The 53,809-nt window shown below is 64.8% G+C and carries 61 protein-coding genes and 1 tRNA gene (2 of these 62 cut by a window edge); 30 read left to right on the forward strand and 32 right to left on the reverse strand.

Annotated elements, in window-relative coordinates; genetic code table 11:
* The 5 genes in view from AB4118_RS26060 to denD (AB4118_RS26080) are tightly spaced (at most 32 nt apart) and all read left to right on the forward strand, a layout consistent with a single transcriptional unit that may run on beyond the window.
* Positions 1-52: the end of a hypothetical protein gene (locus AB4118_RS26060; RefSeq protein ID WP_441492466.1), read on the forward strand. Its footprint begins 275 nt before the window's first position; only the last 52 of its 327 coding nucleotides appear in the window; its start codon lies off the left edge, out of view; it ends in the stop codon at positions 50-52.
* Positions 49-1,173, forward strand: a complete 1,125-nt coding sequence (locus AB4118_RS26065) for a GNAT family N-acetyltransferase (RefSeq protein ID WP_441492467.1) — start codon at positions 49-51, stop codon at positions 1,171-1,173. The genes AB4118_RS26060 and AB4118_RS26065 overlap by 4 nt, the downstream gene beginning before the upstream one ends.
* 32 nt (positions 1,174-1,205) lie before the next feature.
* Positions 1,206-1,952, forward strand: coding sequence for an SDR family oxidoreductase (locus AB4118_RS26070; protein ID WP_441492468.1), 747 nt, complete (start codon positions 1,206-1,208; stop codon positions 1,950-1,952).
* A 19-nt stretch (positions 1,953-1,971) separates the two neighbouring features.
* Entirely contained in the window at positions 1,972-2,967 is a 996-nt protein-coding gene (gene denD, locus AB4118_RS26075; protein WP_441492469.1) for a D-erythronate dehydrogenase, read from the forward strand.
* A 26-nt stretch (positions 2,968-2,993) separates the two neighbouring features.
* Entirely contained in the window at positions 2,994-3,977 is a 984-nt protein-coding gene (denD, locus tag AB4118_RS26080) for a D-erythronate dehydrogenase (protein WP_441492470.1), read from the forward strand.
* Positions 3,978-4,035: 58 nt separating this feature from the next.
* Here denD (AB4118_RS26080) and AB4118_RS26085 read toward each other — a convergent pair whose 3' ends face one another.
* The 3 genes from AB4118_RS26085 to rplU form a co-directional block, all read right to left on the reverse strand.
* The gene (locus tag AB4118_RS26085; RefSeq protein ID WP_069878797.1) at positions 4,036-4,671 is read right to left on the reverse strand and encodes a GNAT family N-acetyltransferase; all 636 of its coding nucleotides are present in this window, start codon (positions 4,669-4,671) and stop codon (positions 4,036-4,038) included.
* A gap of 153 nt (positions 4,672-4,824) precedes the next feature.
* Positions 4,825-5,091 (reverse strand): 50S ribosomal protein L27, encoded by a 267-nt coding sequence (gene rpmA / locus AB4118_RS26090; protein ID WP_043241804.1) that lies wholly within the window; start codon positions 5,089-5,091, stop codon positions 4,825-4,827.
* A gap of 99 nt (positions 5,092-5,190) precedes the next feature.
* Entirely contained in the window at positions 5,191-5,865 is a 675-nt protein-coding gene (gene rplU / locus AB4118_RS26095) for a 50S ribosomal protein L21 (RefSeq protein ID WP_069878798.1), read from the reverse strand.
* A 303-nt stretch (positions 5,866-6,168) separates the two neighbouring features.
* On the opposite strand from rplU, the gene AB4118_RS26100 reads away from it, so the two are divergent.
* Positions 6,169-6,258 (forward strand) — tRNA-Ser (locus AB4118_RS26100).
* A 55-nt stretch (positions 6,259-6,313) separates the two neighbouring features.
* Here AB4118_RS26100 and AB4118_RS26105 read toward each other — a convergent pair.
* The gene (locus AB4118_RS26105) at positions 6,314-6,604 is read right to left on the reverse strand and encodes an I78 family peptidase inhibitor (RefSeq protein WP_441492471.1); all 291 of its coding nucleotides are present in this window, start codon (positions 6,602-6,604) and stop codon (positions 6,314-6,316) included.
* 44 nt (positions 6,605-6,648) lie between these two features.
* Positions 6,649-7,182 (reverse strand): hypothetical protein, encoded by a 534-nt coding sequence (locus AB4118_RS26110; protein WP_441492472.1) that lies wholly within the window; start codon positions 7,180-7,182, stop codon positions 6,649-6,651.
* Between the two features lie 145 nt (positions 7,183-7,327).
* Here AB4118_RS26110 and AB4118_RS26115 point away from each other — a divergent pair, with 145 nt between their 5' ends.
* Positions 7,328-7,840, forward strand: coding sequence for a PRC-barrel domain-containing protein (locus AB4118_RS26115; protein ID WP_441492473.1), 513 nt, complete (start codon positions 7,328-7,330; stop codon positions 7,838-7,840).
* Between the two features lie 605 nt (positions 7,841-8,445).
* On the opposite strand, the gene AB4118_RS26120 is transcribed toward AB4118_RS26115, so the two are convergent.
* Positions 8,446-8,607 (reverse strand): hypothetical protein, encoded by a 162-nt coding sequence (locus tag AB4118_RS26120; RefSeq protein ID WP_441492474.1) that lies wholly within the window; start codon positions 8,605-8,607, stop codon positions 8,446-8,448.
* A 712-nt stretch (positions 8,608-9,319) separates the two neighbouring features.
* On the opposite strand from AB4118_RS26120, the gene AB4118_RS26125 reads away from it, so the two are divergent.
* Positions 9,320-9,403, forward strand: a complete 84-nt coding sequence (locus tag AB4118_RS26125) for a hypothetical protein (RefSeq protein ID WP_441492535.1) — start codon at positions 9,320-9,322, stop codon at positions 9,401-9,403.
* Here AB4118_RS26125 and AB4118_RS26130 read toward each other — a convergent pair.
* The 3 genes from AB4118_RS26130 to AB4118_RS26140 form a co-directional block, all read right to left on the reverse strand.
* Positions 9,370-9,585, reverse strand: a complete 216-nt coding sequence (locus AB4118_RS26130; protein ID WP_441492475.1) for a DUF2934 domain-containing protein — start codon at positions 9,583-9,585, stop codon at positions 9,370-9,372. The genes AB4118_RS26125 and AB4118_RS26130 overlap by 34 nt on opposite strands.
* Positions 9,586-9,747: 162 nt before the next feature.
* Positions 9,748-10,272 carry an L-2-amino-thiazoline-4-carboxylic acid hydrolase gene (locus tag AB4118_RS26135; RefSeq protein ID WP_441492476.1) on the reverse strand — a complete coding sequence of 175 codons (525 nt, stop codon included), beginning with the start codon at positions 10,270-10,272 and terminating at the stop codon, positions 9,748-9,750.
* A 326-nt stretch (positions 10,273-10,598) separates the two neighbouring features.
* On the reverse strand, positions 10,599-11,603 hold the full coding sequence (locus AB4118_RS26140) for a SphA family protein (RefSeq protein ID WP_441492477.1): 1,005 nt from the start codon (positions 11,601-11,603) through the stop codon (positions 10,599-10,601).
* Between the two features lie 201 nt (positions 11,604-11,804).
* Here AB4118_RS26140 and AB4118_RS26145 point away from each other — a divergent pair, with 201 nt between their 5' ends.
* Entirely contained in the window at positions 11,805-12,083 is a 279-nt protein-coding gene (locus AB4118_RS26145; protein ID WP_441492478.1) for a hypothetical protein, read from the forward strand.
* Between the two features lie 114 nt (positions 12,084-12,197).
* Here the strand turns inward: AB4118_RS26145 and AB4118_RS26150 are convergent, their stop codons facing one another.
* Positions 12,198-12,503, reverse strand: coding sequence for a hypothetical protein (locus AB4118_RS26150; RefSeq protein ID WP_441492479.1), 306 nt, complete (start codon positions 12,501-12,503; stop codon positions 12,198-12,200).
* A gap of 209 nt (positions 12,504-12,712) precedes the next feature.
* Here AB4118_RS26150 and AB4118_RS26155 point away from each other — a divergent pair, with 209 nt between their 5' ends.
* Both AB4118_RS26155 and AB4118_RS26160 read left to right on the forward strand, forming a co-directional pair.
* Positions 12,713-12,976, forward strand: coding sequence for a hypothetical protein (locus tag AB4118_RS26155; RefSeq protein ID WP_441492480.1), 264 nt, complete (start codon positions 12,713-12,715; stop codon positions 12,974-12,976).
* 120 nt (positions 12,977-13,096) lie between these two features.
* Positions 13,097-13,402: a hypothetical protein gene (locus AB4118_RS26160; RefSeq protein ID WP_084651267.1), complete on the forward strand. Its 306-nt coding sequence runs from the start codon at positions 13,097-13,099 to the stop codon at positions 13,400-13,402.
* Positions 13,403-13,594: 192 nt separating this feature from the next.
* Here AB4118_RS26160 and AB4118_RS26165 read toward each other — a convergent pair whose 3' ends face one another.
* Positions 13,595-14,197, reverse strand: coding sequence for a hypothetical protein (locus tag AB4118_RS26165; protein ID WP_441492481.1), 603 nt, complete (start codon positions 14,195-14,197; stop codon positions 13,595-13,597).
* 192 nt (positions 14,198-14,389) lie between these two features.
* On the opposite strand from AB4118_RS26165, the gene AB4118_RS26170 reads away from it, so the two are divergent.
* The 4 genes from AB4118_RS26170 to AB4118_RS26185 all read left to right on the forward strand — a co-directional run bounded on the left by AB4118_RS26170 (position 14,390) and on the right by AB4118_RS26185 (position 18,255).
* Positions 14,390-14,659 carry a hypothetical protein gene (locus AB4118_RS26170; protein ID WP_441492482.1) on the forward strand — a complete coding sequence of 90 codons (270 nt, stop codon included), beginning with the start codon at positions 14,390-14,392 and terminating at the stop codon, positions 14,657-14,659.
* A 115-nt stretch (positions 14,660-14,774) separates the two neighbouring features.
* Positions 14,775-15,095, forward strand: a complete 321-nt coding sequence (locus AB4118_RS26175) for a polyhydroxyalkanoic acid system family protein (RefSeq protein ID WP_441492483.1) — start codon at positions 14,775-14,777, stop codon at positions 15,093-15,095.
* Positions 15,096-15,311: 216 nt separating this feature from the next.
* Positions 15,312-17,045 (forward strand): YbaL family putative K(+) efflux transporter, encoded by a 1,734-nt coding sequence (gene ybaL / locus AB4118_RS26180; RefSeq protein WP_441492484.1) that lies wholly within the window; start codon positions 15,312-15,314, stop codon positions 17,043-17,045.
* Positions 17,046-17,325: 280 nt separating this feature from the next.
* Positions 17,326-18,255, forward strand: coding sequence for a lipid kinase (locus tag AB4118_RS26185; RefSeq protein WP_441492485.1), 930 nt, complete (start codon positions 17,326-17,328; stop codon positions 18,253-18,255).
* 92 nt (positions 18,256-18,347) lie between these two features.
* Here AB4118_RS26185 and AB4118_RS26190 read toward each other — a convergent pair whose 3' ends face one another.
* The 4 genes from AB4118_RS26190 to AB4118_RS26205 form a co-directional block, all read right to left on the reverse strand.
* Positions 18,348-18,776, reverse strand: a complete 429-nt coding sequence (locus AB4118_RS26190; protein WP_441492486.1) for a VOC family protein — start codon at positions 18,774-18,776, stop codon at positions 18,348-18,350.
* A gap of 53 nt (positions 18,777-18,829) precedes the next feature.
* Positions 18,830-20,110 (reverse strand): RNA polymerase sigma factor, encoded by a 1,281-nt coding sequence (locus AB4118_RS26195; RefSeq protein WP_441492487.1) that lies wholly within the window; start codon positions 20,108-20,110, stop codon positions 18,830-18,832.
* 1 nt (position 20,111) lies between these two features.
* Positions 20,112-20,480, reverse strand: coding sequence for a YciI family protein (locus AB4118_RS26200; RefSeq protein WP_441492488.1), 369 nt, complete (start codon positions 20,478-20,480; stop codon positions 20,112-20,114).
* Positions 20,481-20,624: 144 nt separating this feature from the next.
* Complete coding sequence (locus tag AB4118_RS26205) at positions 20,625-21,509, reverse strand: LysR family transcriptional regulator (protein ID WP_441492489.1); 885 nt, start codon at positions 21,507-21,509, stop codon at positions 20,625-20,627.
* A 99-nt stretch (positions 21,510-21,608) separates the two neighbouring features.
* Here AB4118_RS26205 and AB4118_RS26210 point away from each other — a divergent pair, with 99 nt between their 5' ends.
* Positions 21,609-22,208 carry a GNAT family N-acetyltransferase gene (locus AB4118_RS26210; protein ID WP_441492490.1) on the forward strand — a complete coding sequence of 200 codons (600 nt, stop codon included), beginning with the start codon at positions 21,609-21,611 and terminating at the stop codon, positions 22,206-22,208.
* Positions 22,205-23,380: an MFS transporter gene (locus AB4118_RS26215; RefSeq protein WP_441492491.1), complete on the forward strand. Its 1,176-nt coding sequence runs from the start codon at positions 22,205-22,207 to the stop codon at positions 23,378-23,380. Before AB4118_RS26210 ends, AB4118_RS26215 begins: the two co-directional genes overlap by 4 nt.
* Positions 23,381-23,463: 83 nt before the next feature.
* Here the strand turns inward: AB4118_RS26215 and AB4118_RS26220 are convergent, their stop codons facing one another.
* Entirely contained in the window at positions 23,464-24,369 is a 906-nt protein-coding gene (locus AB4118_RS26220) for a LysR substrate-binding domain-containing protein (RefSeq protein ID WP_441492492.1), read from the reverse strand.
* Positions 24,370-24,574: 205 nt separating this feature from the next.
* Here AB4118_RS26220 and AB4118_RS26225 point away from each other — a divergent pair, with 205 nt between their 5' ends.
* From AB4118_RS26225 to AB4118_RS26250, 6 genes are all read left to right on the forward strand, one after another.
* Complete coding sequence (locus tag AB4118_RS26225) at positions 24,575-25,624, forward strand: ABC transporter substrate-binding protein (RefSeq protein WP_441492493.1); 1,050 nt, start codon at positions 24,575-24,577, stop codon at positions 25,622-25,624.
* Between the two features lie 142 nt (positions 25,625-25,766).
* The gene (locus AB4118_RS26230) at positions 25,767-26,840 is read left to right on the forward strand and encodes an ABC transporter ATP-binding protein (RefSeq protein ID WP_441492494.1); all 1,074 of its coding nucleotides are present in this window, start codon (positions 25,767-25,769) and stop codon (positions 26,838-26,840) included.
* On the forward strand, positions 26,833-27,696 hold the full coding sequence (locus AB4118_RS26235) for an ABC transporter permease (RefSeq protein WP_441492495.1): 864 nt from the start codon (positions 26,833-26,835) through the stop codon (positions 27,694-27,696). Before AB4118_RS26230 ends, AB4118_RS26235 begins: the two co-directional genes overlap by 8 nt.
* Entirely contained in the window at positions 27,693-28,487 is a 795-nt protein-coding gene (locus tag AB4118_RS26240; protein WP_441492496.1) for an ABC transporter permease, read from the forward strand. Before AB4118_RS26235 ends, AB4118_RS26240 begins: the two co-directional genes overlap by 4 nt.
* Before the next feature lie 76 nt (positions 28,488-28,563).
* Positions 28,564-29,685: an NAD(P)/FAD-dependent oxidoreductase gene (locus AB4118_RS26245; protein ID WP_441492497.1), complete on the forward strand. Its 1,122-nt coding sequence runs from the start codon at positions 28,564-28,566 to the stop codon at positions 29,683-29,685.
* 20 nt (positions 29,686-29,705) lie between these two features.
* Positions 29,706-30,767, forward strand: coding sequence for an NAD/NADP octopine/nopaline dehydrogenase family protein (locus AB4118_RS26250; protein WP_441492498.1), 1,062 nt, complete (start codon positions 29,706-29,708; stop codon positions 30,765-30,767).
* A 21-nt stretch (positions 30,768-30,788) separates the two neighbouring features.
* On the opposite strand, the gene AB4118_RS26255 is transcribed toward AB4118_RS26250, so the two are convergent.
* The 11 genes from AB4118_RS26255 to AB4118_RS26305 all read right to left on the reverse strand — a co-directional run bounded on the left by AB4118_RS26255 (position 30,789) and on the right by AB4118_RS26305 (position 42,984).
* On the reverse strand, positions 30,789-31,517 hold the full coding sequence (locus AB4118_RS26255; RefSeq protein ID WP_441492499.1) for an SDR family oxidoreductase: 729 nt from the start codon (positions 31,515-31,517) through the stop codon (positions 30,789-30,791).
* Positions 31,514-33,169 carry an FGGY-family carbohydrate kinase gene (locus AB4118_RS26260; protein WP_441492500.1) on the reverse strand — a complete coding sequence of 552 codons (1,656 nt, stop codon included), beginning with the start codon at positions 33,167-33,169 and terminating at the stop codon, positions 31,514-31,516. The genes AB4118_RS26255 and AB4118_RS26260 overlap by 4 nt, the downstream gene beginning before the upstream one ends.
* Before the next feature lie 52 nt (positions 33,170-33,221).
* Positions 33,222-34,661, reverse strand: a complete 1,440-nt coding sequence (locus AB4118_RS26265) for an FAD-dependent oxidoreductase (RefSeq protein WP_441492501.1) — start codon at positions 34,659-34,661, stop codon at positions 33,222-33,224.
* A 76-nt stretch (positions 34,662-34,737) separates the two neighbouring features.
* Complete coding sequence (locus AB4118_RS26270) at positions 34,738-36,033, reverse strand: ABC transporter substrate-binding protein (protein WP_441492502.1); 1,296 nt, start codon at positions 36,031-36,033, stop codon at positions 34,738-34,740.
* A gap of 23 nt (positions 36,034-36,056) precedes the next feature.
* The gene (locus AB4118_RS26275) at positions 36,057-36,890 is read right to left on the reverse strand and encodes a carbohydrate ABC transporter permease (protein WP_441492503.1); all 834 of its coding nucleotides are present in this window, start codon (positions 36,888-36,890) and stop codon (positions 36,057-36,059) included.
* Positions 36,880-37,755, reverse strand: a complete 876-nt coding sequence (locus AB4118_RS26280; RefSeq protein WP_441492504.1) for a carbohydrate ABC transporter permease — start codon at positions 37,753-37,755, stop codon at positions 36,880-36,882. Before AB4118_RS26280 ends, AB4118_RS26275 begins: the two co-directional genes overlap by 11 nt.
* A 67-nt stretch (positions 37,756-37,822) precedes the next feature.
* Positions 37,823-38,980 carry a LacI family DNA-binding transcriptional regulator gene (locus AB4118_RS26285; RefSeq protein WP_441492505.1) on the reverse strand — a complete coding sequence of 386 codons (1,158 nt, stop codon included), beginning with the start codon at positions 38,978-38,980 and terminating at the stop codon, positions 37,823-37,825.
* A gap of 67 nt (positions 38,981-39,047) precedes the next feature.
* Positions 39,048-39,860 (reverse strand): SDR family NAD(P)-dependent oxidoreductase, encoded by an 813-nt coding sequence (locus tag AB4118_RS26290; RefSeq protein WP_441492506.1) that lies wholly within the window; start codon positions 39,858-39,860, stop codon positions 39,048-39,050.
* Positions 39,857-40,591 carry an SDR family NAD(P)-dependent oxidoreductase gene (locus AB4118_RS26295; protein WP_441492507.1) on the reverse strand — a complete coding sequence of 245 codons (735 nt, stop codon included), beginning with the start codon at positions 40,589-40,591 and terminating at the stop codon, positions 39,857-39,859. Before AB4118_RS26295 ends, AB4118_RS26290 begins: the two co-directional genes overlap by 4 nt.
* Positions 40,592-40,646: 55 nt before the next feature.
* Positions 40,647-41,969, reverse strand: a complete 1,323-nt coding sequence (locus AB4118_RS26300) for an MFS transporter (protein WP_441492508.1) — start codon at positions 41,967-41,969, stop codon at positions 40,647-40,649.
* Between the two features lie 34 nt (positions 41,970-42,003).
* On the reverse strand, positions 42,004-42,984 hold the full coding sequence (locus AB4118_RS26305; protein WP_441492509.1) for an alpha/beta hydrolase: 981 nt from the start codon (positions 42,982-42,984) through the stop codon (positions 42,004-42,006).
* Between the two features lie 48 nt (positions 42,985-43,032).
* Between AB4118_RS26305 and AB4118_RS26310 the strand changes: the two genes are divergently transcribed.
* The gene (locus tag AB4118_RS26310; RefSeq protein ID WP_441492510.1) at positions 43,033-43,953 is read left to right on the forward strand and encodes a LysR family transcriptional regulator; all 921 of its coding nucleotides are present in this window, start codon (positions 43,033-43,035) and stop codon (positions 43,951-43,953) included.
* A 42-nt stretch (positions 43,954-43,995) separates the two neighbouring features.
* Here AB4118_RS26310 and xerD read toward each other — a convergent pair whose 3' ends face one another.
* Entirely contained in the window at positions 43,996-44,925 is a 930-nt protein-coding gene (gene xerD / locus AB4118_RS26315; RefSeq protein ID WP_441492511.1) for a site-specific tyrosine recombinase XerD, read from the reverse strand.
* Positions 44,922-45,068: a histidine kinase gene (locus AB4118_RS26320; RefSeq protein ID WP_441492512.1), complete on the reverse strand. Its 147-nt coding sequence runs from the start codon at positions 45,066-45,068 to the stop codon at positions 44,922-44,924. Before AB4118_RS26320 ends, xerD begins: the two co-directional genes overlap by 4 nt.
* 156 nt (positions 45,069-45,224) lie before the next feature.
* Here AB4118_RS26320 and AB4118_RS26325 point away from each other — a divergent pair, with 156 nt between their 5' ends.
* The 3 genes from AB4118_RS26325 to AB4118_RS26335 are packed head-to-tail and all read left to right on the forward strand — an operon-like array spanning position 45,225 to position 48,282.
* Positions 45,225-45,815, forward strand: coding sequence for a shikimate kinase (locus AB4118_RS26325; protein ID WP_441492513.1), 591 nt, complete (start codon positions 45,225-45,227; stop codon positions 45,813-45,815).
* Positions 45,816-45,833: 18 nt separating this feature from the next.
* Positions 45,834-46,976, forward strand: coding sequence for a 3-dehydroquinate synthase (aroB, locus tag AB4118_RS26330; RefSeq protein WP_441492514.1), 1,143 nt, complete (start codon positions 45,834-45,836; stop codon positions 46,974-46,976).
* 13 nt (positions 46,977-46,989) lie between these two features.
* Positions 46,990-48,282, forward strand: a complete 1,293-nt coding sequence (locus AB4118_RS26335) for an HlyC/CorC family transporter (protein WP_441492515.1) — start codon at positions 46,990-46,992, stop codon at positions 48,280-48,282.
* On the opposite strand, the gene AB4118_RS26340 is transcribed toward AB4118_RS26335, so the two are convergent.
* Entirely contained in the window at positions 48,272-49,375 is a 1,104-nt protein-coding gene (locus AB4118_RS26340; RefSeq protein ID WP_441492536.1) for a calcium:cation antiporter, read from the reverse strand. The two genes, AB4118_RS26335 and AB4118_RS26340, sit on opposite strands and share 11 nt — an antisense overlap.
* Before the next feature lie 142 nt (positions 49,376-49,517).
* On the reverse strand, positions 49,518-49,844 hold the full coding sequence (locus AB4118_RS26345; protein WP_441492516.1) for a DUF1330 domain-containing protein: 327 nt from the start codon (positions 49,842-49,844) through the stop codon (positions 49,518-49,520).
* 142 nt (positions 49,845-49,986) lie between these two features.
* On the opposite strand from AB4118_RS26345, the gene AB4118_RS26350 reads away from it, so the two are divergent.
* Positions 49,987-50,382 carry a hypothetical protein gene (locus tag AB4118_RS26350; protein ID WP_441492517.1) on the forward strand — a complete coding sequence of 132 codons (396 nt, stop codon included), beginning with the start codon at positions 49,987-49,989 and terminating at the stop codon, positions 50,380-50,382.
* A 174-nt stretch (positions 50,383-50,556) separates the two neighbouring features.
* Here the strand turns inward: AB4118_RS26350 and AB4118_RS26355 are convergent, their stop codons facing one another.
* Entirely contained in the window at positions 50,557-52,374 is a 1,818-nt protein-coding gene (locus AB4118_RS26355; RefSeq protein WP_441492518.1) for a glucan ABC transporter ATP-binding protein/ permease, read from the reverse strand.
* Positions 52,375-52,515: 141 nt separating this feature from the next.
* Here AB4118_RS26355 and AB4118_RS26360 point away from each other — a divergent pair, with 141 nt between their 5' ends.
* Complete coding sequence (locus AB4118_RS26360) at positions 52,516-53,286, forward strand: motility protein A (RefSeq protein WP_441492519.1); 771 nt, start codon at positions 52,516-52,518, stop codon at positions 53,284-53,286.
* Between the two features lie 14 nt (positions 53,287-53,300).
* Positions 53,301-53,809, forward strand: partial view of an OmpA/MotB family protein gene (locus AB4118_RS26365; RefSeq protein ID WP_441492520.1) — the 5' portion only. Its footprint extends 316 nt past the window's final position; 509 of the gene's 825 nt are visible here — the first part of the coding sequence; it begins with the start codon at positions 53,301-53,303; the stop codon falls past the right edge of the window.

Genomic DNA, 53,809 nt, shown 5'->3' on the forward strand with positions numbered 1-53,809 from the left:
CTGGAATATCTCGCTCGATCTCTCCGCCTGGCATGCGCGGGGGAAATCATGACCCTTTCGCCTGATTGGAAAGCACCGCCCTTTCCGCCGGCCAAGGTACTGGAAGGGCGCTATTGTCGGCTCGAGCCGATCGATCCGGACCGGCATCTTGACGATATCTGGCAGGCCAATGGCGGGCATGATCAGATCTGGACCTGGATGCCGGCCCATCCGCCGCAGGATCGCGAAAGCTATCGCGAGCTGCTGACGACGATGGCGGCGAAGGCCGGCATCGTGCCGTTCGCGGTGATTGACAGGGCCGACGGCAAGGCCAAGGGCCATCTCTGGCTGATGGAGATCAGGCCCGAGCATGGCGTCTTCGAGGTCGGCTACATCACCTATTCGCCGAGCCTGCAGAAGACCCGGGTTGCGACCGAGGCGATCTATCTGTGCGGCGCCTACGGATTCTCGCTCGGCTATCGCCGTTTCGAGTGGAAGTGCAACACCCTGAACGAACCGTCGAAGCGAGCAGCGCTTCGCTTCGGCTTTCAGTACGAAGGCCTGTTCCGCCAGCACATGGTGGTGAAGGGCAGGAATCGCGACACCGCCTGGTATTCGATCCTCGACAGCGAATGGCCGGTGCGGGCGCAAGGCTTCCAGCGCTGGCTGGATCCCGCGAATTTCGACGCCGAGGGCCGGCAGAAGCTGGCGCTCGGGACCTTCAACCAGATGCTGGGCGGGATCGATGGGCTGTCCTTGCGCCGGGCGTCATCCGGCGACATTCCCGCCATCAGGGCGCTGAAGAGCGCAGCCTATACGCCGAACGAGGCCATTATCGGCGTGCCTTCGCTCCCGCGGATCGCCGATTATGCGCAGGTCGTGGCCGAGCATGAGGTCTGGCTGGTCGACGGCGACAACGGGCTGGATGCCGCGCTTGTTCTCGAGATCTCTCCGGACGATTTCACGATCTGGAGCGTGGCGGTCTCCCCAGGGGCACAAGGGCGCAAGCTCGGTCTGCTGCTGATGCGCTTTGCCGACGAGCGCGCCGCCGCACTCAGCTTTGGTTCGGTGCATCTCTACACCCACGCGAAACTGACCGAGCGCATCGCCTGGTATGAGCGCCTGGGTTTCGCGGTTACCCATCACACTGATCTGGCCGATCGGCGCCTGACGCATATGCGCAAGCAGCTCTGACAATAAGCCGGCTTAACAAGAGGACCAAGGACATGGCAGGACGTTTGAAGGGCAAGGTCGCCGTCGTCACGGCCGCGGGGCAGGGCATCGGCCGGGCGATCGCGGAAGCCTTCGTCAGGGAAGGCGCGACGGTCTGGGCAACGGACAAGGATGTTGCGCTGCTGGAGGGAATCCCGAAGGCGAAGAAGCGTAAGCTCGACGTGCTTTCGAGCAAGGCCGTCGACGCTTTCGCCGAGAAGGTCGGACCGATCGACATCCTGGTCAATGCCGCCGGCTTCGTTCACCACGGCACCGTTCTGGACTGCGACGACAAGGCCTGGGATTTTTCCTTCGACCTCAACGTCAAGTCGATGCACCGCACGACCAAGGCCTTCCTGCCGGGGATGTTGTCGAAGGGCGCGGGCTCCATCGTGAATATCGCTTCGGGCGCCGGCTCGGTGCGCGGCATTCCAAACCGCTATGCTTATGGCGCGACCAAGGCGGCCGTGATCGGCCTGACCAAGGCAGTCGCCGCCGACTACATCAAGAAAGGCATTCGCGCGAACGCAATCTGCCCGGGCACGATCCAGTCGCCCTCGCTCGACCAGCGCATCGCCGATCTCGCCAAGGTGACGAAGACGACCGAGGCGGCTGCGCGTCAGGCCTTCGTCGACCGCCAGCCGATGGGCCGGCTTGGCACGGCCGAGGAAATCGCCTGGCTTGCCGTCTATCTGGGTTCCGACGAGTCGAGCTACACCACCGGGCAGATTCATCTCGCCGATGGTGGCTTCGCGCTCTGACGCAGGGAAGGGCGCGTCGATGCACGTCCTGGTGACAGGTGCGGCCGGCATGGTCGGCCGCAAGCTCGCAGCGCAGCTGGCGGCTGACGGTGCTTGCGCCGGCAGGGCCATCAGCAAGCTGACGCTGACCGATGTCGTTACGCCGGAGACGCCCGGGGGCTTTGACGGCGAGATCGAGATCCGCACCGAGGATTTCGCCGATCCCGCCATCGCCGCGGAACTGATCGGGGCCCGCCCGCTCGTGATCTTCCATCTTGCTGCGATCATCTCCGGCGAGGCCGAGCGAGATTTCGACAAGGGCTATCGGATCAATCTCGACGGGACCCTGAGCCAGCTCGAGACAATCCGCCGGGAAGGACGGAAGGATGGCGGCTCCTATGTGCCCCGTCTCGTCTTCACCTCGTCGAGCGGCGTGTTCGGTGCGCCCTATCCGGCGGTGATTCCGGACGAGTTCCATGCCACGCCGCTGACCTCATACGGGACGCAGAAGGCGGTCGGCGAGTTGCTGCTTGCGGATTACACGCGGCGGGGTTTCGTCGACGGTGTCGGAATCCGCTTCCCGTCGATCGCGGTACGCCCAGGCAAGCCGAATGCTTCGGCCGGGGGCTTCTTCTCCAGCATCATCCGCGAGCCGCTGGTCGGGCTGGAGGCGTCATTGCCGGTCGGCGACGATCTCGTCTTCACGCATGCGAGCCCGCGTTCGGCTGTCGGCTTCCTGCTCCATGCTGCCGGGCTGGACCGCGAAACCCTCGGTCCGCGGATCAATCTGACCATGCCGGGCGTCTTCTGCTCGGTCGGGGAGCAGATCGCGGCCCTGCGGCGCGTGGCCGGCGAGAAGGCGGTCAATCTGATCCGCCGTGCTCCGGACAAGGCAGTCACCGAGATCGTCGCCGGCTGGCCGACCGGCTTCGAGGCCAGGCGCGCGCTTGGGCTCGGCTTCCGGGCCGAAAAGGATTTCGACGAGATCATCCGCGTCCATATCGAAGATGAACTCGGCGGGCGCCTGCCACACTGATCAACAACAAGCACCAGGAAATCCCCATGCATATTCTCGTTCTCGGTGGCGCCGGCATGGTCGGCCGCAAGTTCATCGAAAGACTGGCCCATGACGGTCAGCTCGGCGGCAAGCCGGTCACCAAGATCACGGCCCAGGATGTCGTCGCTGCAAGCGCGCCAGCCGCAGCGCCCTTCATCTTCGACGTCGTCGTCTCCGACATGTCGAACGAGGGGGAGGCCGAGTCGCTGATCGCTTCCCGCCCCGACCTGATCGTCCATCTCGCGGCGATCGTCTCGGGCGAAGCCGAGGCCGATTTCGACAAGGGCTACCGGATCAATCTCGACGGCACGCGCCATCTCTTCGAAGCGATCCGAAAGGTCGGCGGCGGCTACAAGCCGCGTGTCGTCTTCACCTCCTCGATCGCGGTCTTCGGTGCGCCCTTCCATGAGAAGATCGAGGACGAGTTCTTCACCACGCCGCTGACCTCCTACGGGACGCAGAAGGCGATCGGCGAGCTGCTGCTCTCCGATTACTCCCGCCGTGGCTTCTTCGATGGCGTCGGAATTCGCCTGCCGACGATCTGCGTGCGTCCGGGCAAGCCGAACAAGGCCGCGTCCGGCTTCTTCTCCAACATCATCCGCGAGCCGCTGAACGGTGAAGAGGCGGTGCTGCCGGTTTCCGATCAGGTCCGGCACTGGCATGCCTCGCCGCGTTCGGCCGTCGGCTTCCTCATCCATGCCGCGACGATGGATACCGGCGCCATCGGGCCTCGCCGCACCCTGACCATGCCCGGCTATTCCTGCACGGTGGCGGAGCAGATCGAGGCGTTGCGCAAGGTCGCCGGCGAGAATGTGGTGAAGCGGATCAAGCGGGTTCCGGACCCGGTCATCGATGGCATCGTTGCCGGCTGGCCGCGCAACTTCAACCCGCAGCGTTCGACCGCGCTCGGCTTCAAGGCGGAAGCGAGCTTCGAGGAGATCATCCGCGCCCATATCGATGACGAGCTTGGCGGCAACTTCATTAGGTAAGCCTAGAGCTCACGGCCAACAGCAATCAGCCCCGGCATCATCTGCCGGGGCTTTCGTTTCAGGCGACGCAGAATTCGCCGGGGGTCTCGATTTCGGGCGCGTGGGTCCAGCCCGTTGCTCCCCAGCTCTTCAGGGCAGCCCAGGTCGAGCGGTCGAGCCGGTACTGCTCGCAGGGGAACAGCCCGCCGCGAGCCGGCAGCGACTTCAAGAAGGAGCCCTCCTGCCGGAAGCCGGACTTCTCCAGCACCCGGCGTGAGGCCGGGTTGATGACGCGCGTGTCCGCCTCGATCGCCGGAATGTCGAGCAAGGTGAAGAGCGTGTCGATCAGAGCCTGCGCGGCCTCGGTCGTGTAGCCCTTGCCCCAGTGCGGGGTGCCGAGCCAGTAGCCGATGAAGGGGATGCCGGTCGCCTGCTTATGGGCGCCGATCATGCCGATGAGCTCGTTCGGCCTGGAGCGCGGCGTGATCGCCAGCGCCAGATGCTCGCCGAGCGCATTGCCCTTGCGCATGGCGAAAATGAAGGGCTCGACCGCATCCGCCGGATAGGGATGCGGGATCGAGGCCGTCATCTCGGCCACGGCTTTCTCCCCAGCCTGACGCAGGATGGCGGAAGCGTCTGCCATGCGCGGCCAACGCAGCCAGAGACGGCGGGTCTCGAGCCGGAAGACATCGTCGCGGGTCAGTTCGGGGAACATCGGTCTCTCCGTCGGCGCAAACGAAAAAAGGGAGCTGGGACTTTGGTCCCATCTCCCCTTTCGCTTGACCTTCGGGAGACCCTTGTCGGGCCTTGCCCTTGATCCGATCGGTTCGATGGAACCGGCGGATCAAGGAACTTCCCTATCCGCCTTTTACTCTGCGGCCTCTTGGGCCGGGACTACGTTCACGAAAGCTCGGCCGAGTTTCGTCGTGAATCGGACTCGTCCATTGGTCGTCGCAAAGAGCGTATGGTCTTTGCCCATGCCAACGTTCACGCCGGCATGCCACTTGGTGCCGCGCTGACGAATAATGATGTTGCCGGCCACGACCGCCTGGTCGCCGAAGCGCTTCACGCCGAGACGCTTGCTTTCGGAGTCGCGACCATTGCGCGACGAGCCGCCTGCTTTTTTGTGAGCCATAACGCCCTACCTCGAAACTACTGTTGTCTCTCTAACCCGAATCGGCGGCAAAAGCCACCGGTTCGGAGATGAAAGCCGAAGACTGCCTGACAGGAGCTGTCAGTAGTCCTCGCCGGAAGCCTGTTCGGCCTGGTCGACCTTGGCGCGCGGGGGCTTGCCGGCCAGGAGTTCCTTGGCCTGAACAACCCACTCCTCGCGGGTGGCGCGGCCACGCAGCTTGAGCTCTTCGTCCCACTTGGCGACGTCGGCCTCGGACCAGGCGGCGATGTCGTTCCAGGAGGTGATGCCGGCAGCGCGCAGCTTCTTCTCGATGGTCGGGCCGACGCCCGAGATCAGCGAGAGGTTCGAGGCGTCGAGCGCCTCGGCCTTGGCTTCAGCCTTCGCCTTGCCCTTGACGGCGCTGGCGGCGGCCTTCACGGCAACGGTCGAAGCGTCACCCTTCTTCATCTCGGGCTTCTTGCCGCCCGTGAGGATGTCGGTGATGCGCACGATCGTCAGCTCGGCGCGGAACCCACGCTTGCGCTTCGAGTTCTGGCGGCGGCGCTTCTTGAAGGCGATGACCTTCTCGCCGCGAGCCTGGCGCACGATCTCACCGGCAACGGTGATCTCGGCCAGTTCCTTCGCGCCGAGCGTCGACTTCTCGCCGTCGGTCAGCATCAGGACGTTGCCGAAGGCAACGGTATCGCCAGGCTCGCCTTCGAGCTTGGCAATGGTGATTTCATCGTTCGCGGCGACGCGGAACTGCTTACCGCCGGTCTTGATGACTGCGAACATCGTTGTTCTCCATGTTCAGCCCCGCCCTGTCATGGCCTCGCGAGGCGCATGCGGGACGGCTTTTTGGCAGTCGTTACGTGGTCGGGTTCACTCTTCGATCATGCCGGATGCCGCGACGCGGAGCCGGACACGCAAAAGAGATCAGGCGCGGGTTTCCCCACGCCGGACGAGGCTCGATAGTCTTGGCGGCTCTTCAGGTCAAGTCGCGAGGCTTCAGATTCGTCGGATTTATGACAGCGAGGAGACTTGTAACCGTCCGATGTGGCGTGTAGTAACCAGCCCGCTTCGACCGAAGGCGACCGCGGACAGGTGGCAGAGTGGTTGAATGCACCGCACTCGAAATGCGGCATACCCGCAAGGGTATCGGGGGTTCAAATCCCTCCCTGTCCGCCATCTTCCCGCTCAGGGGTTTCATCGCCCCGAGCAATGGCCGGAGCGCCGTTTGACGTCAGCCGCAGAGCGCCCGCTGGATTTTTCCGCTCTCATCCACCTCGATCGTCACCCGCTCCCGGCGGTAATCCATTGTCATGGGCGAGCCGGGTGAAAGACGTCGCAGCACACTTGCGCCGGTCGCACGCATGACCTCGGCGTCGCTCTTGCCGATCTGCCCTGCAAGGCGCTTTGCTCCTTCGGGCGAGCACGGACTTGGCGGCGCGGCACTGGATGGTTGACCGGCGGCCGTGCAAGCAGCGAGCGCCAGTGCTGCGATCGAGCCGAGGAGGTGAAGAGATCTGGTCATGGGGCAAGACTATACGCGAATTGCCCTTCGCCAAGCCCCGGTCCTCAAGGGCTGCGCTGTTTTCCGCTGAGGCGCAGGTCGAGGTTCTGCCCTTGCCCCGGCTGGCTCGCTCTGAGCGCCAGGGCCAACCCCTCTGCGTGCCGGCTGATCGTCAGCGTGGCCGGCGGACTGGGCCGAACGCTCTCCGCCGTCTCGCGGAAGGACAATGCGAGATTGTCACCACGACGCGCGCCGGCGAGGTTTGCCACAGTGCCTTTGCTCTCGCGGAACTCACCGTCATAGCGCTGCGTCCTGGGATCATAGCGCAGATCGATCTTCACCGTCGTGGAGAGGACCAGCGCGGTCGAGCAATGGCCGCTTAGAGTGACCCGGGAGCCCTGCTGATCGCCGTCGAATTTGCAGCTCAGTTTATGGCTCGATCCGCCCGCATTTTCGAGCGTCCCGGTGCCCGTAAAGTGTCCTTCGAACGCCTGTAGAAAGGACGCTTCGTCGATCATGGCCTGCTGGGCTGAAGCCGGTGTCATCGCGGTCGTCGCAAGCATCACGGTCAATGCCTTGAGCATGTGATCATGTTTCATGGCCGTTCCTCCTGCCGGCTAAACGCCCGAGGCAGGGATCGGATCAGTCCTTCTCGAAAATCGTGATCTCCTCGAGAGATGTTCCTCCGCGCGCTCCTGCGAATCTCCAGGCGCGCGATGCAGATGTCAGAGGTCCGACCGGGCCATGAGCCCCCTTGTCGCACTGCAGATATTCCCGGAACCGATCGGGAGGCCGGGAATTACCTCTCTGTCACGCCGCAGCGGTCTCCGACTGCGGCCCAACAAGAAGGTTATCCCAAAAATGCGCCCCATTGCTCTTGCTCTCGCCGCCACCATGCTTTCCAGCGCCGCTTTCGCACAGACCGCTCCCACTCCGGCTCAGGCTCCGGTCTTCGTCTCAGTGAACGAAGCATCCGCCCTGACTAGCAGTCTCAAGGGGCTCAACGTCAAGAATGCCGGTGACGAGAATGTGGGCGAGATCGAGGACGTCGTCATCGCCGGTAACTCCCTCGCCTCTTACATTCTGTCGGTCGGCGGCTTCCTTGGAATGGGCACGCACTATGTTGCGGTCAGCCCGAACGCGCTCGCGATCACCTGGAATGCGACGGACAAGAAGTGGAATGCCAGGATCAACGCCACCAAGGACCAGCTGAAGGCGGCGCCGCAGTTCAAATATGAAGGCCGCTTCGCGAAATAGGCTCAATCGCCATAGCCTTGAACAGGGCCCGGCTCCTTGAATGGGGCGCCGGGCCCTTACGCTGTGGGACACGGCACTCTCGCGGAAACCCGCCTGCCGGATTGATCGCCGCGCCGGAGTGTTCAGTTCCAGGCCTCGTCTCCCTCGCCTCACCATCGCGGTCGCGGCGGAACTGACGAGGCGCGATCGACACCCGGCGCGACACGCGCGGAAGTTGCGAAGCTCACCACCGCAGATCGATGATACGCAGCATAAAGTCTAGCTGTCGGCCTCCCGAAGCGTGTGGAATCGTTTGGTCAGCCGGGAGAGAGCGCAGGGCTAGTAATAATCTCGAGGGAACGCCGTTCTGCGGGAGGAGGCTGCTGTTCGGGAGGGCGGCAGCCTCTTTCCACAGGGCGGACATCGCTTTTCCCCTTCGGCTTCAGTCGCGGCAACTCCTGACACAGTCTTCAGCGAATCTGTATGATCGGGCGCGGGGGCTTGAACGGTGTGCAAGGTCAAGGGCGAGAGCCAGACGGCATCGTATGCCACGGGGCCTGACAAATGGTGTCCCGCGCCAATGCGCTCTGCGCCATCTGTCCTGTTGGGGGTCGAAGCCCGGCGCCTCATTTCGGATTGCCTGTCGGTCCCGAGCGGCGGCGGACAAGCAGGAGAGACTGTGCTGCAAGCTGCAGTGCTTCGTCCGCCCGGCGCTGCCATCGACGCGCGCCGAGGATATCTCCGAGCAGAAGCCCACTGATGAAGGCGAGGATGAGCCATCCGATCATGTTGGGTCTCTCCCCGGGAGGAGGGACCATGATGCTGGCGGCGCTTGTTCCCCGGCAAGCGACGAAGGTCCTGGCTTTTTGAGCGACGCCCCGCCGTGGCGCGCCAGGGCATCGCACCCGACCGTTGGTGCGGATGATGGCCTGGCTTTCTGAAAGGCGACGCCGGTTGCTCGATCAGCAATTGGACAACCTGAATTCGCCACATTGTTCCGCTAACAGTGCCGGGTCGACTTAGAAATGCTCGGCTTGGCCCATGTCTCCTGAGAGAGCGCGGAGCCTCAACCCGTATCCCTTCGACGATTGATCGCTGCCTCGATGCAGCGCGCTCGTCGCATGCATTTCGCTCGACGATTCTCCAACACAAATGCCTTGCGGCCTCGCCGCCTGGCCAATGGACCTACATGCACAACAACATTGAAACGAAGCCTGTTGAGGCGCGTGCGCGCCCCGAGATCTTGAGGAAGAATGCCATCGTCCCGCTCAGGGCAGATCCGAACTGGAAGCCCGAACCCTGTGGCCTCAGCCGTGAGGAGCTCCGCAAGATCGTGGCTGAGATCCTAGGTTAGGGAGAAGCAACGATGCCTCGCACCTACTCCATCCCGTCGCGCCCGCGTCCATATCGGGTGCCGCAGTCCGGGCGCGCCGAACAGCGCCGCTCCAGGGCGCGCGGCAGCGCTATGAGCGTGCCCTGAAACTTGGTGATGCCGAAGCCTTGGCCGGTCATCGCATCGAGGCCGAGCGCTACTATCAGCTGGCCGAGCACTATCTGCGATCCGGCAGCGGTCGAGCCGCGTGAGAGCGGATCTCTAACGCGGTATCCCCGACTTGTGTCCCGCCGGCTTCGTGGTTGCGGAAAGCCCAAATGACTTTGGCCGCTTCCCAATGTTCGCGATCGCGGCCGTCCGGCTGGCCTTGCTCCATCCAGAGGGCATAGGCGATTTTGCGGATTTCCCGCTGGGCACTGTTCTTGCTGGCCATCAGTCGCTCCCTTCGCCAGTCACAACCGGATGAAACCGCGGGTCCGCTCCGGCGTTCCCCCGCTGCGACAATCTGGCTCGACCCCAGCGCCTAGGCTCGAGCCGCATCCTTTCTTGCGGCGATCCGTGCCGGTGAAGCGAGGTCGCAGGAAGGCGGTGCTGCTCACTCCGGGGTGGTGTCGAGCCTGTCCGAGAAACGATACTTGAAATCGCAGTGCGAAGCGCCCTCCATCACGGTCTGGCTGCGTTCCAGCGAGATCCGTGGGTCGTAACCCGTGCAAAAGACGCCGTCGCGATTGCACGAGAGCAGATGGCCGATATGGCCGAGGCCCATCTCCCGATAGGTCTCGGCATAGCGGCACCGTTTGACGTTGTAGTGAAATTCCGCGTCGGTGGCCTTGATGACCTCGATCGTCAGCGCATCGTCCTGCGTCCAGAGATCCTGGAGTTCCTGGAAGGTGCGCAGTGTCGTCCCTCCCGGTGTCTTGGCGGCAAAGGCCTTGCCGGTCTCAACGGCGGCCCGCCTGATCGCCGTGTCGAGAATGGATTGTGCCAGCTCTTCGCCCAGCTTTTCACGCATGACCTCGTAGATCGGCGCGATGATTCCGGCCTCGATCTTGCGACGTGCGAGAATTCCGATCTCGCCATCGATCGCAGTGCGCGAACCGGCCTCAGAGTCCTTGTCCATCATGGTATTCCCCTGGATTGCCCGGCGTCGGCATCGCGCTGGCACGACGAGGCCCGCTGCCGTCGGATGATGTCATGCGAGGCCGGCCCGACCGCCGCAAATGATAGCGTCGCATCTTGGCTCGATGGACGGAAATGACAAGATTCCCTGCAGGCAGCCGGCACGGCAGCCTGGCATGCCGGTGACACCGGCCAGCGTCAGCGCGTGGCTTTGTGGCAGCCTTCGTGGAGCGAGAGCGGAGTCTTGATGGGGACGCTGCGTCCGCGACCTTGGCCGGCAAAGTTCGGTATCGCCGGACGGACCAGGTTCTTGGCCGGGGTGTGGGGTCAGTGCTTGACGATGGTCGGCTTGGGCGCTGCCGGAGCCGCCTGTCCCCCGAGCGGGAAGGCGACTGTGAAGAGCCCGATCGTACCGCGCGGGCGGTTCTCGACCCCCACCTCGCGAAGGACCTTCAATCGCGTCGAGATCGGGAGGCCACCAACCTCGAAATTATAACCGATGGTTCCGCCGATCGCCGTGGTCCGACCCTTGAACGGGCCCAGCGAGGCGCCGCTGCCGCCATCCCCGCTCACCTGCTGGTAATGGCCGACCTGCACGCCGATGGAAAAGTCCTTGCTCAGGTACTGGCTGATCGAAAGATCGGCGTGAAAGGCGTTGCCGCTGTTGTAGTCGGTGGCAGTGTTCGTGCCGTTGATCTCGAATCCGGCTGCGGCCGAGACTTCCAGCCCCGTGGTCGTGTTGAGATAGGTCACGGCGCCGTAGAGGTCGCCAATCCAGCGATTGAGCGCGACATTCGACAGCTGGCCGTCCTGATAGGCGCCGGCGGGAATGTTGACGGCAACGCCGGTCGTCCAGTGGAAATTGCCGGAATGCCAGCCGATGAAGCTGGTGACGACGGGATCGCCGATGTTGAAGGTGGCGTCGCGCTGGCTGAAGGCGAAAGCTCGCCCCAGGCGCGGGGCGGCAATTAGGGCTCCGGCGCTGACTCTCGGAATGCCGAAGGGCAAGGTCACGGCGAAGCCGAGATTGCCGCCCAGGACCTCGAGCGGAGTCACCCAGGTCGGTGTCAGGAAATCGACCCGCGCCTCGACCTTGACATCGCTGAGGACAGCCCCGCCGAGCTGGAGACGGCGGGAGCCCGGCAAGCTGCCGGAATAGCTGTAGAAATCATTCTGAAAATAGAAGCCCGGCGGCGGCACCAGGCCCGATAGAGCCCCGCGCAAGCCTGGGATATAAAGACTAGCGCCGCCTTCGGTCGCAAATGCCGGGCCCGCTGCCAGGCCAGCGAAGGCGCAGATTGCGGCACCGATTTTCAAAACGTGCCGCCGCATCGATTCGGTCCCCCACATCGTGATGGAGGGAAGCTGGGCCGGCCTCGGTTTCATCGTCAAGCGAAGAGTTTTGGTGCAGAGGCAGAAGACTGGCGAAGGTTTTCGAGTGTGGTGTTTACGACCCGGTAAGACGCAGACGATGTTATGCTGGGGTGCAAGACGGGTGCGCAGACCGAAGAGGCTCCAATCCATGACTGTCTCATGAGCAGAGTTCTGTTGAGCGGCCTTGCGGCAGCGACAATCGTCGCTGCACTGTCGTCGCGCGCCGAGGCTTTCTGGGAGCGCTCCCAGATCATGGCCTGTGCGGAAGCCCAGACCGAAGCAGAGCGGATCAGGCGGCAATGCTGGATCTTCGCTCCTGTGCCGGAGTTTCCGGCGCCGGTGCTGTCCGGGTACCGGTATGTGCCTTATGAGAAACGCTCCGGGCGCGCGCGTGGTCCCTGGCCGAATGGCGAGAAGGTCATCCGGCGCCTCGGCTAGGTCTTTCCTGAACCGAACGAGCGTTTGCCGCGGCGTTTCCTATTGTCGTGCTGCCGCGAAGGAACGAACGAAACCCGACGCAATCCGAGCCTCGGGCCGATCCCCAGGCGGGTCTCAGCACTTATAGACTGTGCCGGCGGTGCTGGGTCCCTTCCAGGTATGGGCCGCGACCGGTGAGACCACATGTGTCCCGCCGGCTTCGGCGGCACGGATCTTCAGCCTGGCAAGGGCACTGTCGCGGGCGCTGTCGATCAGCAGCGTCTGATTGATGGTCGAATCGCCATTGATCTCCGCGATCTCCTTGCAGGCTTGAACGATTTCCTTGTTCTCCGTCACGACGACTGCGTTGGAGCGCGAGTTCGGAACGGCGCAGGCGGCGAGTGCGAGCGTCGACAGGAGCAGTATCGGGCGCAGTAGCATCGGGGTCTTTCCTGAAGGCCTATGTGTGGCCATATCACATTTCGCACGATCAGCCGCCTGGCTGCAATTTCGGGAAACAGGCCGCCGCGGACGATCGCATTGAACCGCGGACGCAGGTGTTCTATCCCGGGGCCGCTTTCACTCAGGTCGCTTCAAGAGCCGCAGGCCCATCGCGCCGCAGCCGGCGACCTTTCGCATAAGGATCGACCATGGCCCGCAAGAAATCCAAACCGCTCGATGCCGAGTTCGTCATGTTCGACATCGTCTATTCCGACGGCTCGCGCTCGTCGAACCGGCGGGTTCCCTCCGACCTGCTCGGCGGGCTCGATGGTGACGAGCCGGCGCGCGAGGCCATCATGGAACAGGACCAGATCATCGCGGAGAAGTCCGGCAGGCCGGCTCTCGCGATCACCTCGCTGACCCGTTCCGGAAAGGCCGCCCCGGAAAAGCCGGCGCAGAAAGCCCGCCGCTAGCAGGCGTAACCGCGACGCCACACATGCGGAAACCTTAATATCTCGTCTGCCTTGACGGTTGCCGTAGCGATAGTTTTCATGCGAATTGGCGGTCTTGGGTGGCTGAAAAAGGATATATTGATGCGTTCTCTTATTGTCGTGGGGCTTCTGGCCGCGGGGCTGGCCGGCTGCCAGACTGCACAGGAATCGATGGCCGACGCAGAAATCACCTGCGAAGCTCAGGGCTTCCGTCCGGGCACGCGCGCTTATCAGCAGTGCCGTTCTGCCAATTATGTCGAGAACCGCCGTGCATCGAATGAGACCGCCAGTGCGGTGACCGCCGGCGTTGCCGCGGGCGTCGTCGGCGGCGCAATTGTCGGTGCCGCAGCGTCTCGCCCCTATTACGGTCGCGGCTATTACTATGGCCGTCCCGGCTACTGGTGGTGACATTCCATTTCCGGGAGGCTTCGGCCTCCCGGTTTTTGTTTGAAGCGCGCACTGGTTGGTTGACCGGCTGCAGGTCTCGCCCGATCACTTTTTAAGATCACCGGACTGGATCTCGAAATCCGTCCAATGATTTCACTTCCCTGTTTGCATCGGCTTGCCCGAAGGCCGCGATCCACCTCTCGGGCCGATGCTCTAGCGTTTCGTGCTGCGGCGTCGCACCGGAGCCGGCGCTGGCTCGCTCGATGACGTCAGCAGCGAGCCGAGCACATAGACCGCGATGCCAATGCCGAGCAACGCTGCGAGCGGTTCCTTCTCCGTCCGTTTCGCCAGCAGGCGGCTGCCATCACGGGCATAATCCTGGGCGATATTGCCTGACGATTGCAGCCAGCTTTCGCCGGCCTTCATCGAATCTCTCCCCGCCTTGATCATGTCGTCTCCGCCATAATCGGAGAAAAGCCGGCGCAGGCGCCCGTAGTCGGGCTCCCATTGCGGTCGTGCGGGGCGCATGCTCGCCCAGGCGATCAAGCCGACGCTGAGGGCGCCGAGGCCGAAGGCGACGACCGGATGGCGTTGGATCGCGCGCAGGGCAACCTCGCCCTTTTCCTGGGCGTAATGCCCTGCCTCGCCGGGATCTACATCGCGGATCGCGTCCTTGGCGCGATCATAGCCATCCTTGACGGTCCCAGCGAGATCGGCCGCCTTGGCGCGGATCGTATTGCCGGCACGCTTGGCCTCATCCTCTGCCTCGTCCCAATCCTTCGGCATGTCGGGCGGAAACGCATTGTTGGTCGCCATCGCGGACACTCCAGTCTCTCGTTTCGGGTGTGCAAACTGAACGATGCTGCGGCGACAGAGTTCCGTCAGCGTTCACGGAAATGTGCCGAGCCTGCCGGCTAAGGCTTGTTGAGGCCGACTTCCGGTCACGAGGGTGCCCAGATTGGATGCGAGGTCGTCACCATCCGATCGGGATCGACTAAGGAGATGATCATGGAAACACAGCACCTTCAGATGCAGTGCAACCCCATCATGACCGACCCGGAATGGATTGCCCTTGAAAGCCTCGACGAGGAGACCAAGCACTTCATCTTCGACGATGCCGTGTTGCTGTCGCTGCGGCAGCGGGGACTCGTGGAGCCGGCCGATGGCCTGTGGCGTGTCACTGCGCGCGGCCACCGGGCTCTGAGCGAGCGCAACTATTGGTGGCTCGCGCATACCCAGGCCTCGCGCTCGCTCTGCTCCAGCGCGTTCTCGGGGTGAGCGGAAGCCCTTTCGGCCAAAACCCGGTCTCATGGCCATCATTGGCCGGGTGTGCCTCTGGATATCGCGCGGCGATACATCACATGACAGTCAGTCGTCCTGATTGAAGAGCGCCATGGCCAAGCCTGTCAGCATCACCGTTTCTCATGACCTCGGACGCGAGGCCGCCCTGGACCGGCTGCGCAGCGGCATCGACCGCATCCGCGACAAGCTCGGCATGGTGAAGATGCAGCTGGTCGAGGAGAACTGGGACGGGGATGCCGTCCAGTTCGGCGTCGCCGCACTCGGCTATACCGTCAGGGGCAAGCTCGAGGTCGAGGAGACGCTTGTCCGCATCGAGGTGATGTTGCCCTGGGTGCTCGCGGTCTTCGCCGAGAAGCTCAAGCTCGGCGTCGAGAAGCAGGGACAGGTCCTGCTCGAGAAGCCACGCTCCTGATCACAGGTGGCGGGCGCTGCCGGAACGCTTCGCGTTCGTAAAGTTTCCGTTCACCATCAGGCTGCTGCAGTGACCCATTGCGACAATTCGCCGGGCACGATCGGCAATATTATTGCTGCCTGAAGCGAGAGGGGCGGCGCGCTGCGGTTGAAATTCCACCTTCCGCCCGCCATGGTCTGACAACCCCTTTTCATCACTCACCGCTCCGGGAGACCAATGCATCACGGCCCGCTGATCGCCATCCTTGTCGCGGGCCTCGGCCTTGCTTTCGTCTTCGGGGCGCTTGCCCAGAAATTCCGCTTCCCTCCTCTCGTCGGTTATTTGCTCGCAGGCGTCGCGGTCGGGCCCTTCACCCCGGGGTTCGTCGCGGATCAGGGGCTTGCCAATCAGCTGGCCGAAATCGGCGTCATCCTGCTGATGTTCGGCGTCGGCCTGCATTTCTCGCTGAAGGACCTGCTTTCCGTCAAAGCCGTTGCCGTGCCCGGCGCCATCGTTCAGATCGGCGTCGCGACCTTGCTGGGCCTCGGCCTCGGCTTGCTGCTGGGCTGGACATGGGTCGCAGGCGTGGTCTTCGGCCTCGCTTTGTCGGTGGCGAGTACGGTCGTGCTGTTGCGGGCGCTCCAGGAGCGTCGCCTCGTCCAGACCGAGAAGGGCAAGATCGCGGTCGGCTGGCTGATCGTCGAGGATCTCACCATGGTCCTCGCGCTGGTCCTGATTCCGGCGGTCGCCGATGCGCTGAACGGCGCGCGGCCGGGTGCGCCGAGCCCGCTTGCGGCCCAGTTCGATCTGGGGCTGTGGGGCGTGCTCGGGCTGACCCTCGCCAAGGTCATCGCCTTCGTCGCGTTCATGCTCATCGTCGGTCGTCGCGTCATTCCCTGGTGCCTGCACTGGGTCGCCCATACCGGCTCGCGCGAGCTGTTCCGGCTGGCGGTGCTCGCTGTCGCTCTCGGTGTCGCCTTCCTGGCAGCTAGCCTGTTCGGTGTCTCGTTCGCGCTTGGTGCCTTCTTCGCGGGCATGATCTTGAGCGAGTCGCCGCTCAGCCAGCGCGCCGCCGAGGAATCCCTGCCGCTGCGCGATGCCTTCGCGGTGCTGTTCTTCGTCTCGGTCGGCATGTTATTCGATCCGGGGATTCTGCTGCGCGCGCCGAGCCCGCTGCTCGCGACGCTCGCGATCATCCTGGTCGGCAAATCGGTGGCGGCCTGGCTGATCGTGCGCGCCTTTGGCCGGTCGAATGCGGTGGCGCTGACGATCTCGGCCAGTCTGGCGCAGATCGGCGAGTTCTCCTTCATCCTGGCCGGGCTTGGCGTTTCGCTCGCGATCCTGCCGGAGCAGGGGCGCGACCTGATCCTGGCCGGCGCGATCCTGTCGATCCTTCTCAACCCCGTCCTGTTCGCGATCGTCGAGAAGATCAGCGCGGAGACGCAGCCGGCGAAGCCGAAGCCGAGCGTGGCGGCGCCCGCGCCGGCGCCTGAGCCCGAACGGGATATCGTGCCGACCTCGCTTTCCCAACACATGATCGTCGTCGGTTACGGTCGTGTCGGCTCATTGCTGGGGGCCGGGCTGCTCGCGCATGGCGAGAAGCTGCTGGTGATCGAGGACCAGTCCGATGCGATCGAAGCCGCCAGGCGCGATGGGGCCGAGATCATCGTCGGGAATGCGGCTGATCCCGAAGTCCTTTCGGCTGCGGGTGTGGCGCGGGCCAAACGGCTCTTCGTGGCGATTCCGCAGAGCTTCGAGGCCGGCCAGGTTTGCGAGCAGGCCCGGCGCGACAACCCGACGCTGCCGATCGTCGCCCGCGCGCATTCGGATGCGGAGGTCGAGCACCTGACCAAATGCGGTGCGACGCTGACGATCATGGGAGAGGCCGAGATTGCGCGCGCCATGCTGGCGCTGTGCGTGAGAGCGGATTCGGCGCCAACCGAGCCGCCGCCATCGGCAGAAGCAGCTTGAGGTTTCCGCTGGACCCCACGATATCTGCGATTGCCGGAACCCGCCTTCGTAGGTCTCGGTGGAAGCGAGTTCTTGCGGATTGAGCCGGTCGGCCCAATGCCTGACGCCCGTTCGCGAGTGTGCTCAGGTGGGGCTCGGTTTCCGATTTCGGCGCATCGGGAAACCGGTCCGTCCGATCAGGGCAAGCCCCGGTCGGACCGCCGGAGACGGGCCTTGCGGTTGAAATCGGCGGGCAGCTTCCCCACCTGCCTTGCCCGATCTCCTGCCAACCCAAGAGCCGATGAGCCAATTGACCCAGAAGCGCGCGCTGCTGCTGCGCAATCCCAAGGCGCGGCGTGGCCAGGAGTCGATCGTGCCTCTCCTCGAGCGGCTGGAAGGCGGCGGGCTCACCGTAAGCGTTGAAACCTTCGAGGCATTGCCCGAGATCGCCCGCGATATCGTACGCCTGCGCCACATGGCGGACCTCGTCATCGTTTGCGGTGGCGATGGCTCGGTGTCCTCTGCGGCGCTCGCGGCGATGGAAAGTGGCCTGCCGCTGGGCATCATCCCGATGGGCACGGCCAACGACCTGGCTCGAACGCTCGACATCCCGATGGACCTGCTGGCAGCCGCCGATGTGATCGCGCGTGGCGAAACGCGCCCGGTCGATGTCGGCACGGTCAATGGCCACGCCTTCTTCAATGTCGCGAGCATCGGGCTGAGCAGCGAGCTCGCGCAAAGTCTCGACCCGGTGCTGAAGCGGCGTTTCGGAAGGCTGGGTTATGCGCTGGCCGCCATGAAGGTCATGACCCGGGCGTCGAGGTTCAGCGCGACCATCACCGAGAAGGGGCGGGCGATCGACGTCGAGACCTATCAGATCGCGGTCGGCAACGGGCGGCACTATGGCGGTGGCAATGTGGTGCAGGAGAATGCCGAGATCGATGACGGGCATCTCGACCTCTACAGCCTGGAGATGACGAACCTCTGGAAGCTGGCATTGATGCTGCGTTCATTCCGCTCGGGAACTCATGGTGCGTGGCGCGAGGTTCGCACTGCGAAATGCGTCGAGTTCGACATCGAGACGAAGAGGCCCATGCCGATCAACACCGACGGTGAGATCGTCACTGCAACGCCGGCCCATTTCAAGGTTCATCCCAAGGCCATCTCGATCTTTGCGCCGGCCTCCGCCACGCATTTGGGAATGGCCCGCCCTTCCTTGTATCACCGTTGACGAGGCGCTTTGGCGTGGCAGGGCTGCCTGGCAACATGGCCGCGATGCTGGGCGGACGGTAAGGCCGAGCCTCGCGACCTGCTCCGCTGCCGTCAGGCCGGCACAGTGTCTGCCGCGGGCATCGCGGCCTTCATATCCATCCACGCCAGCTCGAAGACATGGCCGTCCGGATCCTCGTAGGCGCGGTTATACAAGAAGCCCAGGTCAATCGGGTCACGAATATCGGCTCTCCCACCGGCGCTGGCCGCGGTTTCCGCCAAGCTATCCACCTCTTCGCGACTGTCGCAGGAAAGGCAGAGCAGCACCTGGCAGGTCGCATGCGCATCGGGAATCGGCTTCGATATGAAGGTCGCGAAATAGCCGTGCGTCAGAAGCTGAAAGGTGATCCGGTCCGACCAGACCATCGACGACGCGCTCTCATTGCTGAACTGATCGTTCTTCCGGCAGCCGATCGCTTCGTAGAAGCGGTTCGACGCGGCAAGATCCGCCACCGGCAGGTTTACGAAGATCATCTTGGTCATTCTTTGTCTCCTTGGACGAGGCCTGCTTGCCTCCATCCCAAGGACGATCTCGCTCACCGCAGGCCGACATCTCCTGCGGAATCTTTTTGCGTGCCGATCTCGCTCTCCAGCCGATCGAGATTCTGCCGGATATGTGCGGCTTCCGCAGCCGTGCCGGCGAGTGCGATGGCGCGGCCGAAGGCGTCGCGCGCCTCGGCGAACCGGCCGACCTGCTCGAGCAGGGCTCCTCGCATGCCGTGAAAATAGAAGTAGCTTGCCAGGGGTTCGGCGAGGGGGGCGATCAGGAGGAGCGCGGCTTCCGGTCCCTGAAGCTTCGCGACCGCGACGGCGCGGTTGAGTCTCACCACAGGGGAGGGTGCGCGGCGTTCCAGTGCCGAATAGAGCTGCTCGATCTGAGCCCAGTCGGTGTCCTCCGGCCGTTGCGCACGTGCGTGAAGCGCCGCGATCGCCGCCTGGATCTGGTACGGACCGGTCCTTCTGTGGTGGATCGCCTTGTCGATCATCGCCAGGGCCTCGGCGATCATCGCGCCGTTCCAGCGCAGGCGGTCCTGTTTCTCAAGCAGGATTGGCGTGCCCACGTCGTCGAACCGTGCCAGCAGACGCGAGTGCTGGAGCAGCATCAGTGCCAGCAGACCCATCATTTCCGGCTCTGCGGGAAACATCCGAAGCATCAGCCGCGCCAGCCGGATCGCCTCGCCGCACAGGCTCGACCGATCGCTGCGGGGATCGGAATCGGTATAGCCTTCGTTGAAGAGGAGGTAGATCATGGCCGCGACCGCCGCAAAGCGCTCGGCGCGTTCTGCCGGCCCCGGCGTCTCAAAGGGGACGCCTCCTCTTGCGATCCGCGCCTTCGCCCTTGCGATACGCTGCTCCATCGCCGTCTCGCTTACGAGAAAGGCGCGCGCGATCTGCTTGACCGACAGGCCGGAGACGATCCGCAGGGCAACCGCGATCTGCTGGGCTGCCGGCACGTCGGGATGGCAGCACACGAAGAGGAGCCGTAATATGTCGTCGCGATAGTCAGCCTGGTCGAGCCGGTCGACCAGGTCCGGCTCGGCATCATCGCGGTCGGACATCACATCCTCTGACGGCAACTCGGTCAGCTTGCTCTGGCGGCGAACGGCATCGATCGCAGCGTTGCGGCCGACCAGGATCAGCCAGGCGGTGGCGTCGCGCGGCGGCCCCTTCTTGGGCCAACTCCTCAAGGCGCGAAGACAGGCCTCCTGGAACGCCTCCTCGGCCAGGTCGAGATCGCGAAAATGGCGCAGCAAAGCGGCAACCGCCTGGGGGCGGGCGGCCGCGAGCGTTGCGCCCATCGGGCCCAGCTCGAGCATTCTAGCTGGTCCCGGCCAGGCCCGCGTCGGGAACGAGGGTCATCACCGGTCGGACCTCGTAGTTGGCGGTGGGATTGGCGCGACCCAGATCGCGTGCCACGGCGAGCGCCTGCTCAAGATCGGCAACCTCGATCACATAGATGCCGAGCAACTGTTCCTTTGTCTCGGCAAAGGGACCGTCGGTGACGAGTGTCCCGCTCTTGCGCACGCTTGTCGCGGTATTGGTGGGCATCAGCCGAACCACCGGCCTGAACGCCCGGCCCCATTTGTCGTGTACGGCAATCAACCGATCGACGACGACCGCTTCCTCCTCGCGCGACCAGGCGGTCGTGATATCCTCGTCATGGTAGCACAGCACGGTGTAAAGCATCTGCAGACCTCCCTTCGGTTCAAGGACGAAGCTTGAGCCCCCGTGCCGACATGTGGTGCCAGAATTTTGCCGGGTGGCCTGCCACCTGAAAAGATCGCGCTTGCCACGAACTCGCAGTGTCCCGAAACGCGCTGCCGGGATCGTTCAGACGGACAGCTTGCCCAACGCGCGGATCGTTTCCATGAGGCCCTTGTGCAGTTTCTTGTCGCGCCGGACGACGATCGCGAGGGTGCGCTTGAGGTTCGGGGTCAGGCTCCGCACCGCGACGCCGGATGGTGCTCGGTGGCCCGCGACGGCCATACCTGGCAGGACGGCACAGCCCAGCCCTGCACCGACGAGTTCCTTGATGGCTTCGACGCTCCCCAGCGACATGATGGGCCTGAGCGTCACCCCCGACTGAGAGAGCCACGCATCGGCAATACTGCGTGTCCTCCCGCCGGGCTCGAACAGAATCACGGGCCGCCCGGCGAGCCAGGCCGGGTCGACCTCGGCGGGGAGCGGCATGTCCTGCGGCGCAATCAGCACGAACTCGTCGTCGAGCACCGGGGTCACGTCCAGCATGCGGCCCGCCGCAGGCAACGTCACCAGTGCGACATCGATCGCGTTCTCCTCGATGGCCTTGAGAAAATCGGTCGTGTTGCCGGTGGTGACCGTGATCTCGAGCGTCGGGAATTTCCGGCGGAGTTCCTTCAGCACCGGCGGCAGCAGATAGATGCAGGCCGTTGCGCCTGTCCCGAGCCTGACACGTCCCATCGCGCCCTTGCCATGCCGTGCCATGGCTTCGGTCGCGCTGCCGACCAGGCGGCCGATCTGGTGCGCATAGGCCAGGAGTTCATCGCCTGCCGGTGTGGTCTGGCATTTGCGGCCGATCCGTTCGATCAGCGTCACTCCCAGGCGCCGCTCCAGCTGGCGCAACTGCAAGCTGACCGCGGGTTGCGAGAGCCTTCGGCGTTCGGCCGCAGCGGTGAAACTGCCCAGCTCCACGACGTCGACGAAGGCCTGTAGTTGATCGAGGCTGAGATTGGACACCCAAAGAATATCTCATGCTCCGCATAATGAGGCAAATCTTCCTTAATGATGGAGGGAGGCGTAGCGAGGGTGCCAGGACCCATCTTCGAAGAGCGAAACATGCCCAGTCTGGCGGAATGCCCATCACAGCCAACGGCCATCTCATCGTCCAGGGTCGCAATCCGCGCGGCGCAAGAGCACGACCTCGAGACCATCCAGGAGATTTATGCGCACCATGTTCTGCATGGGCTCGCCAGTTTCGAGACCGTTCCGCCTTCGCTCGACGAGTTGGCGGCCAGGCGCGCCGCTGTCCTCGATCTCGGCCTGCCCTTCCTGGTGGCGGAAATCGACGCGGCGGTCGTCGGCTACTGCTATGCGACGTGCTATCGGCCCCGGCCCGCCTATCGATATACGGTGGAGGACTCCGTCTATGTCGCGCCGGGAATGGCAGGGCGCGGTATCGGGAGCCGGCTCCTAGCCGCCCTCATCGACCACTGTGAGATGGGCCCCTGGCGCCAGATGGTGGCCGTCATAGGCAATAGCGACAATCGTGGTTCGATCGCCTTGCACGGCAGGCTCGGCTTCGAGCCGGTGGGCACGTTTCGGGCAATCGGCTTCAAGCTGGGAGGGTGGCTGGACACGGTGCTGATGCAAAGGGCGTTGGGCCAGGGAGCCCATACGCCGCCAGATGACGGTTCGTATCCATCGGCCTCGGCATGATGCGCCCCTGGGCAGTCTTCAATCTCGGTCTCACGCAGCTCATCTCGTGGGGGGTGACGTATTACCTGATCGGCGCGTTCGGCAATCTGATCGTCGCGGATACGGGGTGGTCGCGAGAGGCGGTCTACGGAGGGTATTCGCTTGCCCTCCTGGTGATGGGGCTGAGCTCTGCGCCGATCGGCGCACTGATCGATCGAAGGGGCGGGCGCTCCGTCATGATCGGGGGAGCGTGGCTCAATGCGCTCGGCTGCCTCTTGCTCGCGCTGGGAGGCAATCTCGCGCTCTATTTCACGGCCTGGTTCATGCTCGGTCTGGGCATGCGCATGTCGCTCTACGACGCTGCCTTCGCCACCCTGGCGCGGTTGCTGGGTAGCGACGCGCGCCGCCCGATATCCCAGATCACGCTCCTCGGAGGCCTGGCCTCGACGGTCTTCTGGCCGATCGGCAGTGCTCTTGCGGAAACCCTGGGCTGGCGGGGAGCCGTGTTCGCCTATGCGGCGATTTCTCTGCTGGCGATCCCGCTGCTGATCACATTGCCCGTCGCCTCGCGGCCGATCAGGTCGTCGTCCTCCGGGTCCAGTACCGGCCGCATCGAAACCCCGCGTCGGAAGATTTGGGCGGCAGGCCTGTTTGCCTTGATCGTGACGCTGGCGAACTTCCTGAATTCGGGGATGTCGGCGCATATGATTGCGATGATGGCCGGTCTCGGGTTGAGCGCGTCGACTGCAATCATGGCCGCGAGCTTCCGTGGGATCGGCCAATCGGCGGCGCGGCTCTGCGAGGTCCTGTTCGGAGCCCGGGTCGATCCCATTGCTCTCAACCTCTTTGCCACCGTCGTCCTGCTCGTCAGTTTCGTCGCTGGCTTCCTGGCGGTGTCGACATGGCAGGCTGCGCTTGTCTTCGCCTTCATGTATGGCGCCGGCAACGGCTTGCTGACGATCACGCGGGGAACCGTGCCGCTCATCCTGTTCGATCCGGCGAGCTATGGACACTTCGTTGGGACACTCGTGGCCCCGAGTTTCCTGCTATCGGCCACGGCGCCGATCGCCTACGCGGCCACGATCACGCGCTACGGCGAGGCGGGTGCGCTCCTGCTGTCGGCCGCGGTTGCAACGGTCGGGGCCTTCGCGGCGCTCGCCCTGTTTGTTCTCGGCCAGTTGCGAGCACCCTGACCTGGGCGAAGCCAGGCCGCGATCCATAGAAGGCTCCGCCCGAGCGCGAACCAAGCCGAAAGCTCAGTCCAACGGCAGATTCATCACCGCTGCTCGTGCACCTTCTGGCGCTCGAGATGCAGATGCGCGACGAAGTCGGAGACAAGTTGCGAGCGCAGGCTGTGCGAGGGGTAGAGAACTCCGAAATTATAGGCGATGGCTGGCCGGAACGGACGGGAGACTAACCCCAGCGGTTCGAACGCTTTTGCTGTGAACGGGTCCGCAATGGTCAGGCCCAGTCCCTGCGCCACCATCTGGCAGGCGATGGCGGCGATCGGGGTTTCGACGCGAACGTCGCAACGCACCCTGGCATCGTCGAGCACCTGCTGCAGCGAGCGGGACATGAAACTCCCCGCGCCCTTGCCGATGAACGGCATGCCGTCCAGGTCCTGCGGGACGATCTCCGGCCGCACCGCAAGCGGGTGACCGGCCGGCATCACGCAGACGCCGATGGCAGGGTCGAACAGCTCGATCTCGACACCCGGCTTGTCCATCGGGAGCATCGCGAAGCCGACATCGAATTGCTGTGTCGAAACCCATGAGGCAATGGATTCCGAACGCTGCGCCTGGATCGCAGCGGCGACGCTCGGGCGGTCCTTGAGAAATCCGGCAAGGGCGACAGGCAGGAAAGTGTGCGCCAGCGCGGGCATGCTGACGATCCGCAACTGCTCGACGCGGCGCTCCTTGATCTGGGCGGCGCGCTCGCTGATCCGTTCGAGCCCGACGAAACTGCGCTCGACTTCCTGATGCAGGGCCATCGCTTCGGGCGTCGCGACCGTGCGGCCATCGCTGCGCGTGAACAACACGAATCCGACCGCCTCCTGCAGCTCCTTCATCAATCGGCTGATCGAGGGCTGGGAGCTGCGAAGCAGGCGCGCGGCCTTGGTGAAGCTCCCGACATGCAGAACCGCGTTGAAGGCTTCGGCATGCCTGTGGGTGATCTGAGCCAAATCGGGCACTCCATTCCCGTTCCGCCACGGTCGGCCTGACCGGGCATTGCGACCCGGTCGGTGCGCCGGCAGGGCAATCGCGGCGATATCATATCAAATCTGAATGGCATGATCCATAATCAGTCGATTGACAGATGGGTGCCGCTCCCCAACCCTTGGCTGCAACGGGGGCCGTGTTCCCCGGCCAAACAGGGGATTTTTCGGCATGGCCACTTTGCGCTCGACTTCGCTTGGATCCGTCTTCGCCCTCGCGCTCGCCACGGGCGGCCTTGTCAGCGCGGGAGCGAGCGCCCAGCAGACGATGTATGTCGCGGGCTATGGCGGCTCCTTCGAGCGCCTGATGCGCACCGCGATCATTCCGCCCTTCGAGAAGGCGAACAACGTCAAGGTCGAGTATGTCGCGGGACAGTCGACGGCGACGCTCGCCAAGCTGCAGGCCCAGCGCGGCAAGCAGGAGATCGACGTCGCCATGGTCGATGACGGCCCGATGTATCAGGCTGTGCAGTTCGGGTTCTGCGCGCCGATCGAGAAGGCCCCGGTGCTCGACGATGTCTATCCGATCGCGAAACTGGACGAGAAGGCCATCGCCTTCGGCATCGGCGTCACCACCCCGGTCTACAATGCCAAGATTTTCAAGGAGAAGGGCTGGCCGGTGCCGACCTCCTGGGGCGACCTCGGCAACAGCGCCTATAAGGGCCAGCTTGCCCTGCTCGGCGCCGCCAGCACGACCGGCCTGCATGGGCTGATCATGGTGGCGCGCGCCGAGGGCGGCGGCGAGAGCAAGATCGAGCCCGGCTTCGCCGCCTTCAAGGACAAGATCCGGCCCAATATCCTGACCTTCGCACCCTCCGCACCGAAGCTCGAGGAGCTGCTGCAAAGCGGCGAGATCGCGCTGACCGTGATCTCGCGCTCGCGCGCCGTCGCGCTGAAGAAGGAGGGCCTGCCGCTTGAAGTGGCCGAGCCGAAGGAAGGGGCCGGCGCACTGATGGTGACGATGTGCCCCGTCGTTGACAGCGACGTGGCTCCGCAATCGCAAAAGTTCATCCAGCACATGCTCTCGCCAGCGATCCAGAAGGTCTTTGCCGGCGCGGGCTATGGCCCGGTGAACCGCAAGACGGAGCTGACGGCGGATGAAGCCGCGGGGCTGGCGGTCGGCGACCAGGCCGTTTCCAAGCTCGCCAAGATCGACTGGCCGACCGTCAACCAGAACCGGGCCGCCTGGACGCAGCGCTGGAACCGCGAGATCGAGCGCTAGATCAGCGGACCGGATCTTATCCGATCCGCCGATCTAACCTTCTGATCTGCATCACCTTTCGGGCCGATTCCTGAAGCCCTCGTTCCTTCGGACATCAGGCCTGCGCCAAGGGCGCAGGCGGTTTCATGGATCACCCTCGACTATGGCCAAGATCGCCCTTCGCGGGCTTACCAAGCGCTTTGCCGCCTTCACGGCGCTCAACGGAATCGACCTGGCGATCGAGCCCGGCGAGTTCGTCGGGCTGCTCGGTCCGTCCGGCTGCGGCAAGACCACGACGTTGAACATCGTCGCCGGCTTCGAGGAGCCGACCAGCGGCGAGGTACTGCTCGACGGGCGCAGCCTCCGGGGTGTTCCGGCCAGCCAGCGCGGCATGGGCATCGTCTTCCAGAGCTATGCCCTGTTCCCGCACCTGACGGTCGCCGAGAATGTCGCGTTCGGGCTCGAAATGCGGAAGATCGCCAAGCCCGCCCGTCAGCAGAAGGTCAAGGAAGCGCTCGATCTGGTGCGTCTCGGCCATCTCGCCGAGCGCTATCCCCGGCAATTGTCCGGCGGGCAGCAACAGCGGGTCGCGCTGGCGCGGGCGCTCGCCATCGAGCCCGCCCTGTTGCTGCTCGACGAGCCGCTTTCCAATCTCGATGCCAAGCTACGCGAGGAAATGCAGGTCGAGATCCGGGCGATCCAGCGCCGCGTCGGCACGACGACGATCATGGTCACGCATGATCAGGCCGAGGCGCTGGCGACCTGTGACCGGATCGCGGTGATGGATGCCGGGCGGATCGTCCAGCTTGCCGATCCGCTGACGCTCTATGACGCACCGACGAGCCATTTCGCCGCGAGCTTCGTCGGCCGCTCCTCCCAACTCAAGGCAAGGATCGTCTCGGTGGAGGCCGGGCGTTGCTCGCTGCGCATCGAGGGCGTCGAGGCGGCGGTGCCCGGCACGGCGCAGCCCTCGCTTTCGGCAGGCAGCGCGGTGGTGATCGCCTTGCGCCCGGAAAAGGTCCGCCTCGTGCCGCCCGGGACCGGTTTTCTCGGCGGTCGGCTGACATCACGGGTCTTCCAAGGCAGTTCATGGCTGTTCTCCGTCGAGACGGCCATTGGTGCGGTCCTGTCGTCGGAGCCGCATCGTGGAGTGCCCGCCTTCAACGAGGGCGACGATGTCGGGCTCAACTGGCGGCCCGAGGATGCCGCCATCATCGCGGACGCGCATCATGGCTGAGGCATCCAGGAGCCGCGTGCCGCTGCTGCTCAGTCTGCCGGCGCTGCTCTTCTTCGCAGCGCTTCTGGTGACGCCGCTGGTGATGATCGCCGTGCTGAGCTTCCAGTCCTTCGACCTCGCGACCGGTGCGACCGGCGGGGCGACACTGTCGAACTTCGCGGATACGCTGGGCGATCCCTATTACCACACCATCTTCCTGCGGACGGTCGGGATCGCGCTGGCGACGACGGTGCTCTGCGTGCTGATCGGCGCACCCGAAGCCTATTTCCTGTCGCGGATGCGACCACCCTGGCGCTCGATCTTCCTGATCGTGACGCTGAGCCCGCTGCTGATCTCGGTCGTGGTGCGCACGCTCGGATGGGCGCTGCTGTTCGGCCGCAACGGTGTGATCAACAACGTCGCCTCCGGGCTCGGCCTGACGAGCGGGCCGATCCCGATGCTCTACACCATCCAGGGCGTCGTCATCGCGCTCGTCCATGTCGCGGTGCCGTTCATGATCATCTCGGTCTGGGCCGCCCTGCAACGGCTCGACCCCAAGGTGGTTCGTGCGGCGCAGTCGCTCGGCGCCGGCGAGACCACGATCTTCATCAGGATCATCCTGCCCCAGATCGTGCCCGGCATCCTGTCGGGATCGCTGATCGTCTTCGCGCTCGCGGCCAGTGCCTTCGCGACGCCCGCGATCATCGGCGGGCGCCAGCTCAAGGTCGTCGCCACCGCCACCTATGACGAGTTCCTGGGCACGCTGAACTGGCCGCTCGGCGCGGCGATCGCGATCGTGCTGCTCATCGTCAACGCCACGATCATGCTGACCTATAACCGCTTGCTCGAGCGGCGCTATGCGAGGTTTGCCCAATGAACCGCAACGGCCCCGTCGCGCTCCTCTGCCACAGCCTGTTCGTCATCTTCATGCTGGCACCGCTGATTGTGGTGATGTGGATGTCGCTGACGCCGAGCAACCTGCTCTCGCTGCCCACGACCTCGTTCTCGCTGCGCTGGTTCAGGGCCATCCTGGCCAATCCGCAGTTCGTCTCCGCCTTCTGGATGAGCATCGTGCTCGGCGTCGTTGCCGCGACCTGCGCGATGGCGCTCGCCGTGCCGGCCGCGCTCGCTCTGGCACGGCATCAATTCCCGGGGCGCGAGGCCCTGGTCGGGCTGTTCCTGTCGCCGCTGATCATCCCGCATGTCGTGCTCGGCGTCGCGTTCCTGCGCTTCTTCACACAGGTCAATATTACCGGCTCGACCGCAGGCCTGCTCGCCAGCCACGTGCTGATCATTTTCCCCTATGGGCTGAGGCTGGTGCTCGCGGCCCTGACCGCGGCCGATCCGGCGCTCGAACGCGCCGCGATCTCGCTCGGCGCCTCCAGCTGGACCGTGTTCCGGCGAGTGGTGTTTCCGCTGATGATCCCCGGCGTCGCCGGCGGCTGGGTGATCTCATTCATCCAGAGCTTCGACGAGGTGACGATGACGGTGTTCGTGGCGACGCCGTCCTCGATGACGCTGCCGGTCAAGATGTACCACTACATCGAGGAATCGATCGATCCGCTCGTCGCCTCGGTCTCGACCGTCGTCATCCTGCTGACCTTCCTGCTGATGGTCCTCGTCGACCGCATCTACGGGCTCGATCGCATGCTGGTCGGGAAAGGCTGACTAGCCGGGCTGACCGGCAAGCGCGGACAGGCCAGGCCGCCGCGCCCCCTCTTCTCAATCGTCAAGGACATTCCAGATGAAAGCCATCGTCGTCGGTGCCGGTGTCATCGGCTCGTCGGTCGCCTATCGCCTCGCCCAGGCCGGCGCGGCGGTCACCATCGTTGAGGAAAGGCGGATCGGCGGCGGCACCTCCAGCGTGACCTATGCCTGGGTCAATGCCTGCGAGAAGCTGACCTCCCATGCCTATTACAAGCTGAACTTCGTCGGCCGGCAGGCCCATGAGGACATCCTGGCCGAGTTTCCGCACGCGAACTGGTACCACCGCCCTGGCGTGCTGCAATGGCAGAATGCGGAGGCCGAAGCCGGCGCACGCGACGGCACCGACCCGCTGGTGAAGCTCAGGCAGCTGATCGACTGGGGCTACCCGGCCGAGTTGCTCAGCCTGAAGGAGGTTCGCGAGCTCGAGCCGGAGATCGACCCGGATGTGATCGGCAATGCGCCGGTGATCTACTACCCCCGGGATGGTTGGCTCGATGCCGTGCCCTATGCCGGCGCGCTCGTCACTGCTGCGCAGGAGCGCCATGGTGCGAGGCTCGTCAACGCCAAGGTCTCGGGACTGCTGGTCAGCGGCGGGCGCTGCGATGGCGTGGAGATCGCGGGCGGCGATCCGATCCATGCCGATATCGTCGTGAACTGTTCGGGACGCTGGTCCAACGAGGTCGCCAACCGGAGCGAACATCAGGTTCCGCTCGCACCGACGGTCGGCCTGGTCGCCTACACCCCGCCGGCGGGGGTGACGCTGCGCAGTGCCTTGCGCACTCCCCTGCTCAATATGCGGCCCGATGGCGGCGGCAGGTTCCTGCTGCGCTCGAACGAGCTTGACCGGCTGGTCGCTGCCGACGCCGCTTCGCTGCCGACGCATCCCCAGGCTCAGGAGCTGCTCGCCCGGGCCAAGACGACGATCCCGGCCCTGCGCTCCGTCGAGGTTGAGGCCGTTCGCATCGCGATCCGGCCGATCCCGCGTGACACGCTCTCGGCTGTCGGGCCGGTCCCGGGGCTCGACAACTACTATGTCGCCGTCACGCATAGCGGCGTGACGCTCGGCGCCTTCCTCGGCGAAGCCATCGCCGACGAAGTCGTGCGCGGCCGCACCCGCTCCGAACTGGCCGAGTTCCGGCCGGCCCGCTTCTTCAACTGACGACCCGACGAGGACAGGACATGAAAACCGCCATCATGGGCGCAGGCGCGATAGCCTATGCGAGCGCAGCACTGCTGATCCAGAACGGTCATGAAGCCCGGCTGTGGTCGCCATCCGGCCGCCGCACCGCAGCGCTCGCCCAGGGCCAGACGCTGCGCAGCGAAGGGGTCGTCGCCGGGGAGTTCAAGCCGACCATCGCCGCGGATTGCGCTGCCGCGCTGGCAGGGGCGGATGCGATCCTGATCGCGCTTCCCGCGAACGGCCATAAGGCGGTGATGGACGCCATGGCGCCGCATCTCGTCTCGGGCCAGACGGTCGTGATCAGCTCGCACGCCTCGCTGGGCGCGATCTATCTGGCACGATTGATCGCGGATCGCGGGCTCGATGTCCCGGTCGTGGCGTTGAGCACGACGGTGCTGCGCGCGCGCCAGACGAGCGACACCTCCGTGAAGATCGCGACGCTGCGCGGCAAGGTCGATATGTCGACCCTGCCGACGGAAGCCGCCGAGCGCGGCCTCACTATCTGCAAGGCGCTGTTTGGCGACCGTTTCCGCGCGATCTCGAATGTGCTGGCCGTGGCGCTGAGCAACGTCAATCCGCAAAGCCACATGGCGCTGGCCCTCTGCAATTTCACGCGCATGGAGAAGGCCGAGGCCTGGGGCCAGAGCGAGCACATGACGATGGCCGTCGGGCGGTTGTTGGAAGCGATCGACGCCGAACGCCTCGCCATCGCGGCGGCGTTCGGCGTCGAGGTCCGCACCATGCGCGAGCATTATTCCCTGACCTATGGGCTTCCCGATGCAGCCCTTGGAGAGACCGCGAAACTGCTGGCAGCCAGCCAGGAGCCGACGCTCGGGCCGGCCACGATAGACACGCGCTATACACTCGAGGACGTGCCGTTCGGGCTCTCGCCCCTGGTCGCACTCGGACGCCTATGCGGGGTCGCGACCCCTTTGCACGAGGCCGGCCTCCAGATTTTCTCGGCGCTTTACGGTCGCGATCTCGCCGCGGAAAACGATATCCTGCCGGCGCTGATGGCCCGCCAGCTCACGCGAGAATCACTCATTGCAATGACGCGCTGACGAGGAGCCTGGAGAGGGCGCTCAAAGGTCGGTGCTCTGGGGTAGGATCACCAGGTCCCGGATGGTGACGTTTCGCGGCCGGGTCAGCATGAAATGCACGGCCTCGGCGACCTCCTCGGCTTCGATCAGGCCGCCCCTGGCTCGTTCCGCTTCAAGCTTCTCCTGCGGCCAGTCGGCGATGAGGGCGGTCACGACCGGACCCGGCAGGACTGCCCCGACGCGCAGTCCGTGCGGAATGACCTGGCGCCGCAGGGTATGAACGAAGGCCTGCACCGCGTGCTTGGAGGCGGTGTAGATCGGCTCCCACACCACGGGCACAATGCCGGCGATAGAACTGGTGACGAGAATATCGCCCGTCTTGCGCGCGATCATATGTGGGAGCACCGCATGGATGCTGCGGAATACGGCGTTGATATTGAGATGCAGCATGCGATCCCAGGCGTCGGGATCGCCCTCGCTGACCGACCCGCCGACATAGGCTCCGGCATTGGCGTGGAAGATGTCGAGCTCTCCGGCCCGCTCGAGGATCTGCGACATCATGCCGGAGACGGAGGCCGGATCGGCCAGGTCCACGACGAGCGGTATGGCCTCGGCGCCGAGAGACTCGGTGACACGGCCCAATGCTTCACTGTCGCGATCGACGAGAACGACGCGCGCGCCAGCCGCCAGCAGCCGTTTCGCGCAGGCCAGTCCGATCCCCGATGCGGCGCCGGTAATCGCGGCGACCTTTCCGGCCAGTTCCTGAGTCACGTCATCGCCTCCGACACGGCATGATCTTTCGTCTCCTGCAGCAGATCGCGCGCCGCGCGTGCGGCTGCCTGCAGCGTTTCAAAGGCAGCAAAGCGCCTGTCGTGTAACCGGGCGATGTCGCCGCCGACCGGTGCGAAGACACTGGCGCCCGGTGCCATCTCGACCATGGCTTGCGCGAGGTCCTGGAAGTTTCCGGCCGCCGTCGCACCAAGCATCGCGGATCCGAGAAGGACGGGGTCGACATCCTCGGGAACGAGCACGGGCAATCCGGCACAATCAGCGAGCATTTGCCGGATCAGCGGAGCGCGACCGGCGCCGCCGCTGAGCACGATCGCATCGATCGTTGCGCCCTTGGCGCGGCTGACCTCGATGATCTGCCGAAGGCCGTAGCCGATGCCCGTCAGCCCGGCGACATAGAGCGCGACGAGATGGTCCAGATCGCGCTCCATGCCCAGGCCGGCGATCAAGGCCCGCGCCTGCGGATCGGCATGCGGCGATCGGTTCCCGAGAAAATCCGGCACGACGACGAGACCCTTCGCAAGACGTGCAGCCTCCGAAAGGTCGGCGGCGCTCGTCGCCGCGCGCGCGGCGAGCCAGTCTGGCAATGAGCAATGGTCCGCCGCCGCACGCTGCTGCGCCTCCGGCGCGGCCGGATGAAATCCGATCAATTGTTCGATCGCGGCGCCGGCGCCGGATTGACCGCCCTCGCTGAGCCAGAGATCAGGCGCCATCGCCGAGAAGTAGGGGCCCCACACACCGGGAATGAAGATCGGCTCGCGGCTGCTTGCCATGGTACAGGCGGAGGTGCCGAAGACATAGGCCATGCGGGTTAGTGCCGTGCCGTGCGACGAGCGCACACCAACCGAGCCGACACCGCCGGCATGAGCGTCGATCAAGCCCGCCGCGACGGCAGTGCCTGGCTTCAGCCCGAGTTCGGCAGCTGCCTCTTCGGTCAGCCCCTGTGCGAGGGCAGTGCCTCCGGGAACGATCTCCGTGCCGATGCGGGCAAAGCCATCGTCGGCGAGATCGCCGAGCCCGATCTGGCGGAAATAACCGGTGTCCCAGCGCGCTTCATGCGCGAGATAGGTCCATTTGCAGGTCACCGTGCAGGTCGAGCGCGCCAGCGAGCCGCTTGCCCGCCAGGTCAGGAAGTCGGCGAGGTCGAGGAACTGCCACGCCGCATCGTAGGTGGCCGGCAGGTTCTCCTTGAGCCAGAGCAGCTTGGGCGTCTCCATCTCGGGCGAAATCGTGCCGCCGACATAGGCGAGCACCGGATGGTTCGTGCGGTTGATGCGTTCGGCCTGATCCAGCGCACGATGGTCCATCCAGACGATGATGTTGCGGCCCGGATCGCCATGGGGACCGACGGGCAGCGGCACGCCGTTCTGCCCGAGCACCACCAGCGAGCATGTCGCATCGAAGCCGATGCCCGCGATGGCCTCCGGCGCGAGCTGTGCCATCGCCATGGCCTCGCGGACGCAGGCGCAGACCGCATTCCAAATGTCAGCGCTCGATTGCTCGGCGATGTCCGGCCCGTCCCGATAGAGCGCGATGCCACGCTTCGCCGTCGCGAGCATGCGCCCGCTCGGGTCGAAGATTCCGGCGCGGGCGCTCGCGGTGCCGACATCGATGCCAATGAAATGCTCGGTCATATCCTCGCGATCCTGTCGGAAGGGGCGGCATCGGCCGCCCCGTGCAGAGCGGTCAGGCTGCGGCGCGATTTGGCGACCCGGCACGCGTCCCATCTGGATTGCGCAAGTAGACGCCGCGCTCGAGTTGCTGGCGGCGTAGGTCCTCGATGTCGATATCGGCCGGCGGGCGGTTGCCGCGGACCGAGATCCTGGCGGCGCGCCCGGCCGCCTCGCCCATTGCCATGCAGGTTGCCATGACGCGGATCGCGCCCATGGCCTCGTGTGTCGCAGAGATGCTGCGTCCGGCGACCAGCAGATTGCCGATCTTCTGCGGGATCAGTGAGCGGTATGGAATATCGTAGCAGTCGCCGCACCAGATCAGGGTACAGCCGTCGTCGGACGGGCGGTGAATATCGATCGGATAGCTCGCCACCGCGATCGCATCGTCGAAATGGCGACAGGAGAGGACGTCGTCCTGCGTCATCACATACTGGCCGATGATGCGGCGTGTCTCGCGGATGCCCAGGAAAGGCGCGGTCTTGGTGAAATAGGCCTTCTCGAAGCCCGGCACGTAATTGACGAGATAGGTGACGATATCGTCGATCTGGGCGCGACCTTCGATCTCGCCCTTGGTCAGGCTGCGGGCGTTGGTTCCATCCGTGCCCTTGACGCGGGTCATGTTGATCCAGACCTCGCCCTTCTTCAGACCGGTGATGATGATGGTCCGCTCGTTCGGGATCTGCAGGCCGCGCTCGGCCTTGGCCTTGGCCATCAGCTCACGCATGCCGACGACGATGAACTGCCGGTTCTGGCCGAAATACTCGGCGGGAATGAAGTCGGTGAGGTAGGTGCGTGCTTCCGGCGGAGCATTTGCGATGCTCATCCGAAGCGCATCGGTGTCGACGCCGGCCAGGCAGAACATCAGCGTCGGCGGCTGCATGCCGCCGTCGGCATTGCCCTTCTCCGTGGGCACGCCGGCGCTGTAGGCGACGTCGGCATCGCCGCTGCAGTCGATGACGACCTTGGCGAGGATGGCGATGCGGCCGGTCTTGCTCTCCGTGATGACGCCGCGAATGATGTCGTTCTCGACAAGCGCGCCGGCGAAGAAGGTGTAGAACAGCACATCGACGCCGGCCTCGGTCAGCATCTCGAGCGCCACGGTCTTGACCGCTTCGGGTTCGACCAGCGTGATGCCCATATGCAGCGGGCAGGGCCGATGCTCGCTCGCGCCATCCCGCTCATTGCGCAGGCGTTCGATGAATTTCTGCGGCAGTCCGTCGATGATCTGGTTGCCCTTCTGGCCGAGGAAACCGAGCACCGGCAGGCCGATCGTCATGTTGCCGCCGACGAAACTGCGGCTTTCGATGAGCCCGACGCGGAGACCGTCTTCGGCTGCGGCCAGGGCAGCGGTGATTCCGGACGGCCCGCCGCCGACGACGAGCACGTCATAATCGGCTGAAACGGGGATGGAGCGCGCCGGCTCCTCGATGAAGCGAACCCCGGTGGTGGACATGAGGCGATTTCCTTCCATTGGCATCGTTCGATCGTGGTGCGGGGCCGGCGCCGAGGCGCCGGCCGTTGTCGTTCAATCAGGCCGGCATCATCGGCTTGACGCGCTCGATGATGGCGCCGACTGCGTCCTTGACGGGCTTGCGTCCGAGCACGGCGAGTTGGACCTCCTCAAGGAACGTCGCCTGCGCTCGGGCCGCCTCGGGAAATGGCGGGAAGGCGCCGCGCGCCGTCGCCAGCACCCTGGCTTCTGTGGCGGCGAGAGCGTTTTTGGCCTTCAGGCTTTCATCGGCATAGGTCGAGACGCGCACCGGGCCATTGCCGTTGACGGCCATGCCGAGCGTCACGCGCTTGCTCGACACTTCCCTGATGAAGCTCCAGGCCAGCGCCTTGTCCTTGGCATTCTTCGGGATCGACATCGCCCAGGCTTCGACCACGGAGGCCATCGGCATCTTGCCCTTGAGCCCGGCGGCGATCGGGAACTCGACCGCCCTGATCTTGCCCGCAAACTTACTCTGCTCGGGATTGTTGAGCTGCGCGCCGCGGGCGAAAGGCAGGACGGTGAAGGCGGCACGGCCCTGTTGCAGCCAGGTCACCTGATCGTCGTTCTTGGTCGTCGCATAGCTGCGCGGCAGGCTCCCGGATTCGAACATGCCGCGCAAAGCCGAGAGCCCGCTTTCCAGAGCCGCACGGTCGGGAACCAGCTTGAGATCGGGGCTGATGAAGTCTCCGCCATAGGCGCGGGCAAACATCACGGGGAAGACGGCGAGATCGCTCGCCAGCACCATGCCGGTTACCGGCGTACCGGCCTTGGAGGTAAAGGTCGTCTTTTTGGCCTGCTCGATCAGCTCTTCGAGGGTCGTCGGCGGCGCCGAGATTCCGGCCTCCTCCAGCAGGGCCTCGTTGTAGAACAGGCCTTGCGTTGCATGACGCACCGGGATGCCGATCAGCTTCCCGTCGACCGTCATGCCCTGCACGAGACCGGGCGCGATATCGCCGAAATCCTCGATCGGATCCTGCTTCTGAAGAGCGTCCAGCGGCTCGAACAGGGCGGCGATCTGAGAGGTCGGCCGGTTGTCGATGAGATAGCCGACCCCGTACTCGGTCTCCTTCAGGCTCGCCTCCCGGAAGAGCCGGTCCTGCAGCGGGTTGGAGTCGAAGGTGGTGAAGGTGATCTCGGCATCATTGGCCTTGCGCCAGTCCTTCAGCGGGTCACTGTCGCCGCTGCCGAGCACGGTCTGATGGACCTTGTGGCTCAGCACGTTCAGCGTCTTGCCGGCGGCCAGGGCAGGCCCTGTTGCGAGCGCGGCCGCGGTACCGGCTGCCCCGGCCATGAAACTGCGGCGTGTCACGTCAGTTGCAGGCTTGTTCGACATGGCTTCCTCCCTCTTTTGATTGGCTACCCCTTCGTCGAACCGGCGGTGAGGCCGGCCACGAGATAGCGGTTCATGAAGACGACGAAGAGCAGGACGGGCACGAGCTGCACCGTCGAGGCGGCAAAGAGGATCCCCCAGTCGACGCCGTCGATCGAGCCGATCATCTCCGAGATGACGAGCGGCGCCGTCTTGGCGCGCGTCGCCGTGAAGATGAAGGCGAACAGGAACTCGTTCCAGGAGAAGACGATCACGAAGACCGCGACGGCGAGAACGCCCGGCATCGCCAGCGGCGCGATGATCTTGCGCAGGATCGTCATGCGGCTGGCACCGTCGATCGAGGCGGCCTCGTCGAGCTCGCGCGGGATCTGGTCCATGAAGGTGCGCATCAGCACCGTCCCGAGCGACACGAAGAAGGTCGCGTAGAGCAGGATCAGCACGAGATGGGTGTCGCTGAGGCCGATCGCGTTGACGATAGGGAACAGCGGCAGCGTCACCACGATCGGCGGGATGAGGCGTACGACGATCAGTCCGAGGATGCTGGCTCCCAGCCATCGGCTGGAATGGCGGGAATAGACATAGCCCGCACAGGCGCTGGCGATGATCGCGAGCAGCGTCGCGCCGACGGTGATCAGCAGGCTGTTCAGCAGAGCTTCGAAGAAGACACCCCAGGACCGCCAGAGTTCGGCATAGTGCTTCAGCGTCGGCGTGAAGAGCCATTTCGGCGGAACCGCAAAAATGTCCTGACCCGGCTTCAGCGACGAAACGGCGATGAAGAGGATCGGAAACAGCGACCAGAACAGGATCGCCGCGACGGCGAGAGCCTTGCCGGCCCCGATGAGGAGACGCTCAGTGCGCATGGGAGAGGCCTCCCCGTCGCAGCAGAAGAACATAGCCGGCCGCGAGCAGCAGCGAGACCACGACCATGATCCAGGCGGTCGCCGCCGCCGACCCGAAGGCGTTGAAGCTGAACGCCTCCTGATAGAGATAGATCGCCACGACTTCGGTCGAGCGCGCCGGTCCGCCCTTGGTCAGCAGCCACGCCTCCGAGAACAGGCGGAAGGCGAAGATGTAGCGGAAGAGCAGCGCGATCAGCATCGCCGGGCCGAGCAGTGGCAGTGTCACACGCCGGAAGGCCTGCCAGCGCGTGGCTCCGTCGATCCGCGCCGCCTCGTAGAGCTCGGCGGGGATGGCGAGGCGTGCCGCATAGACGATCACGAAGGTAAAGGGCAGGTGCAGCCAGACCGTCAGCAGCCCGATCAGCACCATGGCGTGCGACGGTTCGAAGGACCAATCCAGCGTCGGCAGGCTCAATGCCCGCAAGGCCAGCGTGACCGGCCCGGCATCGGGATCGAACAGGAAGCGCCACATCACCACGGCGGTGACCTCGCTGACGGCATAGGGCGCGAGCACGGCGACGAGAAGGAAGCGGCGAAACGGCAGGCCACTGGCGAAAAGCAGCGCCATGCCGAGCCCGACGGCCAGTTCGAGGTGGACGGCCACGACGACGAGCACGACCGTGTTCAGCAGCGCGCTGTGAAAGGCCGGGTCCGCGAGGACACGCATATAATTCTGAAGCCCGACGAAGCTCGGCGCCTGGCCGAAGCTCGAGGTGTTCAGGCTGAGCCACATCACATAGAGCGACGGCAGCACGATCACGCTCAGGATGAGCAGATGGACCGGCGCGAGCAGCGGCAGAATCCGTGCCGTTTTTTCAGGCTGCACTCTTTCCTCCAGGACTTCTTTCGATCCAGGCTCTTTTGGCCCGGTGGCGCCGACATGGGGTTGTCCGTCAATGCATGGCTTTGGGTGCAGAGATCGCCGTCTCCGGGTTCAGAAGCGGTTCGGGGCTATCGCTGTCGCGACCATCGTCCGCCGCGGGCACGAGATCGCGGACGGACTCGCGGACCTGCAGGCCCGTCTGCAGTACGATGCGCTGCGGCGCCGAGCCGTCGCCCGCCATGCGCGCGCGCAGGCGCTGCCAGGCGGCTGCGGCGATCTCCGCGATCGGCTGCCGAATTGCGGTGAGGCCGGTCTTGCGCGCGCTCATCCAGGGATAGTCGTCGAAACCGACCACGGAGACCGGATCGGGGATATCGACCCGCAGGCGGGCCAGCGCCGAGAGCGCGCTGAGCGTGGTGACGTTGGTCAGGGCGATGACTGCGCTCGGCCGCCGGTGTCGCTCGAGCCAATGCAGGAAGGCGCCGGCCCCGCGCTCGGCATTGGAACCGAGTTCGATGACGGTCGGCTCGTGGCCGATCGTCGCACGAATCAGGTCGCAGGCGCCGCGCGTGCGCTCGCGGATCGGTGAAATTCCAAGGCTTGAGGCGGCGACGACGATGTCACGATGACCCCTGCCCAACAGATGCCTTGCCGCGATCTCACCGGCTTCTCGATTATCGATTGCGACCGTGTCGACGATGCAGCCTTCGGGCGGCACGCGATCCGCGAAAACCATCGGCAGGCGACCGATCTCGCGCTCGAGTCCTGCGGGCATGCCGTCGCTGCAGGGAATCGCGATCAGGCCGGAAGGGCGCCAGGCCAGCAGGGCACGCAGCCGCGATTGTTCCAAAGCGATGTCGTCACGCGAACTGGCGACGATGATGTCATATCCGTCCGCCTGCGCCATCACTTCGAGCTGCGAGACCAGGGAGGTGAAGAACACGTCGTCCAGATCCGGAACGAGTACGCCCACGACCTTTGCCTGGCCCGAACGGAGCTGAGAGGCAGCGCGGTCGACCTGGTAGGACAGCTCGCGGGCCGCCTTCTGGACCCGCTCCTGGAGATCGGCATTGACCGGCTTGTTGCCGCTGAAGACGTTCGACACCGTGGCGATCGACACGCCAGCGAGCGCCGCTACCTCCTTGATCGTGACACGTTTCATGCTCACCGCATGGCCTGTTAAACGTTTTACTGTAAAACGTTTAACAGGCCATGCGGCCTCATGCAACCGCCCTTCACCCGACGGATCGAGGTTTCGTCGAAGGCGAAGAACGGAGACGGAGCGGTGCCGCCCGCTAGGCGGACTGCACAGTCCCGACGTCGCCCCCGATCTTCGTGTAGATGCCGGCGCCGATCATGCCACCATCGACGGCGAGATCCGTGCCGGTGATGAAGCGGCTATCGGGTCCGAGCAGGAACATCACCGCGCCGGCGATCTCGTCCGGGTCGGCACCACGCGCGAGTGGCGTCATCATCCGGTTCCCTTCGAAGAAGGCGGTTGCGCGCTGAGCGTCGTAGCCTCCGTTGGGCTGATTGATCATCGGGGTATCGACCAGCCCCGGGCAGATCGTGTTCACCCGAATTCCCCGAGCCGCCAGTTCGATGGCAGCCGCCTTCGCGAGACCGCGCAGCCCCCATTTGCTGGCGGTGTAGGCGGCGCTGAAATAGCCGGTGAGGCCAGCCGTGGAAGACACGTTCACGATCGACCCGCCGTCGGCCATGTGCGGCGCCAGGTGCCGGATACCCAGGAAGGCGGCATTGAGGTTGACGTTCAGCACGGCCAGCCACTCGTCATGCGTGGTCTCCGTAACGGTCTTGCGCAGCGTGATGCCGGCGTTGTTGACCAGCCCCGAGAGCGAGCCTCCGAGTGTGCCGGTTGCGGCGAGGATCTCGGCCCAGGATTCCTCCCGCGATATGTCGGCCGTGACGACACTCAGCCTGTCCGCTGTGTCGCCGAGCACTGACCAATGCGGGTCGTCGGGGCCAAGCACGTCGGCGACCACGACCTTCGCGCCGGCCGCAAGAAGGCGGGACACCTCGGCAGCGCCTTGCCCCCTTGCCCCACCGGTGACGACGAAGACCCGATCCTGCCAGAAGGACGAACTCATGACCTGCCGATGCCTCCGTCGACACCCAGAACGTGGCCGGTGATGTAGCCGGCGGCATCGGAAGCGAGGAAGCTCACGGAATCCGCGATCTCTGTCGGCTGCCCCATGCGTCCGAGTGGCGTCCGACCAAGATAGATCGCCTTCTGCTCGGGATCGGCATGCATCCATGCGCTCATCGGGGTCTCGATATAGCCGGGGGCGATGGCGTTGACGCGAATATTCAGGGGGCCCCACTCGATCGCGAGACAGGACGTCAGATGCGCGATTGCGGCCTTGGCAGCAGCATAATGAGCGCAGTTGGGCCGGGCCTTCAGGCCGGCATAGCTTGAGAGGTTGACGATCGAACCACCGCCGCCGTCCTTCATGACCCGCGCAGCGGCCTGTGCCCCGAAGAATGCCGCCGTCAGATTGACGTCGATCGACTTGCTCCAGTCATCGACCGTGATGTCGAGTGCGGCCTGGCGTTCCAGGAAGCCCGCGTTGTTCACCCAGATGTCGATGCGGCCGTGATCGGCTGCGATCTGCGCGACGGTATCCTGCAGGGCGGCCGTATTCGCGATGTCGACGATCCGGCGATCGATGCCGGCCGACCCTGGTCCGTCCTGGCGGTCGAGCGCAACGACCCTGGCGCCTTCGGCATTCAGCTTCGCGCAGATGGCTGCTCCAATGCCGCCACTCGCGCCGGTCACGACGGCGATCTTGCCCTGATGGGCCTTCTGGCAATCCTGCATGGGTCCTGTTCCTGGAAAAATGGGCGGCCGCACGCTGTGCGCGCGGCCCGGTTGGTCAGCGACCGCTGCGGATCTGGCTGAGGGGGACGCCGCGGGTTTCGCGGATCATGATGGCGGCGATGACGGCGAGGGCGCCGAGGACCATGATGTAGAGCGAGAACACCCAGGACAGTCCGATCGAGCTCAGCCAGGCGTTGAGATAAGGGGCCGTGCCTCCGAAAATCGCGACCGAAAGCGACGACAGGAAGCCGACTCCGAGCGCCCGCTGCTGGGTCGGGATCTGCTCTGCGATCAGGGTCGGGTAGATCGAGGCGATGATCGCCCAGACGGCCAGGCCGATGCCTTGAGAGAGGAAGAGGGTCCAGGGCTCGTTTGTCAGGATCGCTGCGACCGGGATCGGAGCCAGGATCAGTCCGAGCCCATAGATGAACACCATCGGCTTGCGGCCGACCTTGTCTGCGAGGTGCCCGAACAAGGGCAGCAGACAGAGAACGACGAGTTGAGCGAGCAGGCTCGCGATGAAGGCTCCGCGGGCATCCATTCCGCGCGCGGAGATCGCAAAGCTCGGAGCGAAGGTCACCCAGGTATAGTAGGCGACATTGGAGCCGGCCGAGAAGAAGACCACCTTCAGCAGGATCTGGAGTTTGTCGCGGCCATTCATCGGCGCGACAACCGCAGGTGTGGCTTCGTCCGCGTCATAGACCGGGGACTCATGCGCGGCGCGGCGCATGTAGAGCGCGAACAGACCGAGGATACCACCGAAGGCGAAGCCGAGACGCCAGCCATAGGCCATCATGTCCGCCGGCGAGAATAGCGACGTCAGCACGATACCGAGGAGGGTCGCCGCCATGACGCCGAGCGTCACGCTGATGAAGACGCTGCTTGCCCAAAGGCCGCGCCGTTCGGCGGGAGCGATCTCTGCAACATAGGCATAGGAGACGCCGGACTCTCCGCCATGCGCCAGGCCCTGCAGCAGGCGTGCGATCAGCAACAGCGCCGACGCCCAGATTCCGATGCTCGCGTAGGAGGGGATGAGGGCGATCATCAGGCTGGCCGCAGCCATCGTCGACATCGTCACGATCAGGGTGTTCTTGCGGCCGATCCGATCGCCGAAGCGCCCAAAGATGATGCCGCCGATCGGTCTCGCAACGAAACCAACCGCAAAGACGGCGAGCGTCGAGAGCAGAGCGGATGTGGAGTCCGTCTTCTCGAAGAAGTTGGCTGCGAGATAGACGGCGAAGGTGCCATAGAGCGTCCAGTCGAACCACTCGAGCAGATTCCCGACGGCGGCGGCTCGGAGCGACTGGAGCGATTTGCTCCTAGCGACACGATCGTGCGGACGCGCGGCCTCGCCGCCCGCCAGAATATCGGCTGACATGAATTCCTCCCTGGTGGCTCTTTGGCCGTTCTGTTTAGAGATGGGTCGAGAACCAGCGCGCTGCCGCGCTGCTCGTCGTCTCGAAATGCTGCTGGTAGGCGGAGTAATGGCCGCCCTGGAGCAGCAGCAATTCCTTGGGCTCGCGCGCCTGGGTGAAGGCGTCGAGTTGAAGATCGGTCGGCGTCTGAAGGTCGTTGTCGGCAACGATCATCAGGAGCGCTGCGGGCCCGATCCGCGACACCCATTGACCTGGCTCGTAGCTGCGCGCGAGTTCGAGAGATCGGATGGTCACTTCGTTACGCCATTCGGGGCAGCGCGCGGCCTGTCCGATCATGTAGTCGTATGATTCCGCGCCGGGATAGGCGACGTCCGGCCCTTCATCCTGCCCGACCTCGCGCATCGTGCCTGGCGGTTGTCCGTTCAGGCGCGCCAACCGGTCATCCGCGAAAAAGCGCTGGAGCGTCTCGGCGTGGCACGGATGGACCTTCCGCAGGCCGGACAGGTAGCCGCTGATCGTCGGAACCTGGCTCACGACGCATTTCACCCGGCGATCGGTGGCACCGACTACGAGGACATGGCCTCCGCTGTAGCTGGTTCCCCAGATCCCGATGCGCTGCACGTCGACTTCGGGGCGCGAACAAAGATAGGTGACCGCAGTCCTATAGTCCTCCTGCTGCCAGGCGGGATCGATCTCCTGGCGGGGCAGTCCGGAGCTCTTGCCGAGCCGCCGATAATCGAAGGTCAGGCAGGCGATGCCCTGTGCCGCAATGATGCGGGCATAGTCCTCGAGATCACCGCCCGCGACCATTCCCCAGCCGTGTCCGAGGGCAACGGCGGGAAGCGGTCCGCTCGTCGACGGCAGATGGAAGGAGCCGCGAATGACATCCTCACCGGCGCGAAATTCCACGGGGGTGGTTGAAACGTCCATTCGCCTGTCCTCCTGATCCGCCTTGGCGCTGGCTGCGGGAGCGGATGTATTTTCAAGAGGTTTTGGCGAATGGTGCCTCTTGATCAACGCCGCAAAACAACTTTATCAATCGGTATTCCCGATTGATCAGGCGCCATGGATCTCCGCAAACTCGATTGCTTCCTGGCCGTGGCTCACCGGCTGCACTTCGGCCAGGCCGCCGAAGCACTGGGCGTGAAGCAATCCGTCGTATCGGAGTCGATCAAATCTCTCGAGAGCCATCTCGGAGGTCGGCTGTTTGAGCGGACGAGCCGGCGCGTATCGCTCACAGCTCTCGGGCAAGCTCTGCTGAAGGATCTCGAACCGCCGGTCAATGCTCTCAGGGCGGCGCTTGGCGATGCGCGCAAACGCGCTCAGGGCCAGCAGACGGAATTGCTCGTCGGCTATCTCGGCGGTGGATTCTACGAGCTCACATCGGCGGTGGTTGCGGAATTCGCGCGCTCTCGTCCCGACATCTCGCTCCGCTTCGTCGAGCTCAACTATCTGAACCAGGGATCGGCGGTCCTGGACGGCAAGGTCGACGTGGCGCTGGCGCGGCTGCCGCTTGCGACACACAGCCTGACGCGAGGCGCCATTCTCTTCCAGGATGCACGCACGCTCGTTGTGCCGAGCGGACACCGCCTGGCGGCCAACAAGCTGGTGGATCCAGAAGAGCTGCAATACGAGCGAATGGTCCGATTGCCCGCCAGCGCAGCGTCCGACGAGTGGTGCAACTATCATTTTCCGCGTGTGACCCCGTCGGGGCAGGCCATCGCCGACGGTCCCGAGATCGCGACGGTGCGAGAAGGGCTGGTCGCGGTCGCAGCCGGCCAATGCGTCATGACCTTGACCTCGCGAGCCCGGAACTACTTCGCCCATCCTGGCGTCGAGTTCATCGAGATTGATCTGCCGCCGATCCAGAGCGCCCTGACCTGGCGCACTTTCGATCACCGCTCAGGGCCCCGAGATCTCGAAATGGCGGCAAGGGCCGTCGCCGCCCGCCTCGGCACGCTCGCCCTTGCAGAAGGCCCGCGCTGATCGGGGCGGCCTCGCATTTCCGGTCTTCCCGGGGCCTGGCGATCAGCTCTCGTCGGCCAGCGGGTGCAGGTCGCGCACCATGCTCTTCAGGCGCTCGTCGAGGACATGGGTGTAGATCTGGGTCGTGGCGATATCGGCATGGCCGAGCAGTTCCTGCACGACGCGAAGATCCGCACCGTTCTGCAGCAGATGGCTGGCGAAGGCGTGGCGCAGCACGTGCGGGCTCAGCGTCGCCGATAATCCTGCTGCACCGGCCAGCATCTTGAGGTCGCGGCCAAAGGCCTGGCGCGTCAGATGCCCACTCTCGCCATCGGACGGGAAGAGCCAGCGGCTGTCCGCGCTTCCAGCCTGGCGCAGGGCCTCCAGATAGCTGCGTGCGGCCTCGCGGGCAGCGTCGTTCAGCGGCACCAGCCGGTCCTTGTTGCCCTTGCCGCGCACGACAAGGAAGCGCTCGCGCGTCGTTGCCGCTGAGAGCGGCAACGCCATCAGTTCGGACACGCGCAGGCCCGTGGCGTAGAGCATCTCGATCAGGCAGCGCATGCGCAGGGCCTTCAGCCGTGCCGCCGGGGTAAGACCATCGCGTTCGCTGAGGAGCCGCGCCGTCTCGATCAGGCGATCGACATCGGCGACGGAAACGACCTTGGGCAGCGGCCGGCCCTGCCTTGGTCCGTCGATCGCGGCGGAGGGGTCGGCGCCCGTCAGCCCTTCCGTATAGAGGAAGCGATGGAACTGGCGCACCGCGGAAAGCCGGCGCGCCGTCGATGACGCCTTCAATCCACGGGCGGCAAGATCGGCGAGCCAGTCCCGGATGTCCTGGGCGACGATGGAGCCGAGGTCACCGCGTCCGGCGATGAAGCCGGTATAGTCGTCGAGGTCGCGCCCATAAGCCTCGAGCGTGTTCTTCGCCGCGCCGCGCTCTGCCGCGAGCATGTCGAGAAAGGCCGTGATCCGGCTGCGAGCCAGCCGGCTCATCGCTGCTGCAGCTTGGACGGTGGCACGATCTCGACCATCTCGCGCTGCTCGGGCTGGACGAAGGTGACCAGCGCGATCATCCCGGCGAAGATCAGCCCGCCGACGATGGCGAGAAAGGCGATGAATCTGAAGAGGGTCGGCACGGGCCGGATGTCTCCTGGAACCTTGCCCCGATTCAGGACTATCCGGTTATTCCCGATGCCTGGCGGTTCGCGCAAGTGCAGACCGGTTCATCAGCGTCGTGAGGGCATGACGTCGGCTGACAGCTCATGCTAGACCGGCTGCGAGGAAATGCCGCGATGACAATAGCCGACCCCATCGAGAACCTGGACAATTCCGAGTTGCGCAGTCTGCTCGGGAAGCGCGCAGTCGTGCTTGTCGGCATGATGGGCTCGGGCAAGAGTTCCGTGGGGCGGCGGCTGGCAACGCGGCTCGGCCTGGCTTTCGTCGACGCCGACGTCGAAATCGAAACTGCGGCCGGCATGACGATTCCCGAGATTTTCGCGCAGCGCGGCGAAACCGAGTTCCGTGACGGCGAGAGACGCGTCATCAGCCGGGTTCTGGCGACACGCGCGCCGCTGGTGCTCGCGACCGGGGGCGGCGCCTTCATGAACGCGGAAACGCGGGAGCGCATCATCGAACTCGGCATCTCGATCTGGCTCAAGGCGGATGCCGATGTGCTGATGCGCCGGGTGCGCAAGCGCTCCAACCGGCCCTTGCTGCAGACTGCCGACCCTGAAGCGACGATGCGGCGGATGCTGGCGGAGCGCGAACCGGTCTATGCTCTGGCTGATGTAACGGTGACCTCGCGCGATGACCCCCATGAGGTCGTCGTCGAGGAGGCGATAGTCGCGCTCGATCGCCATTTGCGTTCCCTTGAGAGCCTTTGAGCTGCTGAGAGCGAAGACATGACCAAACCTGCGAACGAGAAGTCCGGCGCGCGGATCGTGGTTCCCGTTGCGCTCGAAGGGCGCAGCTACGACATCCATATCGGCCGCCACCAGCTTTGCGAGGCGGCGAGCCTGATCGCCAGCTTCGCGCCTGGCGCCAAGGCGGCGCTGGTCACCGACGAGCATGTCGCCGGCCTGCATGCGCCCGCCTTCGAAACCTGCCTCCAACAGGCCGGCGTCGCGACCACGCGGATCGAGATCCCGCCCGGCGAGGCGTCGAAATCCTATGCCCGGTTCGCGGCGCTTTGCGACGCGCTGCTCGCTGCGAAGATCGAGCGCAACGATCTCGTCATCGCCCTTGGCGGCGGGGTGGTCGGCGACCTGACCGGTTTCGCGGCGGCCGTGCTCAGGCGCGGCGTGCGCTTCGTGCAGATCCCGACGACGTTGCTGTCGCAGGTCGATTCATCCGTCGGCGGCAAGACCGGGATCAACTCCTCGCATGGCAAGAACCTGATCGGCGCCTTCCACCAGCCAGCCCTGGTCATTGCCGACACGGCGCTGCTCGATACGCTGAGCGAGCGGGAGTTCAAGGCTGGCTATGCCGAGGTTGTGAAATACGGGTTGATCGGCGACCCGAATTTCTTCGACTGGTGCGAAGTCAACTGGAGCCGCATCATTGCAGGCGGACCCGAGCGCGATCATGCTGTCGCCGTGTCCTGCCGCGCCAAGGCGGCGATCGTGGCACGGGACGAACGCGAGGAGGGGGACCGCGCCTTGCTCAATCTCGGCCACACCTTCGCTCACGCGCTGGAGCGCCTGACCGGCTATGACGCGAACCGGCTGGTGCATGGCGAGGCGGTGGCGATCGGTCTTGCGCTCGCCTTCCGCTTCTCGCAGCGGCTCGGCCTTTGTTCCGGACAGGATGCAGGGCGGGTCGCGGCGCATCTCGATGCCGTCGGCCTGCCGAGCCGATTGCAGCAGGTGCCGGGCGGGGCCGGCAGCACGGAGGAGATCGTTGCCGCGATGACCCAGGACAAGAAGGTCAAGCGCGGCGTGCTGACCTTCATCCTGGCGCGCGGCATCGGCAAGAGCTTCATCGCGCCGGGCGTCGCGGCGGACGAGGTCAGGGACTTCATCGAGGCCGAGCTCGCGGCCGCCTGAGCACGCTGGGACCATGCTCGAGAACATCAACCCCTGGCTGGCCGCGCTGATCGTCCTGATCTGCCTGTTGCTATCAGCCTTCTTCTCGGGCAGCGAGACGGCGCTGACGGCTGCCTCGAAAGCCCGGATCGCCGCGCTGGAGAAGGCGGGAAGCCGACGGGCCGGCATCGCGATGCGGCTGCTGGCGACGCGGGAGCGGCTGATCGGCGCCATGCTGATCGGCAACAATGTCGTCAATATCGGTGCCTCGGCCTTCGCCACCAGCGTGCTGGTCGCGGCCTTCGGCAATGCCGGGGTGATCTATGCGACGGCCGTGATGTCGGTCCTCGTGATCATCTTCGCGGAGATCATGCCGAAGACAGCGGCGATCGCGAAGCCCGACCAGGCGGCGCTGCGGCTGGCGCGGCCGGTGGCCTGGGTCGTTGCCGTGCTGGGCCCGCTGACACTGGCGATCGAATGGTTTGTTCGGCGCTTCCTGCGCCTCTTCGGCATCCGTATCGACGAGAACCAGTCGATCCTTTCACCGAATGAAGAGCTGCGTGGTCAGGTCGACCTGATGCACCAGGAGGGGGCGGTCAAGAAGGCCGATCGCGACATGCTCGGCGGGCTGCTCGACCTGAAGGAGCTCGGCGTCGAGGACGTGATGATCCACCGCACCAAGATGCGGACGATCAATCTCGATATCGGACCGGAAGCGATCGTGCGCGAGGTCCTGGCCTCGCCCTATACGCGGATGCCGCTCTGGCGCGACAAGCCGGAGAACATTGTCGGCATCCTGCACGCCAAGGACCTGCTGCGGGCGCTCGATGCTGCCGGCGGGGATGCCGGCAAGCTCGACGTGGCGCAGATCGCCCTCGCGCCCTGGTTCACCCCGGTCACGACCTCGCTGCCTGATCAGCTCAAGGCCTTCCTGGCGCGCAAGACCCATTTCGCGCTTGTCGTCGACGAGTATGGCGAGGTGATGGGGCTGGTGACGCTCGAGGATATCCTCGAGGAAATCGTCGGCGATATCCGCGACGAACATGACATCGCGGTGCCGGGCCTGCGCCAGCAGGTGGATGGGTCGGTGGTCGTTGATGGCGGGGTGCCGATCCGCGACCTGAACCGCGCGATGGACTGGGACCTACCCGACGAGGAGGCAACGACGATTGCGGGCCTCGTCATTCACGAGGCCCGCACCATCCCCGAGGCTGGGCAGGCCTTCACCTTCCACGGCTTCAAGTTCGAAGTGGTGCGCAAGAGCCGCAACCGCGTGACCTCGCTCCGGATCACCCCCCTGGCGCTGGCGCTGGCCGCTACGGGCTGAACACCAGCACCAGGAAGACGAAGAAGACGCAGAGATGCACGGCGCCTTCCAGCATCGTCGTGCGTGAGCCAGTGAAAGTCAGCGTGCTCAGCATCAGCGTCATCGCCAGGATGACCATATTGGTGGCCGACAGGCCGAGCGTGACCGGCTGGCCGGTGAGAAGGCCGATGCCCAGCACGGCAGGCACCGTCAGGCCAAGCGTCGAGGCTGCCGCACCCAGGCACAGATTGATCGCGCGCTGGAGCTGGTTGGCATTGATCGCGCGCAAGGCCGTAATGCATTCCGGCGTGAAGACGACCATCGCGATCAGGATGCCGCCGAGTGCCGGGGGGGCGTCGAGCTTGGCGATGCCGAAATCGAGCACGGCCGCCAGGCTCTTCGCCAGGATGACGATCGGCAGGATATTGGCCAGGAGCAGGCCGATATTGGGCAGGATGCTCCCGGACGCGGCGTGCCCGACGCCTTCGACCTGAGGCTGCGCTTCACCGGTGCGTGCCGGCATGTCAGGCTCGATGAAGAAATCGCTGTGGCGGCCGGTCTGCAGGATCAGGAAGGCCGCGTAGAGCGCCAGCGTGAACAGCGAGAAGCAGATGGCCTGCACGTTGGTCAGCGTGCCGTCGCTGGTCGAGGTGGTGAAATTCGGCAGGACCAGCGCGATGACCGTCAGCGGGATGATCACGACCAGATAGGCGGTGGCGCCTTGCAGATTGTAGCTCTGCTGGAAATGGCGCAGGCCGCCGAAGATCAGCCCGATGCCGACGACGCCGTTGAGCACGATCATCAGCACGGCGAACATCGTGTCGCGGCCAAGTGTCGGCGCCCCGGTTGCACCGAGCATCACGGCCCCGATCAGCGCCACCTCGATGATGACGATCGAGAGCGTCAGGATCAGCGTGCCATAGGGTTCGCCCAGCCTGTGCGCCAGTTCCTCCGCCTCATGCACGACGCCGATCGCCGACCAGGCGATGATGCCGAGCAACCAGGCAAAGATCAGCATGGACAGGACGGGGGAGCCAAGCTGCCCGAGAATCGTCTTGCCGAAGAACAGATAAGCAAGGACCGAGGCCCAGGCGCAGATGAGGCGGATGATCATGCTGGTCAAATACAGACCCCATCCTTGTGGCGCGCGGACGACAAACGAGACATCGCCCGGCGAGGACGCCGGGCGATGGACCGAGGGAAATACCCGCGGCGTTGGAGGATCGTTGGCTCCGCCGCGCCTCATTCGCAAGTATTCACTGTCGGCGTAGCACATCCGTCGCCAGATGGTCGGACGAAACACCATCGATGAAAAAGACCGCGCCGGACGAATTGCGCATGCGCAAGGGCAGGATAGCCTGATAGGCCTCTGATTCGTACCAGGCCTTCGCGGCCGCACGGTTCGGGAACTCGATCACGATCAGGTCGCCCGACCAGCTGCCCTCCAGCAGCTCCGGCTGATCGCCATGGATGATGAAGCGCCCCTGGAACGGTGCCAGCGTCGCATCGATGCCTTCGAGATAGCCAATGATCTCAGGTCCCAGAGCGACGTGGGTGAGGTGGGCCATGGCGTAGGTCTTCATCGTGAAATCCCCTTCGTTGTCAGCCGGGCTGGTCTGCCGATGTCGCGACCTTCGCCTGCAGATGGAATGAAGTCGATTACCTCCAGGGTTATCGCGGCAACCCGTTCGCAATCCCGCCGCAAACCGGCGCGACAGCTGGGGCATGACCAAGCGTCTCCTTCGTTCGCTGCTCTGCGGCACCACTCTCGTTGCGGCCCTGACCGCGGCGGATCAGGGCAGGGCGCAGCCCGAGCCGAGCTTGCGCGCGGCCTGTTCCGAACTGCGGCAGGCGCTGCGGGGGCTCGAAGGGAAGGAGGGCGAACTCACGACCATTCAGGTCGAGGGAGAGTTGACCATGGTCCGCTCCGACGGGGCGCTGGTCTATCTCGCGCTCTGTCATGCGCCGGATCCGCAGGTTCTGTGCGTCACCTATGCCGAGAATGGCAGCAAGCTCGGCGACCGGGTCGTGGCCAGCGGCAGCTTCGAACGGGTCGGACCCAACCATGTGAAGCTCGATCCCTGTCTGCATCACGAACCGGACAAGGAGAGGCCGCGCTAAGGCATCGGCCCGAAAAGTGGATTGCGGTTTTCGGAAAAGCCGATGCAAAGACAAAGGGTTAGATCATCGGACTGGATACGATATCCGGTCCGATGATCTAAGGCATCGGCTCGAACAATGGATTGCGGTTTTCGGCACAGCCGATGATCCAAGGCCGTCCGGTGCAGCACGCGGTCAATCGGCGGCGAGCTTCTGGGCGAGCGGGCTGACCGCGTCCTCTGCCAGCATCGCGACCGGCTTGTCGGTGACGAGATACTGCGCCCGCGCCAGCGCGGCGAAGCGTCCGCCCCTGGCGACGAGTTCGTCGAAGGAGCCCATCTCGATGACGCGGCCCTGCTCGAAAACGAGAATCCGGTTGGCGTTGCGGATGGTGGCCAGGCGGTGCGCAATGACGAAAGTCGTGCGGCCCTTCATCACCTCGTCGAGCGCCTTCTGGAGCTTCACTTCCGTGGCAGCGTCGAGCGCGGAGGTGGCTTCGTCGAGAATCAGGATCGGTGGGTTCTTGAGGAGCGCGCGCGCGATCGAAAGGCGCTGGCGCTCGCCGCCAGACAGCGTGCGGCCGCGTTCGCCAACCAGGGTGTCGAGCCCGTCGGTCTGGCGCGCCATGACTTCGGTCGCCTGGGCCCGGTCGAGCGCCTCAAGCATCTCGGCATCGGTCGCGTCGGGCTTGCCGACGGTGAGATTCTCGCGGATCGAGCGAGCGAAGAGCATCGGCTCCTGAAAGACGACGCCGATATTGCGGCGCAGGCTGAGCAGCGAGATGTCCCGAATATCACTGCCATCGGCGAGGATACGGCCGGATTGCGGATCGAAGGCGCGGTGCAGCAGGCCGAGCGTGGTCGACTTGCCGGAGCCGGTCGAGCCGACAATGGCGATGGTCTCGCCGGGCTCGACGGCGAAGGACACGTCGGCGACCGCCGCGCGCTTGCCGTCATAGGAGAACGAAACGTCATCGAAGGTGATGCGGCCCTCGAGGCGGCCGACATCGGGCGCGCCCGGGAGATCGCGCACGGCCGGCATGGTGTCGAGCACCCCGAAGAATTCGCGCATCTTCGGCGCCTGCATGAAGATGAAGTTCACGAAGGAGACGATCTGCTCAAGCCGGCCGACCAGCATGGTGGCGAAGCCCATGAAGGTGACGATTTCACCGACGGTTGTCTGCCCCATCATCAGGAGCCAGGTGCCGACGACGAAGATCGCCAGCACGGTGAGCGTTGCCGAGGCGCGGGTTGCCACCGTCGCGATCGCCCACCAGGACAGCACCGGAAGCTGCGCCTCCAGCAGGCTGGCGATGGTGGAGCGCAGGCCGCGTACCTCCGCTTCGATGCGGGTGAAGCTCTGGATCACCGGGACATTGCCGAGCGCGTCCGAGGCGCGTTCGGCAAGGTTGGAGTGGTAACCTTCGACATTGCTCTGGAGCTTTTCGGTCTTGCGCAGCACGAAGGCCGTCAGCGTGCCAAAGAGCACGACGAGGCTGATCAGCAGCAGCCCGAGCTGCCAGTTCTTCCAGAGGGTGAAGGGCAGCAGGATGAAGAGCGCGACGAAGCTGGCGCAGTGTTCGCGGAAGAAGGAGAGCCATAGCGCCCACATGCCGCTGGTGCCTTCCAGCATCACCTTGAGCACCCGGCCGGAATGAGTCTGGGTGTGGTAGGCCAGCGGCAGGGTCAGGGCATGCTCGAAATAGTCGGCCATCACGGCGAGGCGGCGGCGATGGGCCAGCCGGTCGGCATGGAGGGCGACGAAGACGCTGGCTCCGATATTGAAGAGCCCGAAGCCGACCCAAGCCGCGATTAGGACATTGATGTCGCTCCAGTTTGGTCGCTGGCCGGAGCTCTGGATGCTGGTCAACCTGTCGATCAGCGTGCCGAACAGAATCGGCTCGGCGAAGGCTGCGGCCGCCAGCAGGATATTGGCGAGCGCAAGGATCAGCCCCAGCCGCTTTTCGGGGCCGAGTTCGCCGAGGACGCGGGCATAGAGCGCAAACAAGGACATCCGCGGAGCATTATCCGAGCCGCGGGCCTGAGCAAGTGCTCAAGCTTAACGCTTCGTTCAAACCGCTCCCGCTATGGTTACCAGACTGCCAAGACAGGGCGCTGCGCGGGTGCTGGATCTGCGTGGATCAGGATGGCTTAAATGGATATCGCAACCGGCGTCGGCATTCTGGGCGGTATCGCGACAATCATTTCGCTGATCATGATCGATGGTGGCAATTTTGCCGCCTATTGGGATAAGCACGCCGCGATCATCATCTTCGGTGGTGCCTCGGCCGCGACCATGCTGCGCTTCCCGTTCTCCGTGATTGCCCATGGCATTCCGATGGGCTTCCGTTTCGCCTTCACGATGCGCTCGATCCATCCGCGCGAGTTGATCGACGAGATCACGCGCGTCGCCGAGATCGCCCGCAAGAGCGGCCCCGTCGCGCTGGAAAACGTCGAGGTCTCCGATCCGTTCCTGGCCCAGGGCCTGCGCTACATCGCCGACGGCTATGACAAGGAGTTCATCCGCGACACGATGGAGCGTGACCGCGACAACTTCCTGCAGCGGCTCGACGAGGGTTCGAAGGTCTATCGCGCCATCGGCGACTGCGCCCCGGCCTGGGGCATGATCGGCACGATTCTCGGCATGGTGACGATGTTCGCCAATATGAGCGACCCGTCCAAGCTTGGCCCCGCCATGGCGACGGCGCTGCTCGCGACGCTCTATGGAGCGATGGTCGCGAACATGTTCACGCTGCCAATCGCCGACAAGCTGCATATCAAGCTCGAGGAAGAAGAGATCTCGCGCACGCTGATCATCGACGGCGTCCTGCAGATGCGCGATGCCAAGAGCGCGACGCTGGTGCGCGAAATGCTGCTCGCCTATCTCCCCGACCATCATCGGGCCGAGATGGCCCAAGCTGCCTGACGGAAACCTGAGCGATGGCGAAGAAAAATCGCGGCGGCCATGGCGGTCACGGCTGGTTCGTGACCTTCGCCGATCTGATGGCGCTGCTGATGGCGTTCTTCGTCATGGTCGCGGCCTATTCGAGCCAGGACAAGAACAAGCTCCAGATCGTCGCGGGCTCGATGCGCGAGGCTTTTGGCACACAGACCGACATGCGGCTCGCCGGCATCGTCGAGGTCGACGGCATCCCGACCAAGACCCATATCAAGAACGCCTATATCCGGCCGCTCAGCGATGCGTCCGACACGACAGCGCCCAACCACAACCAGCAGAAGGAAGACGGCCTGGTCTCGGCGACGCATGACCGTGGCTTTGCGCTCGCGGCCGCCTCGCTCCGGCAGGCCCTGCGCGAGATGCCGGAGATCGCCGAGCTCTCGCGTAACATCCTGGTGGAGGTTTCCGAGGCGGGCATCGATATCCAGCTCGTCGATCAGGATGGGCGGGCGATGTTTGCCGAGGGCTCGGCGCAGCCGAACGAGCGCAT

The sequence above is a fragment of the Allobosea sp. 2RAB26 genome, from assembly GCF_052115465.1.
In the GTDB taxonomy this organism is placed as follows: Bacteria; Pseudomonadota; Alphaproteobacteria; order Rhizobiales; family Beijerinckiaceae; genus Allobosea.

Bases quoted from the DNA above. Each gene is read 5' to 3' on its own strand.
- AB4118_RS26065 (WP_441492467.1), top strand. From the start codon at position 49: ATGACCCTTTCGCCTGATTGGAAAGCACCGCCCTTTCCGCCGGCCAAG.
- AB4118_RS26070 (WP_441492468.1), top strand. From the start codon at position 1,206: ATGGCAGGACGTTTGAAGGGCAAGGTCGCCGTCGTCACGGCCGCGGGG.
- denD (WP_441492469.1), top strand. From the start codon at position 1,972: ATGCACGTCCTGGTGACAGGTGCGGCCGGCATGGTCGGCCGCAAGCTC.
- denD (WP_441492470.1), top strand. From the start codon at position 2,994: ATGCATATTCTCGTTCTCGGTGGCGCCGGCATGGTCGGCCGCAAGTTC.
- AB4118_RS26085 (WP_069878797.1), bottom strand. From the start codon at position 4,671: ATGTTCCCCGAACTGACCCGCGACGATGTCTTCCGGCTCGAGACCCGC.
- rpmA (WP_043241804.1), bottom strand. From the start codon at position 5,091: ATGGCTCACAAAAAAGCAGGCGGCTCGTCGCGCAATGGTCGCGACTCC.
- rplU (WP_069878798.1), bottom strand. From the start codon at position 5,865: ATGTTCGCAGTCATCAAGACCGGCGGTAAGCAGTTCCGCGTCGCCGCG.
- AB4118_RS26105 (WP_441492471.1), bottom strand. From the start codon at position 6,604: ATGACCAGATCTCTTCACCTCCTCGGCTCGATCGCAGCACTGGCGCTC.
- AB4118_RS26110 (WP_441492472.1), bottom strand. From the start codon at position 7,182: ATGAAACATGATCACATGCTCAAGGCATTGACCGTGATGCTTGCGACG.
- AB4118_RS26115 (WP_441492473.1), top strand. From the start codon at position 7,328: ATGAGCCCCCTTGTCGCACTGCAGATATTCCCGGAACCGATCGGGAGG.
- AB4118_RS26120 (WP_441492474.1), bottom strand. From the start codon at position 8,607: ATGATCGGATGGCTCATCCTCGCCTTCATCAGTGGGCTTCTGCTCGGA.
- AB4118_RS26130 (WP_441492475.1), bottom strand. From the start codon at position 9,585: ATGGCCAGCAAGAACAGTGCCCAGCGGGAAATCCGCAAAATCGCCTAT.
- AB4118_RS26135 (WP_441492476.1), bottom strand. From the start codon at position 10,272: ATGGACAAGGACTCTGAGGCCGGTTCGCGCACTGCGATCGATGGCGAG.
- AB4118_RS26140 (WP_441492477.1), bottom strand. From the start codon at position 11,603: ATGCGGCGGCACGTTTTGAAAATCGGTGCCGCAATCTGCGCCTTCGCT.
- AB4118_RS26145 (WP_441492478.1), top strand. From the start codon at position 11,805: ATGAGCAGAGTTCTGTTGAGCGGCCTTGCGGCAGCGACAATCGTCGCT.
- AB4118_RS26150 (WP_441492479.1), bottom strand. From the start codon at position 12,503: ATGCTACTGCGCCCGATACTGCTCCTGTCGACGCTCGCACTCGCCGCC.
- AB4118_RS26155 (WP_441492480.1), top strand. From the start codon at position 12,713: ATGGCCCGCAAGAAATCCAAACCGCTCGATGCCGAGTTCGTCATGTTC.
- AB4118_RS26160 (WP_084651267.1), top strand. From the start codon at position 13,097: ATGCGTTCTCTTATTGTCGTGGGGCTTCTGGCCGCGGGGCTGGCCGGC.
- AB4118_RS26165 (WP_441492481.1), bottom strand. From the start codon at position 14,197: ATGGCGACCAACAATGCGTTTCCGCCCGACATGCCGAAGGATTGGGAC.
- AB4118_RS26170 (WP_441492482.1), top strand. From the start codon at position 14,390: ATGGAAACACAGCACCTTCAGATGCAGTGCAACCCCATCATGACCGAC.
- AB4118_RS26175 (WP_441492483.1), top strand. From the start codon at position 14,775: ATGGCCAAGCCTGTCAGCATCACCGTTTCTCATGACCTCGGACGCGAG.
- ybaL (WP_441492484.1), top strand. From the start codon at position 15,312: ATGCATCACGGCCCGCTGATCGCCATCCTTGTCGCGGGCCTCGGCCTT.
- AB4118_RS26185 (WP_441492485.1), top strand. From the start codon at position 17,326: ATGAGCCAATTGACCCAGAAGCGCGCGCTGCTGCTGCGCAATCCCAAG.
- AB4118_RS26190 (WP_441492486.1), bottom strand. From the start codon at position 18,776: ATGACCAAGATGATCTTCGTAAACCTGCCGGTGGCGGATCTTGCCGCG.
- AB4118_RS26195 (WP_441492487.1), bottom strand. From the start codon at position 20,110: ATGCTCGAGCTGGGCCCGATGGGCGCAACGCTCGCGGCCGCCCGCCCC.
- AB4118_RS26200 (WP_441492488.1), bottom strand. From the start codon at position 20,480: ATGCTTTACACCGTGCTGTGCTACCATGACGAGGATATCACGACCGCC.
- AB4118_RS26210 (WP_441492490.1), top strand. From the start codon at position 21,609: ATGCCCAGTCTGGCGGAATGCCCATCACAGCCAACGGCCATCTCATCG.
- AB4118_RS26215 (WP_441492491.1), top strand. From the start codon at position 22,205: ATGATGCGCCCCTGGGCAGTCTTCAATCTCGGTCTCACGCAGCTCATC.
- AB4118_RS26225 (WP_441492493.1), top strand. From the start codon at position 24,575: ATGGCCACTTTGCGCTCGACTTCGCTTGGATCCGTCTTCGCCCTCGCG.
- AB4118_RS26230 (WP_441492494.1), top strand. From the start codon at position 25,767: ATGGCCAAGATCGCCCTTCGCGGGCTTACCAAGCGCTTTGCCGCCTTC.
- AB4118_RS26235 (WP_441492495.1), top strand. From the start codon at position 26,833: ATGGCTGAGGCATCCAGGAGCCGCGTGCCGCTGCTGCTCAGTCTGCCG.
- AB4118_RS26240 (WP_441492496.1), top strand. From the start codon at position 27,693: ATGAACCGCAACGGCCCCGTCGCGCTCCTCTGCCACAGCCTGTTCGTC.
- AB4118_RS26245 (WP_441492497.1), top strand. From the start codon at position 28,564: ATGAAAGCCATCGTCGTCGGTGCCGGTGTCATCGGCTCGTCGGTCGCC.
- AB4118_RS26250 (WP_441492498.1), top strand. From the start codon at position 29,706: ATGAAAACCGCCATCATGGGCGCAGGCGCGATAGCCTATGCGAGCGCA.
- AB4118_RS26260 (WP_441492500.1), bottom strand. From the start codon at position 33,169: ATGACCGAGCATTTCATTGGCATCGATGTCGGCACCGCGAGCGCCCGC.
- AB4118_RS26265 (WP_441492501.1), bottom strand. From the start codon at position 34,661: ATGTCCACCACCGGGGTTCGCTTCATCGAGGAGCCGGCGCGCTCCATC.
- AB4118_RS26270 (WP_441492502.1), bottom strand. From the start codon at position 36,033: ATGTCGAACAAGCCTGCAACTGACGTGACACGCCGCAGTTTCATGGCC.
- AB4118_RS26275 (WP_441492503.1), bottom strand. From the start codon at position 36,890: ATGCGCACTGAGCGTCTCCTCATCGGGGCCGGCAAGGCTCTCGCCGTC.
- AB4118_RS26290 (WP_441492506.1), bottom strand. From the start codon at position 39,860: ATGAGTTCGTCCTTCTGGCAGGATCGGGTCTTCGTCGTCACCGGTGGG.
- AB4118_RS26295 (WP_441492507.1), bottom strand. From the start codon at position 40,591: ATGCAGGATTGCCAGAAGGCCCATCAGGGCAAGATCGCCGTCGTGACC.
- AB4118_RS26300 (WP_441492508.1), bottom strand. From the start codon at position 41,969: ATGTCAGCCGATATTCTGGCGGGCGGCGAGGCCGCGCGTCCGCACGAT.
- AB4118_RS26310 (WP_441492510.1), top strand. From the start codon at position 43,033: ATGGATCTCCGCAAACTCGATTGCTTCCTGGCCGTGGCTCACCGGCTG.
- xerD (WP_441492511.1), bottom strand. From the start codon at position 44,925: ATGAGCCGGCTGGCTCGCAGCCGGATCACGGCCTTTCTCGACATGCTC.
- AB4118_RS26325 (WP_441492513.1), top strand. From the start codon at position 45,225: ATGACAATAGCCGACCCCATCGAGAACCTGGACAATTCCGAGTTGCGC.
- aroB (WP_441492514.1), top strand. From the start codon at position 45,834: ATGACCAAACCTGCGAACGAGAAGTCCGGCGCGCGGATCGTGGTTCCC.
- AB4118_RS26335 (WP_441492515.1), top strand. From the start codon at position 46,990: ATGCTCGAGAACATCAACCCCTGGCTGGCCGCGCTGATCGTCCTGATC.
- AB4118_RS26340 (WP_441492536.1), bottom strand. From the start codon at position 49,375: ATGATCATCCGCCTCATCTGCGCCTGGGCCTCGGTCCTTGCTTATCTG.
- AB4118_RS26345 (WP_441492516.1), bottom strand. From the start codon at position 49,844: ATGAAGACCTACGCCATGGCCCACCTCACCCACGTCGCTCTGGGACCT.
- AB4118_RS26350 (WP_441492517.1), top strand. From the start codon at position 49,987: ATGACCAAGCGTCTCCTTCGTTCGCTGCTCTGCGGCACCACTCTCGTT.
- AB4118_RS26355 (WP_441492518.1), bottom strand. From the start codon at position 52,374: ATGTCCTTGTTTGCGCTCTATGCCCGCGTCCTCGGCGAACTCGGCCCC.
- AB4118_RS26360 (WP_441492519.1), top strand. From the start codon at position 52,516: ATGGATATCGCAACCGGCGTCGGCATTCTGGGCGGTATCGCGACAATC.